Here is a 54,357-nt window from a genome sequence, read left to right as displayed (position 1 = left end):
AGGGGCACATTGCCGGGGCACATTTCGCCGATCTTGAGCGCGACCTCAGCGGCCCAGTGACCAAGGGTGTCACCGGACGCCATCCGCTGCCGGAGCCGGTGGCGCTGATCGAACGCCTGCAAGCGTTCGGCATCAACAATGACAGTGACGTGGTTCTGTATGACGACGGTCCCGGTGCCTATGCGGCACGGGCCTGGTGGTTGCTGGCGTGGCTGGGCAAACGCGACGGCGTGTTCATTCTCGATGGCGGGCTCAAGGCCTGGCATGCGGCTGGGCTGCCGTTGAGTCTCGATCCACCGTCAGCGGCCCGGGGCAACTTCAGCGGCCAGCCGGACATGAGCCTGCTGCTCAGCGCCGAGCAATTGCAACAGCGCCTCGGCCAGCCGGCCCTGACCCTGCTCGATGCCCGAGCGCTGCCGCGTTTCAAGGGCGAAGTGGAGCCGATCGACCCGATCGCCGGGCACATCCCCGGCGCACAATGCGCGGCGTTTACCGACAACCTGGGCAGCGACGGGCGTTTCCTGCCGGCCGATCAGCTCAAGCAGCGTTTCGCCGCGAAACTCGGCGAGCGCTCGCCGGCCGATCTGGTGGCTTACTGCGGCTCCGGGGTGACGGCGTGTCACAACCTGTTTGCCCTGTGTCTGGCGGGTTACCCGTTGGGTTCGCTGTATGCCGGATCGTGGAGCGAGTGGATCAACGATCCTGCGCGCGGTATCGCCACCGGCGAGTAAACGCTCAGCGATCCAGCCGCGCGCTGCGATAGGCTGCGGGGCCTACGCCGTAAACCTGTTTGAACTGCCGGCTCAGATGGCTCTGGTCGGCAAATCCCAGCTGCGTGGCGACTTCCACCGGCAGGCAGCCGCTCTGCAACAAGCCGCGCGCGCAGGCGATTCGCTGCTGCATCAGCCAGCTGTGCGGCGGCATGCCGGTGGCGCGGCGGAACACCCGGGCGAAGTGGAAGGGCGAGAGGTTCACCGCCGCCGCCAGTTCTTCCAGCGAGGGCGGCGCCGCCAGTTGCGCGTGCAGCAACTCCTTGGCCATTGCCACCGCGCGATGCTCCTTGCCGGGCTTGCCGTTGATCTGCACCGCCGCGTGACGCTGCAACAGCAACATCATCATCTCGCGCCACACCGTTTGCTGTTGCAGTGCGGTGGCGGGGCTTTCGAGCAAGCGGTGCAACTGACAGAACCCGTTGACCAGGTCCGGATCGCGATAGAGCGTCGCACCGAAGGCCGGCATCGGTGCGGTCGGCAATTCCAGCTCATTCAAGAGCCCGACGATCTGCCCGGTGTCGGGATAAAACGCCCGGTACAGCCAGCCGTCCTCGGTGCCCTTGTGGCCGTTATGCACTTCGTCCGGATTGATCAGCACCAGCGTGCCGCTGCCCGCCAGGTGTTCGGCGCCGCGATAACGGTAGCGCTGGGCGCCGGCCATGATCATGCCGATCACATAACCGTCGTGGACGTGCGGGGCGAAACGATGCTCGATGTAGCGCGCGGTCAACAGCTCGACCCCGGCCAGGGGCGCGGCTTGCCAGAAGCGGATCGACTCGCCCTGATCGCTCATGACCTCACCCGCGCCCCGCGTCGGCCAGCCACTGCGGAATCCGTCGTTCCAGGTAATAACCCGGCTGACGGAGCGTGCCGTCGACGAAACCTACATGCCCGCCCTTGTTCTGCAATTCGAACTGCGTCGTGGCCGACAATTCACTGGCCGAAGGCAGGCTGTGGGGAAACACGAACGGGTCGTCCGCTGCCTGAATGATCAGGGTCGGTGTGCGGATCTCACCGAGAAAGTAACGGCTGGATGCCCGGCGATAATAATCCTCGGCATCGGCGAACCCGTGCAGCGGCGCGGTCACCCGGCCATCGAAATCCCAGAAGGTACGCATGTTTTCCAGTGAGCCGAGGGCGGCCAGCGCGGCGAGACCGTCCTCGCGTCCGTCGTGCTGGAACTGGCGCTGCTTGTTCTTGATGTAGGCGACCATCTCGCGCATGAAGTGCGCCTGATAGACCTTCGAGAAGCCCTGGCCGATACGGTCGGCACATTGATCGAGGCGAAACGGCACCGACACCGCCACCGCGCCGAGCACGCCGCTGGCACTGCCGGTTTCCCCCAGATGCTTGAGCAGCACATTGCCGCCGAGGGAATAGCCGACCGCATACAGCGGCGCCAATGGCCGCTTGGCTTTCAGATGGCGGATGGTTTCGGCGAGGTCTTCGCTGGCCCCGGAATGGTAGCTGCGGGGCAACAGATTCGGCTCGCCGGAGCAGCCGCGCCAGTTCAGCGCAACACTGGCCCAGCCTTGCGCGGCGAGGGCTGCCTGGATTCCGGCGACGTAAGGCGAATTGGAAGAACCGGTCAGCCCGTGCAGCACCAGCACTAGAGGCGCGTCGGCGCTGTGCGGGCCGTGCCAGTCGAGGTCGAGGAAGTCGCCGTCGTCCAGCCACAGCCGTTCGCGCTGGCGATCAAGGTGCACGGTTTTACGCCATAGCGGCCCCCACAAGGTTTGCAGGTGTGGATTGCCGAGGCCGAAGGCGGGTGTGAAGCGAAATCCGGGTTCTGAAGGAGAAAGAGGTGCGCGCACAGTAAATCTCGACGGTGTCATGCATGAAGTGGTCGCCACACAAAGGGCTGCCACTTCAAGGGAGATCTAACTTGCCACAAAGCCTGCATCAGCGCGACACGAATGCCCGGACGGCTCGACGGTCGGGACAGTGGCCGGTTGCGGCAGCGGCAGTTGGGGTACCGTCGGGCCCACGGTCACTACCCGCCACTGATCGTCAGGCAGATGTTTGTCCACTGCCATTCTGATCTGCTCCAGCGTCAGGCTCTGCACCTGTTGCGCGAAGAAATCCAGGTCGAGCGGCAAGTGATGACGGTTGATCTCGGTCAGGCGCGCGAGAATCTGCTCGTTGCTGGCACTGTCTGTGATGTTGGCGTTGGCCAGTCGGCGTTTGAAGTGATCGAGTTCCTCCTGCGAGGGGCCGTCACGCCGGAAATTGCTGAGCATCGATTTCACCAGTGCCACCGTTTCATTCGCGAATTGGGGGCTGGTCTGCAGAGCGATTGATGTCAGTCCGCCGCCTGCCCAGTCTTTGGTGCGAATGCTGACGCCGTATACCAGGCCTCGTTTGTTGCGCAGTTCTGTCATCAGGCGGGAGTTCGCACCACTGCCGAAAATCAGCGTCCCGGCATACAGCGCAATGAAATCCTCGTGTTGGCGCGACAGGCTGGGTTGCCCAAGCAATACGTGAGTCTGTTCTTGTGTGCGCTCGACATGGTGATGCATTTGAGTGCCGAACGCTTTGGGCGGTTCGACTGCGGGCAGTGCAACGATGGGCGCGGGTAGCGCGTTGGCGATTTGCAGGCTGATGGCCTGTGCCTGTTCGACGGAAAGGTCTCCCACCAACGTAATTTGTGTCTGGCTTGCCGAGTGGGTTTGTCGGTGGAACGTTTGAACGGCCTGACGGGTGATCGAGGTCATGTCGGCATCGGTTCCGTAGATCGAGCGGGCGTAGGGCGTGTCCGGAGCCAGCAGCTCCTGAAGGTGTTGCCTGGCAATGTCAGCAGGTTGTTGCTGTTGTGCCAGCTGCAAGCCACGAAGCTCGCTCTTGACCCTCAGCAGCGCTTCATCGGAAAGGGAGGGCTGCCCCAGCATTTGCGTAAACAGTTGCAGCGCCGGGGCGCTTTTGTCTGGATCGCTGAGGCTGCGCAACGTGAACGTGGCACGCTCCTGATCCAGAACCATACCGACTTTCGCACCCAGCCCGTCAAAGACTTCGGCGATCGCTGCATGGTCATTCTTGCCGCTCACCCCCTCGTTGAACAGGCTGAATGTCAACGCTGCCAGACCGGGGTTGTCGCCATCGTGTGCACTGCCGGCGGCGAAACTGACGTGAACATCGAACATCGGCAACTCCGTCGTACGGATGAATAACGTTTTGATGTCTGTCGTGGTTTTCCAGCCCTTGATGGTCAATGGGCGTGGCGTCTGTCGGGTCGTGTCTGTTTCCGACAGCGATTGCAATCGTGATTTGGGAAAACCGGCTGGCGCAGTATCGGCAGCAACCGGACTGGCAGACAGCCAGAGGATGAATGCAAAACCGGCCATGGCAGACCGAAAGAGGTGCGCAGATTTATCCATGTTTTTTCTCCGCAAGCACGTGGGCTGTGCTGAGGCGTTCGCGGATCAGGTACTTTTCAGCGACCTGGCGGAGGTCCTCGGGGGTCACTTTCTTGAGCTCGGCGATCTCCTGATCGAGCAATTGCCACGACAGGCCAGCGCTCTCGAGGGCGGCCAGATGTATGGCAGTGTTCATGATCGAATCCCGGGCAAAAACTCTCTGGGCGATCAGTTGGGTCCGTGCGCGTTCCAGTTCTTCGGGAGAGGGGGGCGTGGTGCGCAGTTCTTCGAGCAGATCCCAGACGCGTATTTGTGCGGTTTCCGGGCTGGTGGGTTGTGAGCTGTCGAGGCGGGTGCTCAATGTCAGAAGAGTATCGCCGCGACTGTAAAGGTCGTAGCTGGCGCTGACATGGCTGAATACATGTTCCTTGTGTTGCAGGTGTTTTTGCAGGCGAGCGCTCTGGGAGCCTGCCAGCAACATTTCCATCAGGCGCAGCGCATGCGCAGTCCGGTATGTATCTGCCGTAGCCAGGCTGGGAACGTTGAACGCCATGATCAACTGCGAGGCGGGCACCGGTTGGTTGAGGATGAGGCGGCGTTCGCCTGGCTGCGGCAATTCGCGCGGTTTTACGGTTTGGGTGGGGGGGCGACTGGCGAGGCCGCCGAAGTAGCGTTGAGCCAGAGGTTGAACGTAATCGAGGGTGACGTCGCCGACGACAACCAATGTGGCATTGCCAGGGGCATAGCGTGACTCATACCAGTCGCGCAACTGAGCGGTGTTCAAGGTGCGCAGGTCGTTCATCCAGCCGATGACGGGGGTCCGATAGCTGCTGGAGGGATAGGCCAGGCTTTCCAGACGCTCCATTGCAGTGTCCAGGGGACTGTCTTCCACACTCAAGCGGCGCTCTTCTTGAATGACATTTATCTCGGAAGCGAAATCTTCAGGTTTGAGGTGAGCAGTCGACATCAGATCGGCCATCAGTTCGAATGCGACCCCAAGATAAGGCTTGGGCAAAGTCTGGTGGTAGGCAGTGACGTCTTTGCCGGTAAAGGCATTTTCCGATGCCCCCAGGGATTCCAGTATGGCGGATGCCTCGCCCGGACAGGTCTTGCTGCTGCCCTTGTAAAGCATGTGTTCCAGCGCGTGTGACAGTCCGGTCTGGCCCGGTGCTTCGTCAGCCGATCCGACCTTGAACCACAGTTGGGAAGTGACCAGCGGGGCCCGGTGATCCTCGCGGACGATGACCTTCAGGCCGTTGTCCAGCAGAAACTCATGGGTGGTCGGTGGTGGGGCGGCCAGCGCCAACAGCGGGGCCAGGGCCAGGCAAGGCAGCATCCTGCTGCACAAAGTGTCCATAAATGATGGGTCCTCAATGGATTACTGAAATGGCGTAATCCACTGTGGAGATTTTGCGCGGGCGGCGTGCGGTAGTTATCTACCGCGCGCCAGATTCGGCGTTCGCCAGACGATTGTCAGAGAGAGGGCAGGCCCCGTTGCCATAACGCGTAGTACACCCGCCCGGATTTTTGCTCGCGGTGCAGGCGCCAGTTGCCCGGCAGGCCGAGGGTCGATGGCGCGGTTTCGCTTTCAGTGTAGATCCACGAATCGTCGGCCAGCCATTGGCGCTCTTCCAGCAGCGTGCACACGGCGGGCAGCAGGTTCTGATTGAACGGCGGGTCGAGGAACACCAGGTCGAACGCAGTGGCGGTCTGAGTTTCCAGATATCGCAGCGCATCGGCGGTCTGTACGTGACCGTTGGTGCAGCGCAGCGTGCCGAGGTGTTCTTTCAGGCTGGACACCGCGACATGGCTGGCATCCAGCGCCTGACCCAGGGCCGCGCCACGGGACAGCGCTTCCAGAAACAGCGCGCCGCTGCCGGCGAACGGGTCGAGCACCTTGGCCCCGGCAACGTACGGCGCGAGCCAGTTGAACAGGGTTTCGCGCACCCGGTCCGGGGTCGGACGCAGGCCCGGCGCATCAGGAAAGCTCAGCTTTCGGCTGCGCCATTCGCCGCCGATGATGCGCAACTGGTTCACACCGTTGTGCAGTTTTTGTACAGGTTTCTTTGGACTGGCCATTAATGCTCCGGAACCCCGAGCGGCTGCTCGGCAGGTTTATCAGATGGGGCCGGTAACGGCTTTTGCGGCACGGTCGGGCCAGCGCTGACGATGACCAGTTTATCCGTGCTCAAGTGTTTGTTGAGGACGTCGCGAACCTGCTCGACCGTCAGGCTCTGGGACTGACGCATGAAGTCGTCCAGATAACTCAGCGGCAGGTTGTAGAAGCCCATGGCGCCGAGCTGGCCAACGATATCGGCGTTGCTCGCGGTGGACAGCGGGAAGCTGCCGGCCAGTTCGCGCTTGGCGTCGTCGAGTTCTTTCTGGGTCGGGCCGGTCTTGAGGTAGTCGGCGAGCACGTCCTGCACCAGTTTCAGGGTGCCTTCGCTCATCTCCGCGCGGGTCTGCAGGTTGATCATGAACGGACCCCGAGCCTGCATCGGGCTGAAGGCCGAATACACGCCGTAGGTCAGGCCGCGCTTCTCGCGCACTTCGCTCATCAGTCGGGTGCCGAAACCGCCACCGCCGAGGATCTGGTTGCCCATCGACAGCGCGGCGTAGTCCGGGTCATCACGGTCGATGCCCAGTTGCGCAATCATCAGGTTGGTCTGCTTCGACGGAAACTCGATGTGGCCGATGCCGGCTTTCGGCTCGGTCGGTTGCTCGACTTTCCCCAGTGCCGGGCCTTTTGGCAGCGCGGCGGACACCTGATTGGCAATCGCCACGGCTTCGCTACGGGACAGATCGCCCACCAGCGCGATCACCACGTTGCCGGCTGCATAGGCCTTGGCGTGGAACTCACGCAGTTGCGCCAGCGTGATCTTCGGCACGCTTTGCGCATTGCCGTCGCTGGCGTGGGCGTACGGGTGATCGCCGTAGAGGCGCTTCATCAGCTCCAGGCTGGCGAGTTTGCCGGGGTTCTGTTTCTGGTATTCGAAACCGGCGAGCATCTGGTTCTTGATGCGCGCGAAGGAGTCAGCCGGGAAGGTAGGTTTGCCCACTACTTCCGAGAACAGCTTCAGCGCTGGCTCGCGCTTGTCGGCGGCACTCAGACTGCGCAGCGACGCGATGGCCATGTCTTTATAGGCGCCGTTGCCGAAATCCGCGCCCAGGCCTTCAAAGCCCTGAGCGATGGCACCGACATCCTTGCCCGCCACGCCTTCGTTGAGCATGGCGTTGGTCAGCAGGGCCAGGCCCGGCGCGTTGCCGTCCTGGCTGCTGCCGGCGGAAAAGATCAGGCGCATGTCGAACATCGGCAGTTCGCGAGCCTCGACGAACAGCACCTTGGCGCCTTCGGCGGTGTTCCAGGTCTGCACGTCGAGCTTGCGGCTGGCCGGGGCCTTGCCGTCTAGCTCGGCCAGCGATTGCAGTTTCTGGCTGGACTTGGCGTTATCCAGCGCTTCGCTGGCCTTGGTGTTGTCGCTCGGCACCAGATAGAACGCGGCGGAGCCGATGATGGCCACGGCGATCAGGCCGAGCAGCAGGCGTGGGGTTTTGCGCTCACTCATGAGTCGTCTCCAGTGGCAGGACGTGGGCGACGCTGAGACGTTCGCGGGTGAAATACAGCTTGGCGGCGTTCTGGATGTCTTGCGGGGTGACGCTTTCCAGATCGGCCAGTTCGGTGTCCATCAGCTTCCACGACAGACCGACGGTCTCCAGCTGGCCGATGGCGGTGGCCTGGCTGGTGATCGAATCACGCTCGAAAACCAGGCCGGCGATGACCTGCGCGCGTACGCGCTCCAGTTCTTCGGCGGACGGCGCGGTGGTTTTCAGCTGTTCCAGCAGTTTCCACAGACCGGCTTCAGCCTGGGCCATGGTTTTTTTCTTCTGGGTGTTCGGCGTGGCCGACAGGGTGAACAGGCTGTCACCGCGAGTGTAGGCGTCGTAGCTCGACGAACCGCCGGACACCAGCTCTTCACCGCGCTCCAGTTGGGTCGGGATGCGGCCGCTGTAGCCGCCGTCCAGCAACGCCGAGATCAGGCGCAAGGCGTTGACCGAACGTTTGTCTTCGGCGGTGGCGATGCTCGGGACGTTGAAACCGAGCATCAGGCTCGGCAGTTGGGTCTGCACGTGCAGGGTGATCTGGCGTTCACCGGGCTCGGCCAGTTCCAGCGGTTTTTTCGCCGGCGGCACGTCACGCTTCGCGATTGGCCCGAAGTAGCGCTGGGCGAGGGTCTTCACCTCGTCCGGGGTCACGTCGCCGACCACCACCAGCGTGGCGTTGTTCGGCACGTACCAGGACTGATACCAGTGACGCAGCTCTTCGACCTTCATCCGCTCAAGGTCAGCCATCCAGCCGATGGTCGGCGTGTGATAACCGCTGGCCGGGTAGGCCATGGCCTTGTAGCGCTCGAAGGCCTTGGCCATCGGCTTGTCGTCGGTGCGCAGGCGGCGCTCTTCCTTGATGACTTCGATTTCCTTGGCGAACTCGTCGGCCGGCAGGCGCAGGTTGGCCATGCGGTCGGCTTCCAGTTCGAAGGCCACGCCCAGACGGTCGCGGGCCAGCACCTGGTAATAAGCGGTGAAGTCGTCGCTGGTGAAGGCGTTCTCTTCGGCGCCGAGATCGCGCAGGATCAGCGAGGCTTCGCCGGGACCGACTTTCTCGCTGCCCTTGAACATCATGTGCTCGAGGGCGTGGGAGAGACCGGTCTGGCCCGGGGTTTCGTAGCTGGAACCGACCTTGTACCAGACCTGCGACACCACCACTGGCGCGCGATGGTCTTCGCGCACGACGACCTTCAAACCGTTGTCGAGAGTGAATTCATGGGTCGGTTGCGGATCGGCCGCCAGGGCCGAAAGGGGCAGGCAGACTGTGCTGAGCAGCAGGCCTGCGGCGCGGCGGGCTAGAGCATTCATTCGTTTTTAAACCTGTTGGGCTGCCCGCTTGGTCTTAGCGTCGGCGGGCGAGAGGGTGCTAGGATACTGATCCGTTTTACCGGCGACCACGCCTATCCGGTTTTGAAACCTGATCAGGTTGTATGGGTTTGCGGCAGAAGGCTTTGGTTTATCAGCTAAACTTCGCTTTTTCGCCGATTTTGCCGGCCAGTCCTTTATTAAAACGATTCTTTTGAGGTGCCGTTGGTGCCTCGACAAAATGTTGCGCGTGAACAAGCTGGGTGAAACACAGTCTGTTCTGCATCGAATATTTATTTGCCGGGGCGCCCCTGTGGCGCGTCGCTACCGTGAGATAGCCGTCCTCCATGTTTGGTTCCAACGACGACAAGAAGACCCCAGCTGCGGCTGGCGAGAAGAAAAGCCTGTTCGGATGGCTGCGCAAGAAACCGCAGGAACCCGTCGTCGAACAGCCGACTGCCATTCCTGAGCCAGCCCCTGCGCCCGCTCCCGCAATAGAAGAAGCGCCGGCGCCGGTTGTGCTGCCGATCGCCGAGCCGGTGCTGCAACCGGTGGTCGAGGCCGAGCCTGAAGCGCCGGCTGCCGCCGAATTGCCGCTGTCCCCGGCCAGCGAGCCGTGGCTGAGCTTACCGGTGGCGGAAGAGCCGGTGGCGCTGGTTGAAGAGGCTGCGCCGCACGTTACACCGCCGATTCCTGCACCGGTTGCGTTCGCCCCCGAACCTGTTCAGGCGCCGGTGGTGGAAGCTGCTCCGGTCATTCCAGAACCTGTGGTTGCTGCCCCGGTTGCTCCGATTGTTGAAGCGCCCGAGCCTGCACCTGCACCTGCACCGGTCGCCGTAGCGCCAGTCGCTCCTGTGGAAATCCAGGTTGAAACCCCGTTAGAGGCCCCGCGCACCGAAGAAACCAAGGCCGGCTTCTTCGCCCGCCTCAAGCAAGGCCTGTCCAAGACCAGCGCCAGCATCGGCGAGGGCATGGCCAGCCTGTTCCTCGGCAAGAAAGCCATCGATGACGATCTGCTCGACGATCTCGAAACCCGCCTGTTGACAGCCGACGTCGGCGTCGAGGCGACTTCGGTGATCATCCAGCGCCTGACCCAGAAGGTCGCGCGTAAAGAGCTGGCCGATTCCGACGCCCTGTACAAATCCCTGCAGGCCGAGTTGGCCGCAATGCTCAAACCGGTCGAGCAGCCGCTGAAGATCGCTTCCCAGAACAAGCCATTCGTGATTCTGGTGGTTGGCGTCAACGGCGCCGGCAAGACCACCACCATCGGCAAACTGGCGAAGAAACTGCAACTGGAAGGCAAGAAAGTCATGCTCGCTGCCGGTGACACCTTCCGTGCCGCGGCTGTCGAGCAGTTGCAGGTCTGGGGCGAGCGCAACAAGATTCCGGTGATCGCCCAGCACACGGGCGCGGACTCGGCTTCGGTGATCTTTGATGCCGTGCAGGCCGCCAAGGCCCGTGGCATCGACGTGCTGATCGCCGACACCGCCGGTCGTCTGCACACCAAAGATAACCTGATGGAAGAACTGAAAAAGGTTCGCCGGGTGATCGGCAAGCTCGACGCCGACGCGCCGCACGAAGTGCTGCTGGTGCTCGACGCCGGCACCGGCCAGAACGCCATCAACCAGGCCAAGCAGTTCAACCAGACCGTCGAACTGACCGGCCTGGCGCTGACCAAGCTCGACGGCACCGCCAAGGGCGGGGTTATTTTCGCCCTGGCCAAGCAGTTCGGCCTGCCGATCCGCTATATCGGCGTCGGTGAAGGCATCGACGATCTGCGTACCTTTGAAGCCGAACCCTTTGTCCAGGCACTGTTTGCCGAGCGGGAGCGTTCATGATTCGTTTCGAACAGGTCGGTAAGCGCTACCCGAACGGTCACGTCGGCTTGCATGAGCTGAGCTTTCGAGTCCGTCGCGGCGAGTTCCTGTTTGTCACCGGCCACTCCGGTGCCGGTAAATCCACGTTGTTGCGCCTGCTGCTGGCGATGGAACGTCCGACCAGTGGCAAGCTGCTGTTGGCCGGGCAAGACCTGAGCACCATCAGCAATGCACAGATTCCGTTCCTGCGTCGGCAGATCGGCGTGGTGTTCCAGAACCATCAACTGCTGTTCGATCGCACGGTGTTCAACAACGTCGCGCTGCCGTTGCAGATTCTCGGGCTGTCCAAGGTCGAAATCGCCAAACGTGTCGATTCGGCGCTGGAGCGCGTGGCGCTGTCGGACAAGGCCGAGCTGTATCCGGGCGACCTGTCGACCGGTCAGCAACAGCGCGTCGGCATTGCCCGCGCCATCGTTCACCGTCCGGCCCTGCTGCTGGCGGACGAACCGACCGGTAACCTCGACCCGCGTCTGGCGGCCGAGATCATGGGCGTGTTCGAAGACATCAACCGTCTGGGCACCAGCGTGCTGATCGCCAGTCACGACCTGGCGCTGATCGCGCGCATGCGCCATCGCATGCTGACCCTGCAACGCGGCCGATTGATCGGCGACGGGGAGGCCGGCGTATGAGTGCGACACGTAGTCCGAAGGTTTCCGAGCGTGTGGCCCCGAAGGCCGCCGATCCGCAACCGCCAAAGAAGAAAAAGCACGACGATGACGACGGCCCGGACTTCGCCACGCTGTTCCGTGCCTGGATCGAAAGCCATCGCGCCAGCTGGATCGACAGCCTGCGCCGTCTCGGCAAGCAGCCGATCGGCAGCTTCTTCACCTGCATGGTGATGGCGGTTGCGCTGAGTCTGCCGATGGGTCTTTCGCTGTTGCTGAGCAATGTCGAGCGCCTGGGCGGTTCGTGGCAGCGTGCGGCGCAGATTTCGCTGTACCTGGAGCTTGAGGCGAGCCCGGCTCAGGGTGAAGCATTGCGCGACCAGATCAAAGGTATGCCGGGCGTAGCTGATGCTGAATATGTCGGCCGCGACCAGGCGCTGGAAGAGTTCCAGCAGCAGTCGGGACTGGGCGAAGCCCTGCGCGAACTGCCGGAAAACCCGCTGCCGGGTGTGGTGCTGGTGACGCCGAACGAGGTCGACAAGTCGACCCTGGAAGCATTAAGACAAAAACTTTCCGAGCTGCCCAAGGTACAACAGGCGCAACTTGATCTAGTCTGGGTCGAGCGTCTGGCCGCCATCCTCAAGCTCGGCGACCGTTTCGTGTTCGGTCTGACGGTGTTGCTGGTTTCCGCATTACTTTTGGTGATAGGCAATACCATTCGTCTTCATATTGAAAACCGCCGCACCGAGATAGAAGTGATTAAACTCGTCGGCGGCACCGACAGCTATGTGCGTCGTCCCTTCCTTTATATGGGCGCGTTGTATGGCTTCGGTGCGGGGCTGCTGTCCTGGGGTGTATTGGCGTTCGGCCTGAACTGGCTGAACGATGCGGTGGTCGGGCTGGCCGGCTTGTACGGCAGCGATTTCGCACTGGCCGGCGTGCCAGTTGCCGATGGTCTGTCGCTCTTGCTTGGCGCGGTGCTGTTGGGTTATATCGGTGCATGGATTGCAGTCGCACGTCATCTCAGGGAGCTGGCGCCGAAGTAGAATCTTTTTTGCGCGTGATTGACCTTTCAGTGGTTAAGGAAACTTTCATTTGAGTTTCCGGTCAATTTTTCGCAATGCTGAAAAGCATGAGTATGTAAGTCGGAGGTTTTTCCGTATGTCCAATTCTTTGCAACCTGCGTATGCATTGGTTCCAGGCGCAAACCTGGAAGCCTACGTGCACACCGTCAACAGCATTCCATTGCTGACGCCGGAGCAGGAGCGTGAACTGGCCGAGAGTCTCTACTATGAGCAGGATCTGGGGGCGGCTCGGCAGATGGTGCTCGCCCACCTGCGGTTTGTCGTACACATCGCCCGTAGCTATTCCGGCTACGGTCTGGCTCAGGCTGACCTGATCCAGGAAGGTAACGTCGGCCTGATGAAGGCGGTGAAGCGTTTCAACCCGGAAATGGGCGTGCGTCTGGTGTCCTTCGCGGTGCACTGGATCAAGGCCGAGATTCACGAGTTCATCCTGCGCAACTGGCGGATCGTGAAGGTCGCGACCACCAAGGCCCAGCGCAAGCTGTTCTTCAACCTGCGCAGCCAGAAGAAGCGTCTGGCCTGGTTGAACAACGAGGAAGTCCACCGTGTGGCGGAAAGCCTCGGCGTCGAGCCGCGTGAAGTGCGTGAGATGGAAAGTCGCCTGACCGGCCATGACATGGCCTTCGACCCGGCTGCGGAAGCAGACGACGACAGCGCTTTCCAGTCGCCGGCCAATTATCTGGAAGACCACCGGTACGACCCGGCGCGTCAACTGGAAGATGCCGACTGGAGCGACAACTCCAATCACAACCTGCACGAAGCGCTGGAAGTGCTGGACGAACGCAGCCGCGACATCCTCTACCAGCGCTGGCTGGCAGAAGAGAAAGCCACGCTGCACGACCTGGCGCAGAAGTACAACGTGTCGGCCGAGCGGATCCGTCAGCTCGAGAAGAGCGCGATGAACAAGCTCAAGTTGTCGATTGCCGCATAACCGGTAGTCCGGCAATAAAAAAACGCCCCGATCAGTGATGATCGGGGCGTTTTTGTTTGCCTGTCAGAACGTCATTGGGCCCAGGGCGCGCGGCGCGAATCATTCAGTGTCAGCAGGTAGCTGTCGCCACCCAGCTGGCTCATTTGCTGGCGAATCCAGCCGGCCCGGCGCGACACGTAAGCGGTCGGATGACTGGCGCTCCAGATCCGGGGATTCGGCAGCACAGCCGCCAGATAACTCGCCTGCTGCCGGGACAGCGACCTGGCGCCTACGCCAAAGTGATGCCTTGCCGCCGCTTCGGCGCCAAACACGCCGTCATCCCACTCGACGCTGTTCAGGTACACCTCAAGAATCCGCTGCTTGGGCCAGAACACTTCGATCAGCGCGGTGAACCACGCCTCCAGGCCCTTGCGCAGATAGCTGCGGCCGGACCACAAGAACAGGTTCTTCGACACTTGCTGGCTCAAGGTGCTGGCACCACGGATCGAACCGCCGAGTTCGTTGTGGGCCAGTGCTGCCTTGATCGCACTTAGGTCAAAACCCCAATGCTCGGGGAATTTCTGGTCTTCGCCGGCAATCACCGCGACCTTCAGGTCATCGGAGATCTCGTCCCACGGTTTCCAGGTGCGTTGCAGATCGATCGGCTCGCCGTCGACCCAGGACTCTATCTTGCGCTCGACCATCAGCGCCGTGAACGGTGGCGGCACAAAGCGAAACACCAACACCAGCAATACGCTGCCGCCCGCGAACCAGAGCAGGGCCTTCATGAAACGACGGAGAAATAAACGCAGCATAGAGATGGCTTGGCCGAACCGGTTGAGCGGGCCATTATACAGACCCTGCCGATCGAGTCTGACTGGAGTTCTACATGCTGCGTAGCTTTCTGATGCTGGCTGCCTTCTTTGGTTTCACCGGTGTCGGCCTCGGCGCATTCGCCGCCCATGGCTTGAAAAACCGCCTGACACCCGAATACCTGGCGATCTTCCACACGGGCGTTACCTATCAACTGGTGCACGCGCTGGCGCTGTTCGGCGTGGCGCTGCTGGCCACGCAGCTTCAGGGGCGGCTGGTCGCCTGGGCCGGCATCTCGTTCAGCGTCGGCATCCTGCTGTTTTCCGGCAGCCTGTACCTGCTGACCACCCTCGGCATCGGCAAGCTCGGCATCATCACCCCGTTGGGCGGTCTGGCATTCCTGATTGGCTGGCTGTGCCTGGGGCTGGCCGCCTGGCGCCTGTATCCAACCGCTTGACGCTTGGTGCTGACCTTTAGGTCATGATCGGGCTAGAATGCCACCCCCTAAAAAGTGATGGCGGCGTTGCGCATGCGCATTCAGTTGAACGGTGAATCCTTTGAACTGCCCGACGGTGAAACCGTTGCGGCCCTGCTGACCCGTCTGGATCTGACCGGACGCCGCGTCGCGGTCGAACTCAATCTGGATATCGTCCCGCGCAGCCAGCATGCCGACACCACGCTCAACGACGGCGACAACGTCGAAGTGGTGCACGCCATCGGCGGCGGCTGATCGCCAGGCCTGCATCGGCCGAGAATTCTGCAAGACCCTCACCCCAACAGAGGATTCCCCATGAGCATCGTTCGTAGCGACAAGCCTTTCGTTCTGGCCGGTCGTACTTACCAGTCGCGTTTGCTGGTCGGTACCGGCAAGTACCGTGACATGGAAGAAACCCGCCTGGCCATCGAAGCCTCGGGTGCCGAGATCGTCACCTTCGCCGTGCGCCGCACCAATCTGGGCCAGATCGAAGGCGAGCCGAACCTGCTCGAAGTGCTGTCGCCGGATCGCTACACCTTCCTGCCGAACACCGCCGGTTGCTACGACGCAGTCGAAGCCGTGCGCACCTGCCGACTGGCCCGTGAGCTGCTCGATGGCCACAATCTGGTGAAGCTGGAAGTGCTGGCCGACCAGAAAACCCTGTTCCCCAACGTGATCGAAACCCTCAAGGCCGCCGAAGTGCTGGTCAAGGAAGGCTTCGACGTGATGGTTTACACCAGTGATGACCCGATCATCGCCCGGCAACTGGCGGAAATCGGCTGCATCGCGGTCATGCCGCTGGCCGGTCTGATCGGTTCGGGCCTGGGGATCTGCAACCCGTACAACCTGCAGATCATCCTCGAAGAAGCCAAGATCCCGGTGCTGGTGGATGCCGGTGTCGGCACCGCTTCCGACGCCACCATCTCCATGGAACTGGGCTGTGACGCGGTGCTGATGAACTCGGCCATCGCCCACGCCCAGCAGCCGATCATGATGGCTGAAGCCATGAAACACGCGATCGTCGCGGGCCGCCTGGCCTACCTCGCCGGCCGCATGCCGAAAAAACTCTATGCCAGCGCCTCTTCGCCGCTGGATGGTCTGATCAAGTAAGAGCTATTGATGACTGAATCGAACGACACGCCAATCCAGCCGGAAGAAGGCGACGAGCGCCAACACCGCCGCATCAAGAGTTTCGTGATGCGCGCCGGGCGCATGACCGAAGGCCAGCAGCGCGGCCTGGATCAGGGCGCACCGAAGTTCGTCCTGCCGCTGGCCGATGCGCCGGTGGATTACGACCAGGTGTTCGGCCGTTCCGCGCCGCGTTCGCTGGAGATCGGTTTCGGCATGGGCCACTCGCTGCTGGAAATGGCCGCCGCTGCGCCGGAACAGGATTTCATCGGTGTCGAGGTTCACCGTCCGGGTGTCGGCGCGCTGCTCAACGGCGTGCTGACTCAGGGCCTGACCAACCTGCGGGTCTATGATTGCGACGCGATCGAAGTGCTCAACCGCTGCATCGCCGACAACAGCCTCGATCGCCTGATGCTGTTCTTCCCGGATCCGTGGCACAAGAGCCGTCACCACAAGCGCCGCATCGTTCAGGCGTCCTTCGCTGAACTGGTGCGCAGCAAGCTGAAGGTTGGCGGCATTCTGCACATGGCCACCGACTGGGAACCGTACGCCGAATACATGCTGGAAGTGATGAACGTCGCCCCGGGCTATCGCAACCTCGCCGAAGACGGCAAGTGCGTACCGCGCCCGGCCGAACGCCCGATCACCAAGTTCGAACGCCGCGGCGAACGTCTTGGGCATGGTGTGTGGGATCTGAAGTTCGAAAAGCAGTCGTAAGTACTGCGCAGTGATCGTTCCCACGTCGAGGCTTCGAACCGTCTGCGTGGGAATGCCTCGATGGACGCTCCGCGTCCGCTTCAGGGACGCAGAGCGTCCCGGGCTGCATTCCCACGCGGAGCGTGGGAACGAGCACGTTGGAGATCAGCGGCGGTCAGCGACCACGCCAATCAACACCAGCACCACCAACAACACCGGCGCCAGGCTGTAGTTGTTGAACTGGCTCAAGCCCTTCACCACCCAGGGTGTGGCGTAGATCAGCGCCGCGCCGCTGCCGATCATGCACAGCAGGGCCATCAGCGGCACGCGCAGGGCGCCGGCGATGCTGCCCAAGCGTTGTTCGACCCAGCCCTTGAAGTCGGCGCCGAACAGCACCAGCAGACAGCCCACCAGGGCCAGAGCGATTTCCGAGAGGTTGCTGCGGCTCCAGCGGGACACGGTGGCGAGCAGGTCGAGAATCAAATCCATGTTTTTTCCTTAGGGCTGCCGTTGGGCGTTGGGCTCAGCTCAGAAATTTCTGCAGCAAGTCGTTGAGGAACAGTTGTCCGCGCTCGGTGGCCGCCAGACGTGACGGTTCGACCTGCAACAGACCGCTTTGTTCGGCCTCGCGCCGGTGTTCGTCGAGGCTCTCCAGCGGCAGACCGGTGCGCTCCGGGTACAGGCGTGATTCGACGCCGGCGGTCAGGCGCAGGGCGTTCATCAGGAATTCGAACGGCATCTCGTCGTTGGTCAGGGCTTTCTCGCCGGCCTGGAAGCTTTTGGCCGGGTTGAGGTAGTCCTTCGGCAGGCGCGTCTTCCAGGTGCGCACGATGCGCCCGTCCGGATGGCTGAGCTTGCCGTGAGCGCCGGCGCCGATGCCGATGAAGTCGCCGAAGCTCCAGTAATTGAGGTTATGCCGCGCCGGGCGACCGGGTTGCGCGTAGGCCGAAACTTCGTACTGCGCGTAACCGTGCTCGGCCAGCAGCGCCTGCCCGGCCTCTTGAATGTCCCACAGCGTGTCGTCTTCCGGCAGCACCGGCGGCTGGTTCCAGAACACGGTGTTCGGCTCCAGTGTCAGCTGATACCAGGAAATGTGCGTCGGTTTCAGCTCGATCGCCTGGCGCAGATCGCTCAGAGCATCGTCCAGCGACTGGTCCGGCAGGCCGTGCATCAAGTCGAGGTTGAAGTTATCGAACCCGGCCTGGCGCGCCATGCCGGCGGCGCGTACCGCTTCGTCGCCGTTGTGGATACGGCCGAGGGCCTTGAGCTTTTCCTGCTGGAAGCTCTGGATGCCGATCGACAGGCGATTGATCCCCAGTTTGCGGTAGGCGACGAACTTCTCTTGTTCGAAGGTCCCGGGGTTGGCTTCCAGGGTGATTTCGATGTCATCGGCAAACGCAATGCGTTGTTTCACGCCTTCCAGCAAGCGACCAAGGGCTTCGGCACTGAACAGGCTCGGCGTGCCGCCGCCAAAGAAGATCGAACTCAACTCACGGCCGTACACCGCGTGCAGATCCTGGTCGAGGTCGGCCAGCATCGCGTCGACGTACTCCTGCTCCGGCAGCACCGGGCTGGCGGTGTGGGAGTTGAAGTCGCAATACGGACATTTGCGCACACACCAAGGGATGTGGATGTACAGCGCCAGGGGCGGCAGCGTCGGCAACGGCGCCCGAGGCGAGGAGGCGGCGCCGCCGATAATCAGCGACGACGCGGAGGAGCTATCGGTCATTTCAAGCCCAGACGCTGGCGCAGCAGAACCATTGCACGGGCGCGGTGGCTGATCTGGTTCTTGTCGCTCGGGCTCAGCTCGGCGCTGGACACGTTGCGCTCCGGCACCCAGAACAGTGGGTCGTAGCCGAAACCGTGCTCACCGCTGGCGGCGGTCAGAATGCGCCCGTGCCACAGACCTTCACAGAGGATCGGCAGCGGATCATCGGCATGACGCACCAGTGCCAGTACGCAGACGAACTGCGCGCCGCGCTCGGCTTCAGGCACGTCCTTCAAGGCGTCGAGCAGTTTGGCGTTGTTCGCCGCATCGCCCTTGCCGTCGGCGTAGCGCGCCGAGTAGATGCCCGGCGCACCGCCGAGGAAATCCACCGCCAGGCCCGAATCGTCGGCCAGCGCCGGCAGCCCGGAAATGCGCGCAGCATTGCGGGCCTTGAGGATCGCGTTCTCGACGAACGACAGACCGGTTTCTTCCGGCTCCACGCTGCTGAATTCGCCGATCGAGCGCAGTTGCACCGAGTCGCCGAGCATGGCCTGGAGTTCCTTGAGTTTGCCGGCGTTATGGCTGGCCAGTACGAGTTGCGTGAGATTGATCATTGGCCAGGGAAAAGCTCTTGGTTGAAATTGAGGGTGTTGATCTTGTCGCCGGTCTGCACCTTGATTTCAAAGGTGCGGGTTTCCTGCTGCTCCACCGGGTACTGGGCGATGTAGTAGATCGCGCCCTGTTCGGTGATCTGGCGGAAAGTCAGCGGCACGCTCTGGCTGGTCAGGTCCTTGACGGTGCCGGTGACCTGGGCGATCAGCGGCTTGCCGTCCTTGATCACCGAGACATTGATCACACCCTGGTTCTTGCTGCGGATCAGCTCGGCAGCCTTGGCGATGTCCGGCGTCAGGAAGGTCGAGTTGAAGGTGTTGTAATGCACGGTGACATCACCGAACACTTCCTTGCGTTCGCCCTTGATGGCATCGGCGGCCACGGCCGACAGGCTCAGGCAGGCGGCCAATAGCGCGGTAATCAAGCGTCCCATGTTCGTTCTCCTCGCAATGTCGTGGTTCAGACCGCGATTCTGTGATCCGCAAGCCCCGGGCTGCTGACGCGGTAGATACCGATCTCACCTAACAGATTAGGCCATAGCTTACTGGCCCACCCGTGGCGGTGCTGTTGATCCACGGCAAGCCGATCAATGACCTTCGCCTCACGTTCGCGACAAAGTTCTTCAAAGTCTTCGAAGGTGCAGAAGTGGATGTTCGGCGTGTTGTACCAGGTGTACGGCAGGAATTCCGACACCGGCATCCGGCCCTTGCTCGCCAGGTACCAGCGGCAGCGCCAGTGACCGAAGTTGGGGAAGGTGATGATGCACTGGCGACCGACCCGCAGCATTTCGTCGAGGATCTTGTCCGGGTAATGCACGGCTTGCAGGGCCTGGGTCATCACCACGATGTCGAAGCTGTTGCTGGCGAAGTTGCCCAGGCCCTTGTCCAGGTCCTGCTCGATGACGTTGATGCCCTTGGCCACGCACTCGGCGATGTTGTCCGGGTCGTTTTCCAGGCCATAGCCGGTGACCTGCTTGTGGTCGCGCAGCCAGGTCAGCAACTCGCCGTCACCGCAACCGAGGTCGAGCACGCGGCTGCCGGCGGGGATCCATTCCTGGATGATTTCCAGATCAGCTCTCATGGCTTTCTCACAACGTAATGCGGTTCATGTAATTGCCGAACGCCTGCAAATAACGCGGGATCGGAATCAGGAAGGCGTCGTGGCCCTGGGGTGCGTCGATTTCCAGGTAACTGACGTCCTTGCGCGCGGCCATTAGCGCATCCACCAGTTCCCGCGAGCGGGCCGGGGAGAAGCGCCAGTCGGTGGTGAACGACATCACGCAGAACTTGGCTTTTGCACCTTCGAAGGTTTTCGCCAGGTTATCGTTGAAGTTCGCCGCCGGATCGAAGTAGTCCAGCGCCTTGGTCATCAACAGATAGGTGTTGGCATCGAAGCGCCCGGAGAACTCTTCGCCCTGATAGCGCAGGTAGCTTTCGACCTGGAACTCGACGCTGTGGAAGTCGTAGTTGAGCTTTTCGCTCTTCAGGCCACGGCCGAATTTCTCGCCCATGGAGTCGTCGGACAGATACGTGATGTGTCCGACCATCCGCGCCAGCATCAGGCCGCGCTTGGGGATCACGCCGTGTTCCTGGAACGAGCCGCCGTGGAACTCCGGGTCGGTGAGGATCGCCTGGCGCGCCACTTCGTTGAAGGCGATGTTCTGCGCCGACAGCTTGGGGGCCGAGGCGATGGCCAGGCAGTGGCGAACGCGATCCGGATACGTGATGGTCCATTGCAGCGCCTGCATGCCGCCGAGGCTGCCACCGATCACCGCGGCCCATTGGCCGATGCCGAGCAGGTCGGCCAGACGTGCCTGGCTGTGCACCCAGTCTTCCACGGTCAGCACCGGGAAGTCGGCGCCGAACGGCTTGCCGGTTTCCGGGTTGAGGCTGCTCGGGCCGGTGGAACCGTTGCAACCGCCGAGGTTGTTCAGGCTGACCACGAAGAATTTGTTGGTGTCGATCGGTTTGCCGGGGCCGATGCAGCTGTCCCACCAACCGGGCTTGCGGTCGTCGATGCTGTGGTAACCCGCAGCGTGGTGGTGGCCGGACAAGGCGTGGCAGATCAGTACGGCATTGCTCGCTTGCGCGTTCAGCGTGCCGTAGGTTTCGTAGATCAGGTCATAATCGGCCAGCGAACGGCCGCAGGCCAGGGCCAGGGGTTCGCTGAAGTGCGCCGTTTGCGGCGTCACCAGACCAACAGAATCGGGGGGAAAGGCAGCTGGCATCGACCCTGCTCTCGTTGAAATGAGGCGTAAGTCTAAAGACCGGTGGGGTTAGCGGCAAGCAACGATCAGGCCTGATTTGCGCTCGTTCCCACGCTCCGCGTGGGAACGCCTCATTGGACGCTCCGCGTCCGCTTCGGCGGGGGACGCGGAGCGTCCCGGGATGCATTCCCACGCGGACGGTTCGACGCCTCGACGTGGGAACGATCAGCTGACTAGTCCGGGCAGATCCGGCAACTTCTTCGGCGAGCAGATCTTCACCCGCTTCTGCCGGTTCAACTCACCGCTGAGCAAACTGACCTGGCTTTTGGAGACCCCAAAAGCCTTGGCCAGAAATCCCATCAGATAGGCATTGGCCTTGCCCTCGACCGGCGGCGCGGTCAGGCGGATCTTCAGGCGATCGCCGTGCAGCCCGCAGAAGTCATCGCTGCGGGCGGCCGGTTGCAGGTGACACTCCAGAATCAGGTCGTCACCGTCCCAGCGAAACCAGCTCACATCAGCAGGCGCAGGATTTCCGGCATCATCGTCATCGCCGCGAGGTTGTTGATCACCAGCATGTCGATCAGCTTCAGCACGAGGAAGGCGAAGATCGGCGACAGGTCCAGACCGCCGAGGTTCGGCAGGATGCGGCGGAACGGCGCAAGGGCCGGCTCACAGATCTGGTTCACCAGCTCGGCGCCCGGATTGTGGCTGCCCGGTGCGACCCAGGACAGGATGATGCTGATGATCATGGCCCAGAAGAAAATCTTCAGGAACAGCGCAGTCACGCCGATCAGCGACCAGATCAGCAGTTGCAGCGGGTTGCCGGTGGTGCCGTAGGTCAGCAGCAGGGTCAGCGCCATCAGCGCCAGTTGCACGAGAATCGCCAGCACCAGCGACGACATGTCGAGACCGAACAGGCTCGGGATGATCCGGCGCAGTGGCTTGAGCAGCGGCTGGGTGGCCTTGACCACGAACTGGCACAGCGGGTTGTAGAAGTTCGCCCGCACCAGTTGCAGGACGAAGCGCAGCAGCACGATCAGCAGGTACAGGCTGCCGAGGGTTTGCAGCACGTAGACCGCTGCGGTATTCAATCCAATCATGTAAGGCTCCTTATTTGCCCAGTTGTTCGGCCATTTCGGCCGAGCGGTGCGCGGCGGCGCCGAGTGCTTTTTCCACCAGGGCTTCGAAGCCGCCGGCCTGGAACGATTTGATCGCAGCTTCCGTGGTGCCGGCCGGCGAGGTCACGCGGCGGCGCAGTTCGGCAGCGTCGACGTCACTGGACACCGCCATATGCGCGGCGCCCAGAGCGGTCTGCAAGGTCAGTTGCTCGGCGGTTTCCTTCGGCAGGCCGAGTTTGACGCCGGCGGCGGTCATGGCTTCGATCAGCAGGAAGAAGTACGCCGGGCCGGAACCGGAGACGGCGGTGACCGCGTCCAGTTGCTGCTCTTCGTTCAGCCACAGGGCGATGCCCACGGCGGACAGCAGTTCTTCAGCCTGTTGGCGTTGTTCGGTGCTCACTGCGCCGGTGGCGTACAGGCCGCTCACGCCCTGACGCAGCAGTGCCGGGGTGTTCGGCATGCAGCGCACGATCGGCTGCTCACCCAGCCATGCAGTCATGCTGGCGCAGGTGATGCCAGCGGCAATGGAGACCACCAGTTGATTCGGTTTCAGGCTCGGGCGAATCGCTTCGCACACAAGCTTCATGGCTTGTGGCTTGACCGCCAGCACGACAACGTCAGCGCCGTCGATGGCCTGGGCGTTGTCGGCGAAGGTTTCGATGCCGTGTTCGGCGCTGACTTTGGCGCGGGTTTCTTCGCCCGGATCGCTGGCGCGAATCCGTGCAGCTTCCAGACCCTTGGCCCGCAGGCCGCCGATCAGGCTGGCGGCCATGTTGCCGGCACCGATAAAGGCAATACGTGTGTTGCTCATGTCAGGTCCTTATCTGGAAATGCTCAAGATTGGGAATAGTCGCGGGCGCCGAACAGGGCCGTACCGATACGGACCCAGGTCGCGCCCTGGGCAATGGCCGACTCGAGGTCGTGGCTCATGCCCATGGAAAGTGTGTCGAGCGGCAGATCGAGGCTGGCCTGCAATCTCTGAACGGCAGCGAATGCAGCGTCTTGCTCGGCGCGATCTTCGGTCGGCTCGGGAATTGCCATCAACCCGCGCAGCTTCAGGCGCGGCAGGGCGCTGATGGCCTGGGCCAGGGCTGGCAGGTCTTGCGGGGTGCAGCCGGACTTGCTGGCTTCACCGCTGACGTTGACCTGAATGCAGATGTTCAGTGGCGGCAGATCCGCCGGGCGTTGTTCGGACAGGCGTTGGGCGATTTTCAAGCGATCCACGGAGTGCACCCAGGCGAAATGCTCGGCAATCGAGCGGGTCTTGTTCGACTGAATGGGGCCGATGAAGTGCCAGATCAAGGGCAGGTCGGCCAGTTCGAGCTGCTTGCCCAAGGCCTCTTGCAGGTAGTTCTCGCCGAAGTCGCGCAGGCCGGCGGCGTGCGCTTCGCGCAGGGCTTCGGCCGGTTTGGTCTTGCTCACGGCCAGCAGCTGGACGCTGTTTTCATCGCGTCCGGCGGCAGCGGTGGCGGCATGAATACGCGAACTAACCTGGAGAATGTTGTCTGCTATCGTGGACATCAAGAGGCGCCAGCGGTCTGAAGGTTCGCGGCATTCTACTGGAATTGAGGGACGCTATGGATATCACTGAACTGCTGGCCTTCAGCGCCAAACAGGGCGCTTCCGACCTACACCTGTCGGCCGGTCTGCCGCCGATGATCCGCGTGGATGGCGATGTGCGGCGGATCAATCTGCCGGCGCTGGATCACAAGCAAGTGCACGAGCTGATCTACGACATCATGAACGACACCCAGCGGGTGGACTTCGAGAAACATCTGGAAACCGACTTTTCCTTCGAAGTCCCCGGCGTGGCGCGCTTCAGGGTCAATGCCTTCAACCAGAACCGGGGCGTCGGCGCGGTGTTCCGGACCATCCCGTCGAAAGTGCTGAGTATGGAAGACCTCGCCATGGGCGACGTCTTTCGCAAAATCACCGATGCGCCGCGCGGGCTGGTGCTGGTGACCGGGCCGACCGGCTCCGGCAAGTCGACGACCCTGGCGGCGATGATCGATTACCTCAACACCCATCGTCATCACCACATCCTGACCATCGAAGATCCGATCGAATTCGTCCACGAATCGCGCAAATGCCTGATCAATCAGCGCGAAGTCCATCGCGATACCCGCAGTTTCGCCACCGCGTTGCGTTCAGCACTGCGCGAAGACCCGGACGTGATCCTGGTGGGCGAGATGCGTGATCTGGAAACCATCCGCCTGGCGCTTACCGCGGCCGAGACCGGGCACCTGGTGTTCGGTACCTTGCACACCACGTCGGCAGCCAAGACCATCGACCGGGTGGTGGATGTGTTCCCCGGGGACGAAAAATCCATGGTGCGCTCGATGCTGTCGGAGTCGTTGCTGGCGGTAGTCTCGCAGACGCTGATCAAGAAGATCGGCGGCGGTCGGGTGGCGGCGCACGAGATCATGCTGGGCACGTCGGCGATCCGTAACCTGATCCGCGAGGACAAGGTGGCGCAGATGTATTCGGCGATACAGACCGGCGGCTCGCTGGGAATGCAGACACTCGACATGTGCCTGAAAGATCTGGTGACCAAAGGCTTGATCAGCCGCGAACATGCGCGGGAGAAAGCGCGCACGCCAGATAACTTCTAGGCAAAAAAAATCGCAGCCCGTGGGCTGCGATTTTTCGTTCTGATCGTTCCCACGCTCTGCGTGGGAATGCAGCCCGGGACGCTCCGCGTCCCAAAGCGGACGCAGAGCGTGCGGACAAGCTAGCTTCAGCGCTGTACGACGCGCATTTGCCCCTGTTCCTTCGGCAATACGCGTTTGGCCACCACGTAATGCTTTTCCCAGTACGGCTTGTTCAGTGTATCGATGCTCACCGCTTTGCCGCGCCGTGGTGCATGGATGAAACGATCGTTGCCCAGGTAGATGGCAACGTGATTGACCCGACGGCTCTTGATGTTGAAGAAAATCAGGTCGCCCGGCTTCAGGTCCTTGCGTTCGACTTTCTCGCCGTGACCGCTGGCCATGGCGTTCGAGGTGCGTGGCAGGTCGAACGTGGCGTCGTTGAACGCGTATTTCACCAGACCGCTGCAGTCGAAGCCTTTACTCGGGCTGCTGCCGCCCCAACGGTAAGGCGTACCGAGGACGTTTACCGCGCGACTGAGGACATTGCTGCTTTCCTTGGTCGCCATCGGTGGCACCAGCTTGCTGCGGCCGGTGCTGCTCAGCGTGGTGTGTTTGACCTGTTTGCCTTTGTTCGAAGGAGCAGAGGCATGGGATTTAGGGGTGAAACCGTTAACGTTGGGAAGACGTTGCTCACGATTGGTGGCGTGGGCGGCCAGTGGCATTAATAGGCAAATAGTTAGCCATGTCTTGAAAAATGGACGCATTAGGCAGGGCTCTTGATGTGTTAGCGCGCAACTTTATAACAGCTTTTTTGTCACTTCCGAGGCCGTTGGTCGATTCAATCCGATGCCAACGGAACCAAATAAGCGGCAAAAAGACGCAATTGTCGGACAGAAGTCCGGTGCTATAAGGCTTTGACGGGACACACGGTAGCATTTGCCATACGTCGGCTACCTGTAAAAAAGTCACAAAGAATTAAAGAATATTTATCTATCGCGTGTATCGAGGTCTTAATGAACGGCTATCAACTGCCCCGTGTGAAGGAAAAAGACACCCACAGCAAGGTGATCGGTTACCTGTTGTGGATTTTCGGTTTCACAGGCTCCCACCGCTTCTATTACGGCAAGCCGGTGACCGGCACGATCTGGTTTTTCACTTTCGGGTTGCTGGGGATCGGCTGGCTGATCGACGTGTTCCTGATCCCGGCGATGGATCGCGAAGCCGACCTGCGTTTCGCCGCGGGTCCTATCGAGTACAACGTGGCGTGGATTCTGCTGACCTTCCTCGGCGCGCTCGGCGTGCACCGGATGTATCAGGGCAAGTGGATCAGCGGGTTGGTGTATCTGCTGACCGGCGGGTTGTTCTTTCTTGGGGTGCTGTATGACTTCTGGACGCTGAACGATCAGGTGTCGGTGCGTAATGCCGAAGGGCGGGGCGCATTTCAGTAAGTGATGGCGAGGGAGCTGGCTCCCTCGCCATTTTTTTTACGCCTGGTGACTGATCCGGCCATCCACCAAGGTGTAACGCACCACACCCGGCAGGCTATGGCCGAGGAACGGGCAGTTCTCGCCTTTCGACAGCCAGGTTTCGCCGGCAACGGTCGAGGCCTTCGGATCGAACAGCACGATATCCGCCGCACCCCCCACCGCCAGTTTGCCCGCCGGCAGGCGCAGGGCCTCGGCCGGGCCGGCGCTCAGGCGGGCCAGCAGGGTCGGCAGGTCCAGCAGGCCATCCTCGACCAGCGTCATCGCCAGCGGCAGCAGCAGTTCGACGCTGCTGATGCCCGGTTCGGTCGCGCCGAACGGTGCCAGTTTGGCATCGCGCTCATGGGGCTGGTGATGGCTGGAAATCGCCGAAACCACGCCGGACTTCACCGCTTCACGCAGGCCTTCGCGGTCGGCGCGGGTGCGCAGTGGCGGTTGCACGTGATACAGGCTGCTGAAGTCGATCAGCGCTTCGTCCGTCAGGATCAGCTGATACAGGGCGACATCCGCCGTGACTTTCAAGCCACGAGCCTGGGCCTGAGCGATCAAGGCCACGCCGCGAGCACTGGTCAGCTGGCTGAAGTGCGCACGCACGCCGGTTTGCTCGACCAGCAACAGATCACGGGCCAGGGCCACGGTTTCAGCGGTTTCCGGGATGCCTGGCAGGCCGAGGAAGCTGGCGGTGGCACCTTCGTGGGCCAGGCCGCCGTCGGCGAGGTCGTGATCCTGCGAGTTGAAAATCACCGTCAGGTCGAACGTTGCCGCGTAATCCAGCGCCCGGCACAGGGTGCGGGTGTTGCGGAAGCTTTCCAGGCCGTTGCCGAACGCTACGCAACCGGCGTCACGCAGGGCAACCAGTTCTGCGAGCTGTTCGCCATCCAGACCTTTGCTCAGCGCGCCGATCGGGAACACCTTGGTGTTGCCGGCCTCGCGGGCGCGGTCGAGGATCAGTTCGGCCACGGCGGAGGTGTCGAGCACCGGTTTGGTTTTCGGCGGACAGCACAGGCTGGTTACGCCACCGGCCGCCGCAGCGCGGGTTTCGCTGGCGATGGTGCCTTTGCGACTGTAGCCCGGCTCGCGCAGGGCGACGTTCAGGTCGACCAGCCCCGGAGCGGCCACCAGGCCTGTGGCGTCGATGGTTTCGACGGCGGTGAAACCGGCCGGAGCAGCGCCGAGGGCGACGATCTTGCAGGCTTCAACGTGAATATCGGTGATTTGATCCAGGCCGCTGCTTGGATCGATGACGCGGGCGCCGAGAATGCTGAGCTTCACTGGGCGTTCTCCTGCTCGAATTGGCGCTGGGCAGTCTGTCCGCTCATGGCCATGGACAGCACGGCCATACGGATCGCGATGCCGTAGGTGACTTGATTGAGGATCACCGAGTGCGGGCCGTCGGCCACCGCCGACTCGATCTCCACGCCGCGGTTGATCGGCCCCGGGTGCATGACGATGCAATCGGGCTTGGCGCCGGCCAGGCGCGCGGTGGTCAGGCCGAAGAGGCGGTAGAACTCGCCTTCGCTCGGTAGCAGGCCGCCGGTCATGCGCTCACGCTGCAGACGCAGCATGATCACCACGTCGACGTCTTTCAGGCCTTCGGTCATGTCGGTGTAGACCTTCACGCCGTACTGCTCGATGCCGATCGGCAGCAGGGTTTTCGGCGCGATCACGCGGATGTCCCGGCAGCCGAGGGTCTTCAGGGCGAGCATGTTCGAGCGCGCCACCCGCGAGTGCAGGATGTCGCCGACGATGGCTACCGAGAGGTTCTCGAAACCGCCCTTGTGGCGGCGGATGGTCAGCATGTCGAGCATGCCCTGGGTCGGGTGCGCGTGCCGGCCGTCGCCGCCGTTGATGATCGCCACTTGCGGGCAGACATGTTCGGCGATGAAGTGAGCAGCGCCGGAGTCACCGTGGCGCACGACGAACATGTCGGCAGCCATGGCTTCGAGGTTGCGCAGGGTATCGAGCAGGGTTTCGCCCTTGCTGGCCGACGAGGTCGACACGTTCAGGGTGATCACGTCCGCCGACAGGCGCTGGGCCGCGAGTTCGAAGGTGGTGCGGGTGCGGGTCGAGTTTTCGAAGAACACGTTGCACACGGTCTTGCCGCGCAGCAACGGGACCTTCTTCACGGCCCGGGCACCGACTTCGAGGAACGAGTCGGCGGTGTCGAGGATTTCCGTCAGCAACTCGCGGCGCAGGCCGTCGAGCGAGAGGAAGTGGCGCAGCTGGCCCTGATCATTGAGCTGCAGCGGGCGCTTGGTATCTAGAGGCGTCATCGCGAGGGGGACTCTCAATAGGGCGGATTAAAGGGCAAGGTCTTGCAGTTCGAGGGCCAGCTCCGGCCCGGACAGCTTGACCCGCTCGTGGGCGGCCAGCGACAGGGTCGCGCCGACCACGTTGGGGCGGATCGGCAATTCGCCGGCGTCCAGGTCCAGCAGGCAGACCAGCGTCACGCTGGCCGGGCGGCCGTAGTCGAACAGTTCGTTCATGGCGGCGCGGATGGTCCGGCCGCTCATCAGTACGTCGTCGATCAGCACCAGATGCTGGCCTTCGATTTCGAAGGGCAGGGCGGACGGACGCACTTGCGGGTGCAGGCCGTTCTGGCTGAAGTCGTCGCGGTAGAAGGAAACATCCAGCGTGCCCAATGGCGCATCGCTGCCCAGCTCTTTGAGCAGGGCCTGGGCGACCCAGACGCCGCCGGTGCGGATGCCGATGTAACGCGGTTCGCTGATTTCACGCTGGGCAAGGTGCGCCTTGAGGCGGGTCGCCATCTGGCTGATCAGATCGGCGGGATTGGGCAGGCTCATGGTTGCTCCTTCTCGGGGTCGAGCCGGTTCTCGCGAACCGGGGCTCGGGTTGTAACCAAAAGAAAAGCGCCGTAGCGCTTGTCAGGATTCAAATAGTGCGGTGTTTTCGTCGAGCCAGCCTTGCAGCAGCAGGGCGGCGGCGATGGCGTCCACCGGGTTGTCGCGGTAGCTGCCTTTCTGTCCGCCGCGCACCAGTCGCTCGCCCTTGGCTTCGAAGGTGGTCAGACGTTCATCGTGGGTATAGAAAGGCAGGTTGAAGCGGCCATTGAGGCGGCGGGCGAATTTCTCGGCGCGGGCGCACATTTCGCTGGGCGTGCCGTCCATGTTCAGCGGCAGGCCGACCACCACGGCGTCGGGTTTCCATTCCTTTATCAGGGCTTCGACCTGATTCCAGTCCGGCACACCGTTTTGCGCCTTCAAGGTGCACAGTTCGCGGGCCTGGCCGGTAATCACCTGGCCGACCGCCACGCCGATCTGTTTGGTGCCGTAGTCGAAGCCGAGGATCAGGCGCAGGGCCATCAGGCGTGTCCTGCCTGGCTGGTCAACAGGCTGAGGTTGATCCCCAAGTGCTTTGCCGCTGCTTCCAGGCGCAGTTCACTGCTGGTGTTGAACAGGATGTCGGCGTCGTACGGGCAGGTCAGCCAGGCATTGTCGGCCAACTCGGCCTCCAGCTGCCCGGCTTCCCAACCGGCATAACCGAGGGTGATGACGCTTTTGGCCGGACCCACGCCGTCGGCGATGGCGAACAGCACGTCCTGCGAGGTCGACAGGGCCAGATCACCCTCCAGCTCGACGGTCGCCTGGAACGTCTTGCCCGCCGGGTGCAGGACAAAACCGCGATCGGTCTGCACCGGGCCGCCGATGAAGATCGGCACGTGCTGGCACAGCGCTGGCGGATCGATGTCCGGGCGCAGTTGTTCGAGGATGTCGGCCAGATTCAGCTCTTGCGGTCGGTTGACCACCAGTCCCATGGCGCCATTGGCCGTGTGCTCGACGATGTAGGTCAAGGTGTGGGCAAAGTTCGGGTCGGCCATGTGTGGCATGGCGATCAGGAAGTGATGCTTGAGGTAGCTGGGGCTGACGTTTTTCATGTGCGCTAGTGTGGCGTTCGGGGGGCGAACTGACAAGCTGGAGCGGGCAAAAGATCGACTCAGTTACTGGACAGCCGGTCACCCCGGGCGAATTTCCAGGTGCGGATGATTTCCAGCCGGTCGATGTCCGACAGGTCCCCGGTAAACGGTGCAAACGGTGCCGCCAGGCGCACGATGCGCTGTGCTGCCTGATCCAGCAGCGGCTGGCCGGAAGACTCCAGCACCAGCACTTCGTACAGCGAGCCATCGCGGTTGATCGACACCATCAGGCGCAGATTGCCGTAGATCTGCTTGCGCCGGGCTTCGTCGGGGTAATTGAGGTTGCCGATGCGCTCGACCTTCTTGCGCCATTCGTCCTTGTACCAGGCGCCCTTGTCGCGCATGGTCGACGCGGCGCTCAGGCGGTGGATACGCGGACGCTTGGCGTACAGCTGTTGTTCGTTGGCCAGTTCGGCTTCAAGGCTGGCGATGTCGCTGGAGAGCTGCGAGCTGTCGAAGGTCGGGGCGTCGACCGTCGGTTTAGTCTCGGTCTTGGCTTCTTCTTTCTTGGTCGGCGCCTTTTTCGGTTTCGGCGCGACGGTGGTCACGGCCGCCTTGGGCGCGGCTTCCTGCACTTCCGGCTTGGCGGCCGGCGGCGGGGTGACTTTCTTGACCTGATTGTCCTGGAATGGCGCGACCTCGGTGGTCTTGGGGATCGCCTTCTTGTCGAGGGTGCCGCTGCCTTCCTGGTTTTCCTGGGCGAGGAAATCGGCCTTCGCCGGCTTCTTTTCGCTCTTGAAGGTGGCGAGGGTGATTTCCAGGGTTTTGCTGATCTGCTTGGGCTCGACCATGGTGAAACCCACGCCGAGCAACAGCGCCAGATGGATCAGCGCCGCGAGAAACAGGGTAAATCCGAGGCGATCGACCGGGCGCACGCCTTTATGGGCGAGTTCAGCGGGCAGATCGGACGGAAGTGTCATTCGAGAAAAACCAACATCGCGTTTTTACGGGCTCGGCATGATAACGCAATGTTGGTTTTTAGCTGCAAGCTTGAAGTCTCAAGCGACAAGCTGCAGAGGAGCAGCTACAAGTTTCGAGCTGCAAGCGGCAAGTTAAAAGCTTGTGGCTTGTGGCTTGTGGCTTGTGGCTTGTGGCTTGCAGCTGGCCGTCAGGCTTGCAGCTTGCCTTCGATCGCATCCATCAGCATCCCGCCGATGTCGGTGCCGAAGGCATTGTCTATTTCGCGGATGCAGGTCGGGCTGGTGACGTTGATTTCGGTCAGGTGCTCGCCGATCACGTCCAGGCCGACGAACAGCAAACCCTTCTCGCGCAAGGTCGGGCCGACCTGGGCCGCGATCCAGCGATCCTTGTCGGTCAGCGGACGGGCTTCGCCACGACCGCCGGCCGCGAGGTTGCCACGGGTTTCGCCCTGGGCCGGAATCCGCGCCAGGCAGTAATCCACCGGCTCGCCGTCGATCATCAGGATGCGCTTGTCGCCGTCCTTGATCGCCGGCAGGTAGGCCTGGCCCATGATCTGCTGGGCGCCGAGGGCGGTCAGGGTTTCCAGGATCACCGACAGGTTCGGGTCGCCGGCACGGTGACGGAAAATCGAGGTGCCGCCCATGCCGTCCAGCGGCTTGAGGATCACGTCGCCGTGTTTGGCGGCGAATTCACGCAGCACGTCGGCGCGACGGCTGACCACGGTCGGCGGCGTGCACTGCGGGAACAGCGTGGCGAACAGTTTTTCATTGCAGTCGCGCAGGCTCTGCGGCTTGTTGACCACCAGCACCCCGGCAGACTCGGCCTGTTCGAGCAGGTAGGTGGAGTAGACGAACTCCATGTCGAACGGCGGATCCTTGCGCATCAGGATCACGTTCAGGTCGCTGAGCAGCGAATCCTGTTCGGCGCCCAGTTCGAACCATTTTTCCGGGTTGGCGAAGACTTTCAGCGGCTTCATCCGCGCCCGTGCCTGGCCTTCACCCTGATAAAGGTCTTTCTGTTCCATATAGAACAGTTCCCAGCCGCGCTTCTGCGCCGCCAGCAGCATGGCCAGCGAGCTATCCTTCTTATAGGAAATGCTGGCGATAGGGTCCATGACAATCCCGACGCGAACGCTCATTGGGTTTTCCTCGAAAATTGGCTACCGGATCGGTATGAAAAAAGTGCCGCCAGAGTGGCGCCGGGCGGGTTTTCGGTCAAGGAAAAACCCGTCGATAGATTGCGTCTGGAGACTGTGCTAAAAAGGCTCCCAGCCGCGCTGGCCCTTGAACATCAAGGGTTTCCAGCCATTACGCATCGCAAAACGGACAAATTGATTCGCAAAGGCGACGGTAGAGCCCCCTTATGGAACAGCAGTCCAGCGCCTTGAAGGTCATGGTGATCGACGACTCGAAAACGATTCGTCGCACCGCCGAGACCCTGTTGAAAAATGCAGGGTGCGAAGTCATCACCGCGATCGACGGTTTTGACGCCCTGGCGAAGATCGCCGACCACCATCCCGGGATCATCTTCGTCGACATCATGATGCCGCGTCTGGATGGTTATCAGACCTGCGCTTTAATCAAGAACAACAACGCGTTCAAGGGCACGCCGGTGATCATGCTGTCGTCCCGGGACGGGCTGTTCGACAAGGCCAAGGGGCGGATTGTCGGTTCCGATCAATTTTTGACCAAGCCTTTCAGCAAGGAAGAACTGCTCGACGCGATTTCGGCCCATGTTCCGGGCTTCGCTGCCGCTTTGCCGCAGTAAGACAAGCACAGAGACGCTCGGCCAGCGGGCCCGGTGTCGACAAGAAAAATGGGGAAGACCATGGCACGTATCCTGATCGTCGATGACTCGCCGACCGAAATGTACAAACTCACCGGCATGCTGGAAAAGCACGGGCACGAAGTGCTGAAAGCCGAAAACGGCGCCGACGGCGTGGCCCTGGCTCGTCAGGAAAAACCCGACGCGGTGCTGATGGACATCGTCATGCCCGGCCTCAACGGCTTTCAGGCTACCCGCCAGTTGACCAAGGATGCGGAAACCAGCCACATCCCGGTGATCATCATCACCACCAAGGATCAGGAGACCGACAAGGTCTGGGGCACCCGCCAGGGCGCCAGGGACTACCTGACCAAACCGGTCGACGAAGACACGCTGATCAAGACCCTGAACAACGTGCTGGCCGGTTGATCGCGCCGTCATGAGCGAATCGCTGACCGCGTTCGAACTGTTGTGGCAGATCGACCAGTGCTGTCGCCTGCTGGCGGCGGACCTGCCGTCGCAACCGGCGCGCCAGGATCGCTGGAGCGGCATCGGCTTTCGTCTGGGCGAGCACTGGTACGTCACGCCGATGGGCGAAGTCAGCGAAGTGCTGCCCGAACTGCGTGTCACGCAGTTGCCGGGCGTCAAAACGTGGGTCAAGGGCGTGGCCAACCTGCGCGGACGGCTGCTGCCGGTCATGGACCTGTGCGGCTTTTTCGGCCATGAACTGTCACCGATGCGCAAGCAGCGGCGGGTATTGGTGGTAGAGCATCAGGACGTGTTTGCCGGGTTGCTGGTCGATGAAGTCTTCGGCCTGCAGCACTTCGAGCAGGACAGTTTCGAATCCGTCTCGATCAGTAAGCGGCAAGGCTCCAAGGGCGAGTTCATCAAGGGTTATTTCCGGCGCGAGCAGAACTGGCGGGTGTTCAGCCTGTTTGCGCTGGCGCAGTCACCGAGTTTCATGCACGTCGCGGTTTAACAGGCGAGGACCGATGATCAAAGCAAAAACAGGCAAGCCCGCAGAAGGCTCGCGCAGCCGCTCGCAGATCATCGTGCTGTTTATCGCACTGATCGTGTTCATCATGCTGCTGTTCGCCAACTTCGCTTACCTCAACACCCAGGCCAACTACGACAAGCAGTACATCGGCCACGCCGGCGAGCTGCGGGTGCTGTCGCAGCGGATCGCCAAGAACGCCACCGAAGCCGCCGCGGGCAAGGCCGCCGCGTTCAAGCTGCTCAGCGATGCGCGCAACGATTTTGCCCAACGCTGGGGTTACCTCAAGAAGGGCGACCCGAGCACCGGCCTGCCGCCGGCGCCATCCGTCGTGCGCCCGGAAATGCGCGCCGTGCAGCTGGACTGGGAACGCCTGCTGAAAAACACCGACGCGATTCTCTCCAGCGAGCAGACCGTGCTGTCCCTGCATCAAGTGGCCGCGACCCTGGCCGAAACCGTGCCGCAGTTGCAGATCGAATACGAAAAGGTCGTGGAAATCCTCCTGCAACGGGGTGCGCCGGCGGCGCAGGTGGCGATGGCCCAGCGTCAGTCGCTGCTGGCCGAACGGATTCTCGGCGCGGTGAACACCGTGCTGTCGGGCGATGAAAACTCCCAGCAGGCTGCCGACGCCTTCGGTCGCGATGCCGCGCGCTTCGGCCAGGTGCTCAACGGCATGTTGCAGGGCAACCCGGCGCTGAAAGTCAGCCAGGTCGAAGACCGCGATGCCCGCGCTCGCTTGAGCGAGATTTCCGAGCTGTTCCAGTTCGTCTCGGGTTCGGTGGATGAAATCCTCGAAACCTCGCCGGAGCTGTTCAAGGTCCGTGAATCGGCCACCAATATTTTCAGCCTGTCGCAGACCCTGCTCGACGAAGCCTCGCACCTGGCCAGCCGTTTCGAAAACCTGGCAGGCGGGCGCAGCACCGACACCATCGGCGGTTATGTGCTGGGCCTGCTGGCGCTGGCCTCGATCATTCTGATCGGCCTGGTCATGGTCCGGGAAACCAACCGTCAGTTGCGCGAGACCGCCGAGAAAAACGAACGCAACCAGAACGCAATCATGCGCCTGCTCGACGAGATCGAAGACCTCGCTGACGGCGACCTGACCGTGACCGCCTCGGTGACCGAAGACTTCACCGGGACCATCGCCGATTCGATCAACTATTCCGTCGACCAACTGCGCGATCTGGTCGCCACCATCAACCTCACCGCCGGCCAGGTCGCCGCTGCAGTGCAGGAAACCCAGGCCACCGCCATGCACCTGGCCCAAGCCTCGGAGCATCAGGCCCAGCAGATTTCCGAAGCCTCGACCGCGATCAGCGACATGGCCCAATCCATCGATCAGGTGTCGGCCAACGCCGCCGAATCCTCGGCAGTGGCCGAGCGTTCGGTGGAGATCGCCAACAAGGGCAACGAGGTGGTGCACAACACCATCCACGGCATGGACAACATCCGCGAACAGATCCAGGACACCGCCAAGCGCATAAAGCGCCTGGGCGAGTCGTCCCAGGAAATCGGCGACATCGTCAGCCTGATCGATGACATTGCTGACCAGACCAACATCCTCGCCCTCAACGCGGCGATTCAGGCGTCGATGGCCGGTGATGCCGGGCGCGGTTTTGCCGTGGTGGCCGACGAAGTGCAGCGGCTGGCCGAGCGCTCGTCCGCTGCGACCCGGCAGATCGAGACGCTGGTGCGGGCGATCCAGACCGACACCAACGAAGCCGTGATTTCCATGGAGCAGACCACCACCGAAGTGGTGCGCGGCGCGCGGCTGGCGCAGGATGCCGGGGTGGCCCTGGAAGAAATCGAAGGCGTGTCCAAGACCCTCGCGGCGCTGATCCAGAGCATTTCCAACGCGGCGCAGCAGCAAACGTCTTCGGCCGGGCAGATTTCCCTGACGATGAACGTGATCCAGCAGATCACCTCGCAGACCTCGTCCGGTTCCACGGCCACCGCCGAGAGCATCGGCAACCTGGCGAAAATGGCCAGCCAGTTGCGCCGCTCGGTGTCCGGGTTCACCTTGCCGGCGGCGCCAGCGCCCGTCTCGGACAAGGCGTGAGGCCTGCGGGCGAGGCAATGTCGAGCGGAGTGGTTATGGGTGACCGGCACGATTACGTGGCCCTCGAATGGGTCAAGGGTGAAATCGCCGAGACGCTGAGGCAGGCGCATCAGGCCATCGAAGCCGTGCTCGACGATCCGCAGTCCGTGCCCGGGCTGGACGAATGCCTGGCCTGCATCCATCAGGTACACGGCAGCCTGCAGATGGTCGAGTTCTACGGTGCGGCGCTGCTGGCCGAAGAGATGGAACATCTGGTCGAATCATTGCAGAACGACCGCGTCAGCCACCGCGACGAAGCGCTGCACTTGCTGTTGCAGGCGCTGGGTCAATTGCCGACCTACCTCGACCGCGTGCAGGGCGCCCGCCGTGACCTGCCGCTGGTGGTGCTGCCGCTGATTAACGACTTGCGCAGCGCCCGGGGCGAAAGCCTGCTGTCGGAAACCAGCCTCTTCAGCCCGCAGTTGCCCGAGCTGTCACCCCTGAGTCCGCAAGCGCTGGCCCTGCTTGAACCGGCAGAGCTGCCGAATGTGTTGCGCAAATTGCGTCAGATGCTGCAAATGGCGCTGGTCGGATTGCTCCGCGAACAGGATGACCAGACGCACCTCGGTTATCTGGCCAAGGTCTTCACCCGCCTCGAAGCGTTGAGCGGTAACTCGCCGCTGAGCCCGTTGTGGCAGGTCGCGTCGGCGCTGGTCGAGGGCATGCGTGAGGGGCGGATCGCCAACAGTCCGGCCCTGCGCAGCCTGTTCAAGGACGCCGACAAGGAACTCAAGCGCCTGCTCGAACAGGGCATGCCCGGCCTCAACCAGCCGCCACCGCCTGAACTGCTGAAAAGCCTGCTGTTTTATATCGCCAAAGCCGAACATCCCACCGGGCAGATGCTGACCATGAAAGATCGCTACTCCCTGGACGACGCGCTGCCCGACAGCGCGATGGTCGACGAAGAACGCGCGCGTCTGGCCGGCCCCGACCGCGATGCCATGCGCTCGGTGCTCGCGGCGCTGTGCGAAGAGCTGGTGCGGGTCAAGGAACGCCTCGACCTGTTCGTGCGCAGCGACCGCCAGCACGCCTCGGACCTGGACAGCCTGCTGGCGCCGCTGCGGCAGATCGCCGACACCCTGGCGGTGCTCGGTTTCGGCCAGCCGCGCAAGGTGATCATCGATCAACTGGCGGTGGTGCTCAGTCTCGCCCAGGGTCAGCGCGAACCGAACGACGCCACGCTGATGGACGTCGCCGGCGCCTTGCTCTACGTCGAGGCGACGCTGGCCGGGATGGTCGGTACGGTGGAGCCGGAGAGCCCGGATGACTCGCGGCTGCCGACCACCGACCTGACGCAGATTCATCAGATCGTGATCAAGGAAGCGCGCATCTGTCTGCAACAGGCCAAGGACATGATCGTCGACTACATCGACGCCGACTGGGACCGCCAGCAACTGCAAAGCCTGCCGGCGCTGCTGACCCAGGTGCGCGGCGCGCTGGCGATGATTCCGCTGGCGCGGGCGGCCAGCCTGCTCGAAGCCTGCAACGGATTTATCCGCGAGCACCTGTTGCTCGACCCGCACGAGCCGGGGTGGCAGCAACTCGACAGCCTCGCCGACGCCATCACCAGCCTCGAGTATTACCTCGAGCGCCTGACCGACGACCCGCAGGCACCGAGCGAACACTTGCTGGATATCGCGCAGAAAAGCCTCGCCAGTCTCGGCTTCTTTCCTGACGAACAGCCCGGCGAGCCGCATGTGCCGGTGCTCGATGATGTGCTCAGCCCCAGCGAAGCGCTGGTGATGCAGGATTTGCAGGAGCTGGACGACCCGCAGATCGTGCAGTCGTTGGCGGAAGTGCTGGCCAGCCCGGTGTCGGCGGTCAACCCGCCGGCGCTGACCACGCCGGGCAGCCTGCTGCCGCCACCGGCCGATGAAGAACCGGTGGACGACGAGCTGCGCGAAGTGTTCCTCGAAGAGACCGGGGAAGTGCTCGAGGTGCTGAGCGAATACCTGCCGCGCTGGTCTGCCGCGCCCGATGACCGCGCCGCCCTGAGTGAACTGCGCCGCGCCTTCCACACCCTCAAGGGCAGCGGCCGGATGGTGCGCGCGCTGGTCCTCGGCGAGCTGGCCTGGGCAGTGGAAAACCTGCTCAACCGCGTGCTGGAACACAGCGTCGAAACCGGCCCGGCGGTGCGCCAGTTGCTGGCCGACACGCTGCTGCTGTTGCCGGACCTGATCGGCGAATTCGCCACCAACGGCCAGCGCCAGCGCCACGATGTCGATCAACTGGCGGCCCGCGCCCATGCGCTGGCCAAGGGCGACACGCCGCTGCCCGCCGAAGATGTGGAAGATGTCACGGCCCTCGATCCGCTGTTGCTGGAGATCTTCCGCAACGAAGCCGAGACTCACCTCGCCAGCCTCAATCGCTTCCTCGATCAGGCTGCCGAGCATGTGCCGTTGCAGGCCAACGACGAGTTGCAACGAGCCCTGCACACCCTCAAGGGCAGCGCCTCGATGGCGGGGGTGTCACCGATTGCCGAACTGGCGGCGCCGCTGGATAAACTGGCCCGGGAATTCAAGGCCCATCAACTGGCGCTAGACCTCGACGAAGTGGAACTGCTGCTCGAAGCCGAGGGCCTGTTTCGCGTCGGTCTGCGTCAGCTCAAACACGATCCGCTGGCGCCGATTGTCGGCGCGCAGTCGCTGATCAAACGCACCGAAACCCTGCTCGGCGAGCGTCTGGAATCGATCCTCAATGCCCCGAGCAGTGCGGTGCGGGTCAAGCGCGATCCGCAACTGATCAACAACTTTCTGGCCCAGGGCATGGACATCCTGCTCGACGCCGAAAGCCTCTTGCAGCGCTGGCAGCAGCACCCCGGCGAACGTCAGGAACTCAGCGCGCTGCTGGATGAGCTGACCACCCTGGGCGAGGGCGCGCATCTGGCGGATCTGCTGCCGGTGGATGTGCTGTGTGAAGCCTTGCTCGATCTTTACGGTGCGGTCGAAGAAAGCAGCCTGGCGGTCAGCGAGCGGTTTTTCCATGAGGCGCAGCAGGCTCATGAAGCGCTGATCAACATGCTCGACGAACTGGCCGCCGGCCAGGAAATCACCCCGCAACCGCAACGCATCCGCGCCTTGCACGAGTTGCTCGACGAGAGCCTCGATCCGTCGTCCATGGGTCTGATCCGCAGCGACGGCAGCCGCACCCTGAGCATCCGTGAACTGGGCAGCGCCACCGCCGAACTGCAACAACACAGCGTCGACAGCGGGCCGGACGACGAGATTGTCGAGATCTTCCTCGAAGAAGCGGTGGACATTCTCGACAGCGCCGGCCAAGCCTTGCAGCGCTGGCTGAAGGATCCGGAAAACGGCGCACCGCTGTCGTCGCTGCAACGGGATTTGCACACGCTCAAGGGCGGCGCGCGGATGGCCGAGGTGGCGGCCGTCGGTGATCTGGCCCATGAACTGGAAGGCCTTTACCAAGGGCTGGTGGATCGTCGGTACAGCCACAGCGAAGCTCTGGATCGATTGCTGCGCCAGAGCCACGAGCGCCTGGCGCTGTTCCTCGAACAGTTGCACCGGCACCAGCCGCTGGATCCGGCGCAGGACCTGATCGAGGCGATCCGCCGCTTTCGCCAGGGCCCGAGCGCCAGTCCCGAAACACCGACAGCTTCCGTCACGCAGGACGGCCAGGGGCACGATCCGGAGCTGCTGGAGATCTTCCTCGAGGAAGGTTTCGACATCATCGAAAACTCCGGCGCCGCGTTGCTGCGCTGGCAGGCCGAACCCGGCAATCGCCAGGAAGTGGAAACCCTGCTGCGCGATCTGCACACCCTCAAGGGCGGCGCGCGGATGGTGGAAATCGGCCCGATCGGCGACCTCGCTCATGAGCTGGAAAACCTCTACGAAAGCCTGTCTGCCGGCACCCTGCAGGGCAGCGCCGAACTGTTCGCGCTGTTGCAGCGCGGCCATGACCGCTTGGCGCAGATGCTCGACGCGGTGCGCGCCGGCCAGCCGTGCCCACCGGCAGACCGGCTGATCAGCGCGATCCAGAATTTCAGCCATCCCGTGTTGGTGCAAACCCCGGCGCCCGTGCCGCCGGTTGCGGTCAAGGCCGAGCCTGCGGCCCCGGCGCCCGAGACCGGTGCGGACATGGTCAAGGTCTCCGCCGAACTGCTCGACGAGCTGGTCAACCTCGCTGGCGAAACCTCGATTTTCCGTGGGCGCATCGAGCAGCAAGTCAACGATGCGCAGACCGCCCTGCACGAGATGGAAACCACCATCGAGCGTATGCGCGACCAGTTGCGCCGGCTCGACACCGAAACCCAGGGGCGGATCCTCAGTCGTCAGCAAGTGGATGCCGAACGCCTCGGCTACGAAGATTTCGACCCGCTGGAAATGGACCGCCATTCGCAGTTGCAGCAGCTGTCTCGGGCGCTGTTCGAATCCGCTTCCGACTTGCTGGATTTGAAGGAAACCCTCGACCGGCGCACCCACGACGCCGAGAACCTGTTGCAGCAGCAGGGCCGGATCAACACCGAGTTGCAGGAAGGCCTGATGCGCACGCGCATGGTGCCGTTCGAGCGCATGTTGCCGCGTCTGAAACGCATCGTCCGACAGGTCGCCGAAGAGTTGGGCAAGGACGTGGCGTTCAGCGTCGGCAACGCCGAAGGCGAGATGGACCGCAATGTCCTCGAACGCATGGCGGCGCCGCTGGAACACATGCTGCGCAATGCCGTCGACCATGGTCTGGAGTCCGCCGAAGTACGGCTGGCGGCGGGCAAACCGGCGCAGGGGCAGATCAGCCTCGACCTGTCCCGCGAGGGCGGCGACATCGTGTTCGACATCCGCGACGATGGCGCCGGCGTGCCGCTGGACGCCGTGCGGCGCAAGGCGATCAAGCGCGGTCTGCTGGCGCCGGACGCCGAGATCAGCGACCGCGAAGTGTTGCAGTTCATCCTCCAGCCAGGCTTTTCCACGGCCGAGAAAATCACCCAGATTTCCGGGCGCGGCGTGGGCATGGACGTGGTGCACGAAGAAGTCCGGCAACTTGGCGGCACCATGAGCATCGATTCGGTGCCGGGGCAGGGCGTGCATTTTCGCATTCGCCTGCCGTTCACCGTATCGGTCAACCGTGCGCTGATGGTGCAGTGTGGCGAGGATCAATACGCGATTCCGCTGAACACCATCGACGGCATCGTCCGCGTGCTGCCGAATGAACTGGACGGGCATTTCCGCCTCGATCCGCCGACTTATCAGTACGGCGGCCAGCGTTATGAGTTGTGCTACCTGGGCGAGCTACTGAAAACCGCGCCACGGCCGAAGCTGTCCGGCCAGAGCCTGCCGGTGCCGGTGTTGCTGGTACAGTGCGGCGACCGGCACATCGCCGTGCAGGTCGACACGATGGCCGGCACCCGCGAGATCGTGGTCAAGAGCCTCGGCCCGCAGTTCGCATCGGTGCAGAGCGTGTCCGGGGCGACGATTCTCGGCGATGGTCGGGTGGTGCTGATTCTCGACCTGCTGGCGCCGATCCGCGCGATGCAGGCGCGGTTGCCGCAGCGTCCGGCCGGCCATGAAATCGAGAGCGAACCGCACAAGCCGTTGCTGGTGATGGTGGTCGACGACTCGGTGACGGTGCGCAAGGTTACCAGCCGTCTGCTCGAACGCCACGGCATGAACGTGCTGACCGCCAAGGACGGGGTCGATGCGATGTTGCTGCTGGAAGAACACATGCCGGACCTGATGCTGCTCGACATCGAAATGCCGCGCATGGATGGCTTCGAAGTGGCGACCCAGGTGCGCCAGGACGAGCGCCTGCAACATCTGCCGATCATCATGATCACCTCGCGCACCGGGCAGAAACACCGCGACCGCGCGATGGCCATCGGCGTCAACGACTACCTCGGCAAGCCGTACCAGGAATCGGTGCTGCTCGAAAGCATCGCCCTGTGGAGCAAAAAACATGCATGAACGCCAGCACAATCAACGCGCCAGCCAGCTCACCGGGCTGCTGCTGCCGCTGGCGGATCGCAACCTGATCCTGCCCAACGTCGCCGTCGCCGAGCTGATCGACTACCAGTCCAGCGCCTTCGATCTCGACACACCGCCGTGGTATCTCGGTCGGGTGACCTGGCGTGAGCGGCAGGTTCCGCTGCTGAGTTTCGAGTCGGCGTGCGGCAACAAGATCGTCATCGGCGAACGGGCACGGATCGTCATCCTCAATGCCCTCGGCGGGCGGCCGGAGTTGAAGTTCATCGCGCTGCTGGTGCAGGGGATTCCGCGCTCGTACAAGCTCGACAGCCAGTTGAGTTATGTCGACGTGCCGCTGTGTGCGCTGGAGCAGGCGGCGGTGCAGGTCGGGGAGCAGGTGGCGAAGGTGCCGGATTTGTTGGCATTGGAGAAATTGTTGGTGGATGCGGGGCTCGTTCACTGATCATTACGCTCACCGTAACGGTTCGCCGCCGCGCTTGATTGATGCCCCTCGATCACACTCCTAAGGTAGCTCCACGACAGCGAACCCCGTGGAGTGAGCATGACAACAACCAATTCCCCCGACTCGCGCTGGACGCGGCGGCGTGACGAGAAGCAGCGGCGCCTCGACAAGGTGCGCGGGCTGGCCGACGGTGCGGTGTTGCCCACCGACAGAATCGTCGCGGCGCTTGAGGCGCTGATCCTGCCCGGCGACCGTGTGGTGCTGGAGGGCAACAACCAGAAGCAGGCGGATTTCCTCTCGCGCTCTCTGGCCAAGGCCGATCCTGAAAAGCTCCACGACCTGCACATGATCATGCCCAGCGTCGGCCGTTCCGAGCATCTGGACCTGTTCGAACGCGGCATCGCCCGCAAGCTCGATTTCTCCTTCGCCGGCACCCAGAGCCTGCGCATCAGCCAGTTGCTCGAAGACGGTCTGCTGGAAGTCGGCGCGATCCACACCTACATCGAACTCTACGCCCGACTGGTGGTGGACCTGATTCCCAACGTCGTGCTCTCGGCCGGGTTCATGGCTGACCGGGCCGGCAACATCTACACCGGCCCGAGCACCGAAGACACCCCGGCGCTGATCGAACCGGCAGCCTTCAGCGACGGCATCGTCATCGTCCAGGTCAATCAACTGGTGGACGATGTCAGCGAACTGCCGCGCGTGGACATTCCGGCGTCGTGGGTCGATTTCGTGGTGGTGGCGGACAAGCCGTTCTACATCGAGCCGCTGTTCACCCGCGACCCTCGGCACATCAAGCCTGTGCACGTGCTGATGGCGATGATGGCGATCCGCGGGATCTACGAAAAACACAACGTGCAGTCGCTGAACCACGGCATCGGTTTCAACACCGCGGCCATTGAACTGATCCTGCCGACCTACGGCGAATCCCTCGGCCTCAAGGGCAAGATCTGCCGCAACTGGACCCTCAACCCGCACCCAACCCTGATCCCGGCCATCGAAAGCGGTTGGGTCGAAAGCGTGCATTGCTTCGGCACCGAACTGGGCATGGAAAACTACATCGCCGCCCGGCCTGATGTGTTCTTCACCGGCCGTGACGGCTCGCTGCGTTCCAACCGGATGTTCTGCCAACTGGCCGGGCAATACGCGGTGGACCTGTTCATCGGCGCGACCCTGCAAGTCGATGGCGACGGCCATTCCTCCACCGTGACCCGTGGTCGTCTCGCCGGGTTCGGCGGCGCGCCGAACATGGGCCACGATCCGCGCGGCCGTCGTCACGGCACTCCGGCCTGGCTCGACATGCGTCATGACGATTCGCAGCAACCGATGCTCGAACGCGGCAAGAAACTCGTGGTGCAGATGGTCGAGACCTTCCAGGAGGGCGGCAAACCGACCTTCGTCGAAACCCTCGACGCGGTGGAGGTCGCGAAAAAAAGCGGCATGCCGCTGGCGCCGATCATGATCTACGGCGACGACGTCACCCACCTGCTGACCGAAGAGGGCATCGCCTACCTGTACAAGGCGCGCTCGCTGGAAGAGCGTCAGGCGATGATCGCTGCGGTCGCCGGCGTCACCGCCATCGGCCTGCGGCACAACCCGAAAGACACCGAACGCATGCGCCGCGAAGGCCTGATTGCCTTGCCCGAAGACCTCGGCATCCGTCGCATCGACGCCACCCGCGAATTGCTGGCGGCGAAAAGCGTGGCCGATCTGGTCGAGTGGTCCGGCGGCCTCTACAACCCGCCCGCCAAGTTCAGGAGTTGGTAATGCACGCACTCAACCTGCAACCCAAAACCATCACCCTCGCGGAACGGCTGGCGGACCTGGCCGTGGACGCGCTGATCGACGAAGCCGACCTGTCGCCGAAACCGGCGCTGGTCGACCGTCGCGGCAACGGCGCGCATACCGACCTGCACCTGGGATTGATGCACGCCTCGGCGCTGGCATTGTGGCCGGCGTTCAAGGAAATGGCCGAGGCCGCGCTTGAATTCGGCGAGATCGGCTTACCGCTGCGCGAAGCCATCGGCCGCATCGGACGGGAAGGCGAACAAGCGATGCTCGCCACCACCCACGGCGTGAACACCCATCGCGGGGCGATCTGGGCGCTGGGCCTGCTGGTCACGGCTGCTGCGCTGGACACGAAATCCACCAGCGCCAGCGCCGTGACTCTGCGCGCTGCGCGTCTGGCATTGCTCGATGACCGTTATGCGCCGCGTCCGCTGAGTCATGGCGCGCAAGTCGCCCAGCGCTACGGCGCTCGCGGTGCCCGGGAAGAAGCGCAACTCGGCTTCCCGTCCGTAGTGCAGCGTGGCCTGCCGCAGCTCAAACGCAGCCGCGCCGCCGGCCATGGCGAACAGAACGCCCGGCTCGACGCCTTGCTCGCAATCATGACCGACCTCGTCGACACCTGCGTCCTCTATCGCGCTGGCGAACCGGGCCTGCACGCCATGCAACACGGCGCCCAGACAGTGCTCGACGCCGGTGGCAGCGCCAGCCTCACCGGTCGCCGCCGCCTGCACGAACTGGATCAACAACTCATCGCATTGAATGCCTCGCCCGGTGGCGCCGCCGACTTGCTCGCCGCCAGCCTGCTGCTCGATCGAATCGAGCGCGACGGCATCCTTCAGGGAGCGTTTTGATGGAAACCTTATCCTTTGAATTCCCCGCTGGGCAGCCGCCACGCGGTCGGGCGCTGGTCGGTTGTGTCGGTTCGGGCGATCTGGAAGTGCTGATCGAACCGGGCCTGGCCGGCAAGCTGACGATCAACGTGCAGACTTCGGTCAACGGTGCCGAGCAGCGCTGGCAGCATCTGTTCGCACGGATGTTCGACGGCACCACACCACCGGCGATGGCCATTGATATCCACGACTTCGGTGCGACCCCGGGCGTGGTGCGCCTGCGGCTGGAACAAGGCTTCGAGGAGATCGGCCATGACTGACACCTCAGCGCTTCTACACAAACATTCGTTCGTCGAACTCGGCGCACGGCAGCGGGCAAACGCCTTGCTCGACGCCGGCACTTTCCGCGAACTGCTCGACCCGTTTCAGCGCGTCATGTCGCCATGGCTGGAACGCCAGGGCGTGGTGCCGCAGGCCGATGACGGCGTGGTGATCGCCAAGGGCAGCCTCGACGGTTTGCCGGTGGTGATCGCGGCGATTGAAGGCGCGTTTCAGGGCGGCAGCCTCGGTGAAGTCGGCGGCGCGAAAATCGCCGGCGCGCTGGAACTGGCCGCCGAGGACAACCGCAAAGGCATTCCGACCCGCGCCATCCTGCTGCTGGAAACCGGCGGCGTGCGCTTGCAGGAAGCCAACCTCGGGCTGGCGGCGATTGCCGACATCCACGCGGCGATTGTCGATCTGCAGCAATACCAACCGGTGGTTGGCGTGGTGGCCGGCAGCGTCGGTTGCTTTGGCGGGATGTCGATTGCCGCTGCGCTGTGCAGCTATTTGCTGGTGACCCAGGAAGCACGCCTAGGCCTGAACGGCCCGCAGGTGATCGAGCAGGAAGCCGGAATCGAGGAATACGACTCCCGCGACCGGCCCTTCATCTGGAGCCTGACCGGTGGCGAGCAACGTTTCGCCAGTGGTCTGGTGGACCGCTATGTCGCCGATGACGTGGCGCAGATTCGCGGGCAGGTCGGCGAGTTGCTGCAACAGGGCCTGCCAGCGCAACCGCGCAGTCAACGGGCCGAGTGGTTCCTGCAACGCCTGACGAGCCTGGACACTTACAAGCAAATCGAGCCTTCGGTGGTTCGCGATCTGTATCAAGGAGAGCGCTCATGAGTGGTTATTCCGTGCGCGGTTTGAACTGGTTCAACGCCTTGAGCGCTGGCGCGAATGCCGTTGAAGGTTTGCCGCCCTCGCTGAAGGTCGCTGACGGACCACTCGGGCGCTTTATCGCGGTGGTCGCCGATCCGCAAAACCGTTTCCCTCGCGCCCGCAACGGCGAAGTCGGATTGCTCGAAGGCTGGGGCCTGGCCAAGGCGGTGGATGACGCGATCACCGCCGACCAGGACAAATCGCAAAAACGGCCCTTGATCGCCATCGTCGATGTGCCGAGCCAGGCCTACGGTCGCCGCGAAGAAGCCCTCGGCATTCATCAGGCTTTGGCCGGTGCGGCAGACGCTTATGCCCGCGCGCGGCTGGTCGGGCATCCGGTGATTGCGCTGCTGGTGGGCAAGGCCATGTCCGGGGCGTTTCTCGCTCACGGATATCAGGCCAATCGCTTGATCGCCCTGCGTGATCCGGGGGTGATGGTGCATGCGATGGGCAAGGCTTCGGCGGCGCGGGTGACGTTGCGCAGCGTTGAAGAACTGGAAGCTCTGGCGTCCAGCGTGCCGCCGATGGCCTATGACATCGACAGCTATGCCAGCCTCGGATTGCTTTGGGAAACCTTGTCGGTGCAGCAGATCGAACAGCCGACGGCGGAGGATCTGGCGCGGGTCGGCGAATGCCTGAAGCAAGCCATCGAAGATATTGGCGCGACTGATTTGAGCAATCGTCTCGGCGCGAAAAACCGCGAAGCCTCCAGCCGCGTACGTGAACTGCTGAGGGCGCAGTGGTGAACAGCGTTCTCGCCCACGACTTGCTGTGGGGCATGACGCCGGCGCAGTTGCCGGCGGATGCGCCGCAGTGGGCGATTGATTCGCTGGCTGGCGGGCAACCGGTGGTGGTGCGGCGGGCGTTGAGTGAGGAAGGACTTGTGGCAGTGGGCGTGCGCGGTCGGTTGCGCGAGCAGCGATTGGCGACGTTCATGGCGATCGATTCGATTGCCTGTCGGGTCAGCCCGGAAGCGCTTTGTCATGTAGAGAGCGCGCGTGATCTGCCGGTCATGCAGGCGCTGCGGCAACTGCGGCCGATGCTTGATGATTGCGGTTGGATCTGGGGTGTCAGTGGCAGTGTCGGGTTTGAGCTGGCCAGTGGATTTACGGCAATGCACGAGCGCAGCGATCTCGACTTGATTCTGCGTACACCGCAACTCATCACCCGTAACCAGGCGCGCAAACTGGTGGCGCATCTCGATCAGGCGATCTGCCGGGTCGACCTGCAATTGCAGACGCCGTTCGGTGCCGTCGCCCTGCGTGAATGGGCCGGGAATGCTTCGCGGGTGCTGTTGAAAAACGCCCATGAAGCCTGTCTGGTGTCTGATCCGTGGAACCCGCAGGAGCAGGCAGCGTGAGCAGCCTGCTGGTGTTTCCCGGCCAGGGCGCGCAGCAGCCCGGCATGCTCCAGCGTTTGCCTCGGGAAACGCTGATCGAGGCCAGCGATAGCCTCGGTGAAGATGTCTTGCGGCTGGATTCCAGCGAAGCGCTGCGCAGCACCCGGGCGGTGCAGCTCTGCTTGCTGATCGCCGGCGTTGCAGCCTCGCGGCAGTTGTTGCAGGACGGACTCACCACAGATTACGTCGCCGGCCTGTCCATCGGTGCCTACCCGGCAGCGGTGGTCGCCGGGGCGTTGAGTTTCCGCGATGCGCTGCATCTGGTCAGCCTGCGCGGCGAGTTGATGCAGCAGGCTTATCCACAGGGCTTCGGCATGACCGCGATCATCGGCCTGCAATTATCCACAGTCGAAATGCTGCTGGCGCAGGTGCACGGCGCAGAAACACCGGTGTACCTGGCCAACATCAATGCCGATAACCAGGTGGTGATTGCCGGCAGCGACAAGGCGATGCAAGCGGTCGCCGAGCTGGCACGCAGTCGTGGCGCCGGGCTGGCAAAACGGCTGGCGGTCAGCGTGCCGTCGCACTGCCCGTTGCTGGATGAGCCTGCGCAAACCCTCGCCGAGGCGTTCAAAAAGGTTGAACTGAAAACACCGAAAATCGCTTACCTGAGCGGCAGTCGCGCAAGGCCTGTGACCCAGGTAGAAGCGCTGCGCGACGACCTCGCCTTCAACATGTGCCGCGTAGTGGACTGGCGCGGCACCGTGCAAAGCGCCTACGAGCGCGGCGTACGTCTACAGATCGAACTGCCGCCTGGAGCGGTGCTGACCGGGCTGGCGCGCCGGGTGTTCGAACAGGGGACTGTCGCTGCCTTCGACAGTGCCCGGCTCGACACCTTGCAGGCGCTGTTGCGTGAGGAGGGTAGCCGCCGACTCTAGACCGCCGCGACTCAGGCTTCGAACAACAAAAACAATTCGACGATGCACTTTGAGGACTACAACAATGATTATTTACGGTGTGGCGCTGCTGGCGATCTGTACGCTGGCAGGGGTGATCATGGGTGACATGCTCGGTGTTCTTCTGGGCGTCAAATCCAACGTCGGCGGGGTCGGCATCGCCATGATCCTGTTGATCTGCGCGCGGTTGTGGATGCAGAAACGCGGCGGCATGACCAAGGATTGCGAGATGGGCGTTGGCTTCTGGGGCGCCATGTACATTCCGGTGGTGGTGGCGATGGCCGCGCAACAGAACGTCGTCACCGCCCTGCACGGCGGCCCGGTGGCGGTGCTGGCGGCGATTGGCTCGGTGGTGGTCTGTGGCTGCACCATTGCTTTGATCAGCCGCACCCATAAAGGCGAGCCTTTGCCCGACGAGCCGGCGGAAATCTCCCCGGTCGGCACACCGGTAGGAGGTCGCTGACATGTGGGATCTCATTGAAAAGGGTCTGGAACACAACGGTCTGATCACCGCGTTCGCCTTCGTCGGCGTGATCATGTGGGTCTCGGTGATCCTCTCCAAACGCCTGACGTTCGGACGGATTCACGGCTCGGCGATTGCCATCGTCATCGGCCTGGTGCTGGCCTGGGTCGGCGGCACCATGACCGGCGGGCAGAAGGGCCTGGCGGACCTGACGCTGTTCTCCGGCATCGGCCTGATGGGCGGCGCGATGCTGCGGGATTTCGCCATCGTTGCCACGGCGTTTGAAGTGCAGGCGACCGAAGCGAAGAAGGCCGGGATGATCGGGGTGATTGCGCTGCTGCTGGGCACGATCCTGCCGTTCATTGTCGGCGCGTGCATGGCTTACGCGTTCGGTTATCGCGATGCGGTGAGCATGACCACCATCGGCGCGGGTGCGGTGACTTACATTGTTGGCCCGGTGACCGGTGCGGCGATTGGCGCGACTTCGGATGTGATGGCGCTGTCGATTGCCACCGGGTTGATCAAGGCGATTCTGGTGATGGTCGGCACGCCCGTGGCGGCGCGCTGGATGGGCCTGGATAACCCGCGCTCGGCGATGGTGTTCGGCGGGCTGGCCGGGACGGTGAGTGGCGTGACGGCGGGGCTGGCGGCGACGGATCGGCGGTTGGTGCCTTATGGGGCGTTGACGGCTACGTTTCACACCGGACTTGGGTGTTTGCTTGGGCCTTCGCTGCTGTTCTTCATTGTTCGCGGGATTGTTGGCTGAACGTCAAAAGCGCCCTCATGATCGTTCCCACGCGGAGCGTGGGAACGATCATCAGCCGCGATCATTGGGTAGTCTGGCGATTCGCATACATCCGGCACTCCGCCAACAACGCCAGCAGATTCGGATCCCGCTCTTTAGCCTTCAAAAACACCACCCCAATGTGCTGCTGCAACCGGTACTTCTCCTGCAGCGGAATCAGCTTCACCCGGTTCTCGTACACCGCCGCAATCCTCCCCGGCAGCAACGCATAACCGACCCCGGAGCTGACCATGCTCAGCAGGGTGAAGATGTCGTTGACCTGCATCGCTACCTTTGGCTCGAACCCCGCCTGCCGAAACACTCGGATGCCGTCCTGGTGGGTGGCGAAGCCTTGGGTGAGGGTGATGAAGGTTTCGTCGCGCACCTCCGCCAGATCCACTTCGCTGCGTTGGGCGAAGCGCGAATCGGCCGGAGTGGCGAGGAAAATGTCGTCGGAAAACAGTGGAATCTGCTCGCAGTCCGGGTCGTTGACGGTGTCGTCCAGCGACACCAGGATCGCGTCGACTTCCATGTTTTTCAGCTTGTAGAGCAGGTCGATGTTCGAGCCGAGAATCAGGTCGATGTTGAGTTCGCTGCGGCGGATCTTCAAACCCATGATCAGCTGCGGCACGGTTTTCACCGTCAGCGAATACAGCGAACCGAGCTTGAAGCGCTCGGCCGAGAACCCGGCGGCTTCGCGGGTCAGGCGCACGCTTTCGACCACGTCCTGAATCAGCTTCTGCGCCCGCTCCTCGAGCACGTAGGCGCTTTCCAGTGGCGTCAGGTTGCGCCCTTCGTGCTTGAACAGCGGACAGCGCAGGGCGCTTTCCAGCGAATGGATCGCGCGGTGCACGCTGACGTTGCTGGTCTGCAACTCGGCGGCGGCGCGGGCGAGGTTGCCGGTGCGCATGAAGGCGAGGAACACCTCGAGTTTCTTCAGGGTAAATTCTTCGTCGATCAGCATGGCGCGGACTCTTCTTGGTATCGCTCGATTGTGCCCAAATATCAGGACAGGTGCCTGCCTGCGTTGAACGGAAACATTGCGCTTTTACGCTCAAGGCCCGAGCCTTGCGCGTTGCGGTAACGAAATCGAGGTGTGCGACACATGTATCACGGAGAAAAACTGAACGCCTGGACGCATCTGGTCGGTGCGGTAGCGGCGTTTGTCGGGGGTGTCTGGATGCTGGTGATTGCCAGCCTCGACGGCAGCCCTTGGAAGATCGTCAGCGTGGCGATTTATGCCTTTACGTTGCTGGTGCTTTACAGCGCGTCCACCGTGTACCACAGCGTGCGCGGGCGCAAGAAAGCGATCATGAAGAAGGTCGATCACTTTTCGATCTACCTGCTGATCGCCGGCAGTTACACGCCTTTCTGCCTGGTGACCCTGCGCGGGCCGTGGGGCTGGACGCTGTTCGGGATTGTCTGGGGGCTGGCGCTGATCGGCATCCTGCAGGAGATCAAGCCACGCTCGGAGGCGCGGATCCTGTCGATCGTGATCTACGCGGTGATGGGCTGGATCGTGCTGGTGGCGGTCAAGCCGCTGATCGCCGCGCTCGGGACGGCGGGGTTTGCCTGGCTGGCGTCGGGTGGCGTGCTGTACACCGTGGGGATCATCTTCTTTGCCCTCGACCATCGGTTGCGGCATGCCCACGGGATCTGGCATCTGTTCGTGATCGCCGGGAGTTTGCTGCACTTTGTGGCGATTCTGTTTTACGTCCTTTAAGCGCCTATCAGTCGGCCGAGTTGTTCGCTGGCGCGCTGACTGAAGATCTGCAGCAAATCATTCAGCGTATGTGGCGGTGGTTCGGTGGCGCGAGTCACCGCGTACAGCGTGATCGGCAGCGGCGGGGCGAGAGGGCGGATAGTGGTGGTGGCCGATGAGGCACCCAGCGCGGTGAACGGATCGATCACCGTGACACCAGCGCCAGACTCCACCATCGCTCGGGCCAGCGAATACGTCTGCACGGCGATCCGCACACGCGGCGGCGGTTCGACCGCTTCGAGATAACTATCGAGGCGGGCGGCCAATGGATCGGCGCTGGACAGGCCGATCAGCGGCGCTCCCGCCAACGCCATCAGCGGCAACGGCTGACCAGCGTCTTCTTCCGGCCAGTAACCTTTCGGCGCCAGCGCCACCAGAACCCCCGAGGCCAAAGCCTGGGCCTTCAGCCCCGGATGATCCGGCAACTGCAACGTCAGGGCCACGTCCACTTCGCGCATCAAAAGGTTTTGCATCAGCTCGCGACTGTGGGCGCTCGACAGTTCGCAGGCGATGTCCGGGAATTGCGCGGTCCACTGCTGGATCGCCGGCGGCAGCAACGACAGCGCCAGCGCCGGGGTCGCGCCGATCCGCAGGCTGTGACCGGGTGCTCGGCGCAGGCTCTGGGCCAGACGCCGTACGCCTTGCAGGCTTTCGGTGACCTTGTCGACTTCGCGTTCCAGTTCCAGCGCTTCAGGGGTCGCCTGCAACTTGCCGCGCACCCGCAGAAACAACGGAAAGCCCAATTGCTGCTCGGCGTGCTGCAGCACCTTGGTCACCGCCGGTTGCGAGACGTGCAGTAACTGCGCAGCAGCGCTGACCGAGCCGGTCTGGCGAATGGCCTGGAAAATCTCGATATGACGAAGGCGCATGACGATCCCATAACCTTTTTTTATAGGTTTGGCATCTTTATTCATTGTTCGGCGCCTGTCACCTCACCCTAACCTCGGCCTCGTCTTCAAGAACGATTAAGGACGGACATGGCTCAGCGTGTGTGCATCATCGGCGGCGGCGTGATCGGGCTGGCAACGGCCTGGGCGCTGGTGCGCGACGGTTTCGAAGTGACAGTGGTCGAGGCGCGGCAGTCGCTGGGCAGTGAAACCAGTTTCGCCAACGGCGGCCAGTTGTCCTACCGCTACGTCGCGCCACTGGCCGATGCCGGCGTGCCGTTGCAGGCAATCGGCTGGATGCTGCGTGGCGACTCACCGCTGAAACTTCGCCCGCGCCTGGACCCGGCGCAGTGGCGCTGGATGGCCTCGTTTCTCGCCGCGTGCCGCACCTCGGTCAACCGCGAAAACGCCGCGCATCTGTTGCGTCTGGCGCTGTTCAGCCAGAGCACGCTGAAACGCTGGCGTGAGGACGACGGACTCGTCGGCTTCAACTGGCGACGCAACGGCAAACTGGTGACTTTCCGCAACGCCGCCAGCTTCGACCATGCACGCAAGGGCCTGGCCGATCCGCAACAACAGCAGGTGTTGTCCGCCGCCGAATGTGCGCGGCTGGAGCCGGCACTGACCGATGCGCCGTTTGTGGGCGCGATCTACACGCCGGATGAAGAAGTAGGCGACTGTCACGGCTTCTGCCAACAGCTGGCGGCGCGATTGAAGGCGTCGGGCCGTTGCGAATTTCGTCTCGGTCAGGCAGTCACCGGCATTCGCCATAGTCACGGCGCCGTCACGGCCATTGAACTTGGCGAAGAGACTTTGCCGGTCGAACAACTGGTGATCGCCGCCGGCCATCGCAGCCCGTTGCTCGCGCTGCCCGGCCTGCGCCTGCCGCTGTATCCGCTGAAGGGCTACAGCCTGACCGTGCCGATTGGCAACGAGCACCGGGCGCCGGACGTGAGCATCACCGACTACGACCGCAAGATCGTCTACGCGCGTATCGGCGAACAACTGCGCGTAGCGGCAATGGTCGACATCGTCGGTTTCGACCCGGCGTTGGACCCCGAGCGGCTGGCGCTGATCAAGCGCCAGGCCCGCGACACCTTTCCCGACGCCGGCAACTACGATGCGGCCGTCGAATGGGCTGGCATGCGCCCGGCCACGCCCACCGGCGTTCCGCTGTTGGGCGCCACGGCCTATCGCAATCTGTGGCTCAACCTCGGCCACGGTGCGCTGGGTTTCACCCTGGCCTGCGGCAGCGGGCAGTTGCTCAGCGAACTGATTGGCGAGCAGCGCACATCCATTGACCTACACGGGTTCAATCCCCGTGCGGCGTGACGGTTTCTGCTAAAACACCCCACCCACAACGGAGAATAACAATGCAAAAAATCACGTTGCTCGGCTGCACACTGGCGCTGGTTTTCGGCGCTCAGGCGCAGGCCAATGAAGTGCCGCTGACCGGTACGCTTGGCAAGATTGCCAGCGCCAACAGCATTACCCTGGGGTATCGCGATGCGTCGGTGCCGTTTTCGTATGTGGGCGATCACACCGGGCAGCCTATGGGGTATTCGGTGGAGCTCGCGGGCAAGATCGTCGAGCGCATCCAGCAGCAACTGGCGTTGCCGGAGCTGAAGGTGAAGTACAACCTGGTGACGTCGCAGACGCGGATTCCGCTGGTTCAGAACGGCACGGTCGACCTTGAATGCGGCTCCACCGGAGTGACCGCCGAACGGCAGAAGCAGGTCGCGTTCTCCTACGGTTTTATCTACGTCAAAGGTCAGCTCCTGACTGCCAGGGACAGCGGCATCAAAAGCTTCGATGACCTGCGCGGCAAGAACGTGGTGACCACCGCCGGCACCACCAACGAGCGCTATCTGAAGAGCTACAACCTCGACCACAGACTGAACATGTTCGTGATCA

General features: G+C 62.8%; 58 protein-coding genes (2 of these 58 only partly in view). 29 read left to right on the top strand and 29 right to left on the bottom strand.

All coding sequences use genetic code 11. The features are described 5' to 3' along the window. Positions 1 to 731 carry the 3' portion of a sulfurtransferase gene (locus ACEN93_RS15085; RefSeq protein WP_163976725.1) on the top strand. The gene continues 124 nt to the left of window position 1, outside the view, so only the last 731 of its 855 coding nucleotides appear in the window; the start codon falls outside the window, past its left edge; the stop codon is at positions 729 to 731. Positions 732 to 735: 4 nt separating this feature from the next. Here the strand turns inward: ACEN93_RS15085 and ACEN93_RS15080 are convergent, their stop codons facing one another. The 8 genes from ACEN93_RS15080 to ACEN93_RS15045 all read right to left on the bottom strand — a co-directional run bounded on the left by ACEN93_RS15080 (position 736) and on the right by ACEN93_RS15045 (position 9,386). Continuing rightward, complete coding sequence (locus ACEN93_RS15080) at positions 736 to 1,566, bottom strand: AraC family transcriptional regulator (RefSeq protein WP_039767916.1); 831 nt, start codon at positions 1,564 to 1,566, stop codon at positions 736 to 738. A gap of 4 nt (positions 1,567 to 1,570) precedes the next feature. Continuing rightward, positions 1,571 to 2,608: a hydrolase gene (locus ACEN93_RS15075; RefSeq protein ID WP_163976723.1), complete on the bottom strand. Its 1,038-nt coding sequence runs from the start codon at positions 2,606 to 2,608 to the stop codon at positions 1,571 to 1,573. A gap of 45 nt (positions 2,609 to 2,653) precedes the next feature. Beyond that, a complete protein-coding gene (locus ACEN93_RS15070) occupies positions 2,654 to 4,147 on the bottom strand; it encodes a M16 family metallopeptidase (protein WP_495610219.1) in 1,494 nt (497 codons plus the stop codon). Continuing rightward, entirely contained in the window at positions 4,140 to 5,483 is a 1,344-nt protein-coding gene (locus ACEN93_RS15065) for a M16 family metallopeptidase (protein ID WP_039767918.1), read from the bottom strand. The genes ACEN93_RS15070 and ACEN93_RS15065 overlap by 8 nt, the downstream gene beginning before the upstream one ends. A 116-nt stretch (positions 5,484 to 5,599) precedes the next feature. Beyond that, positions 5,600 to 6,205 carry a 16S rRNA (guanine(966)-N(2))-methyltransferase RsmD gene (rsmD, locus tag ACEN93_RS15060; RefSeq protein ID WP_085611985.1) on the bottom strand — a complete coding sequence of 202 codons (606 nt, stop codon included), beginning with the start codon at positions 6,203 to 6,205 and terminating at the stop codon, positions 5,600 to 5,602. After that, entirely contained in the window at positions 6,205 to 7,692 is a 1,488-nt protein-coding gene (locus ACEN93_RS15055) for a M16 family metallopeptidase (protein ID WP_495610218.1), read from the bottom strand. Before ACEN93_RS15055 ends, rsmD begins: the two co-directional genes overlap by 1 nt. Further along, on the bottom strand, positions 7,685 to 9,040 hold the full coding sequence (locus ACEN93_RS15050) for a M16 family metallopeptidase (protein ID WP_085605895.1): 1,356 nt from the start codon (positions 9,038 to 9,040) through the stop codon (positions 7,685 to 7,687). The genes ACEN93_RS15055 and ACEN93_RS15050 overlap by 8 nt, the downstream gene beginning before the upstream one ends. 151 nt (positions 9,041 to 9,191) lie before the next feature. Continuing rightward, positions 9,192 to 9,386, bottom strand: a complete 195-nt coding sequence (locus tag ACEN93_RS15045; RefSeq protein ID WP_039767922.1) for a hypothetical protein — start codon at positions 9,384 to 9,386, stop codon at positions 9,192 to 9,194. On the opposite strand from ACEN93_RS15045, the gene ftsY reads away from it, so the two are divergent. The 4 genes from ftsY to rpoH all read left to right on the top strand — a co-directional run bounded on the left by ftsY (position 9,385) and on the right by rpoH (position 13,535). Further along, the gene (gene ftsY, locus ACEN93_RS15040) at positions 9,385 to 10,875 is read left to right on the top strand and encodes a signal recognition particle-docking protein FtsY (protein WP_495610217.1); all 1,491 of its coding nucleotides are present in this window, start codon (positions 9,385 to 9,387) and stop codon (positions 10,873 to 10,875) included. The genes ACEN93_RS15045 and ftsY overlap by 2 nt on opposite strands. Further along, positions 10,872 to 11,543 carry a cell division ATP-binding protein FtsE gene (gene ftsE / locus ACEN93_RS15035; protein ID WP_007953396.1) on the top strand — a complete coding sequence of 224 codons (672 nt, stop codon included), beginning with the start codon at positions 10,872 to 10,874 and terminating at the stop codon, positions 11,541 to 11,543. The genes ftsY and ftsE overlap by 4 nt, the downstream gene beginning before the upstream one ends. Further along, positions 11,540 to 12,565 carry a permease-like cell division protein FtsX gene (gene ftsX, locus ACEN93_RS15030; RefSeq protein ID WP_007953395.1) on the top strand — a complete coding sequence of 342 codons (1,026 nt, stop codon included), beginning with the start codon at positions 11,540 to 11,542 and terminating at the stop codon, positions 12,563 to 12,565. The genes ftsE and ftsX overlap by 4 nt, the downstream gene beginning before the upstream one ends. Before the next feature lie 115 nt (positions 12,566 to 12,680). Then, positions 12,681 to 13,535, top strand: coding sequence for an RNA polymerase sigma factor RpoH (gene rpoH / locus ACEN93_RS15025; RefSeq protein ID WP_007953393.1), 855 nt, complete (start codon positions 12,681 to 12,683; stop codon positions 13,533 to 13,535). A 71-nt stretch (positions 13,536 to 13,606) separates the two neighbouring features. Here the strand turns inward: rpoH and mtgA are convergent, their stop codons facing one another. Next, positions 13,607 to 14,329, bottom strand: coding sequence for a monofunctional biosynthetic peptidoglycan transglycosylase (gene mtgA, locus ACEN93_RS15020; RefSeq protein ID WP_495610216.1), 723 nt, complete (start codon positions 14,327 to 14,329; stop codon positions 13,607 to 13,609). A 74-nt stretch (positions 14,330 to 14,403) separates the two neighbouring features. On the opposite strand from mtgA, the gene ACEN93_RS15015 reads away from it, so the two are divergent. The 4 genes from ACEN93_RS15015 (at position 14,404) to trmB (ending at position 16,647) form a co-directional block, all read left to right on the top strand. Further along, positions 14,404 to 14,784 carry a DUF423 domain-containing protein gene (locus ACEN93_RS15015; RefSeq protein ID WP_163976719.1) on the top strand — a complete coding sequence of 127 codons (381 nt, stop codon included), beginning with the start codon at positions 14,404 to 14,406 and terminating at the stop codon, positions 14,782 to 14,784. Between the two features lie 72 nt (positions 14,785 to 14,856). After that, complete coding sequence (gene thiS, locus ACEN93_RS15010) at positions 14,857 to 15,057, top strand: sulfur carrier protein ThiS (protein ID WP_007953386.1); 201 nt, start codon at positions 14,857 to 14,859, stop codon at positions 15,055 to 15,057. Between the two features lie 60 nt (positions 15,058 to 15,117). Continuing rightward, on the top strand, positions 15,118 to 15,912 hold the full coding sequence (locus tag ACEN93_RS15005; RefSeq protein WP_007953385.1) for a thiazole synthase: 795 nt from the start codon (positions 15,118 to 15,120) through the stop codon (positions 15,910 to 15,912). Positions 15,913 to 15,921: 9 nt separating this feature from the next. After that, a complete protein-coding gene (gene trmB, locus ACEN93_RS15000; RefSeq protein ID WP_495610215.1) occupies positions 15,922 to 16,647 on the top strand; it encodes a tRNA (guanosine(46)-N7)-methyltransferase TrmB in 726 nt (241 codons plus the stop codon). Between the two features lie 144 nt (positions 16,648 to 16,791). On the opposite strand, the gene ACEN93_RS14995 is transcribed toward trmB, so the two are convergent. From ACEN93_RS14995 to ACEN93_RS14950, 10 genes are all read right to left on the bottom strand, one after another. Then, positions 16,792 to 17,115 carry a DUF3392 domain-containing protein gene (locus ACEN93_RS14995; RefSeq protein ID WP_011336381.1) on the bottom strand — a complete coding sequence of 108 codons (324 nt, stop codon included), beginning with the start codon at positions 17,113 to 17,115 and terminating at the stop codon, positions 16,792 to 16,794. A 34-nt stretch (positions 17,116 to 17,149) separates the two neighbouring features. Beyond that, a complete protein-coding gene (hemW, locus tag ACEN93_RS14990) occupies positions 17,150 to 18,355 on the bottom strand; it encodes a radical SAM family heme chaperone HemW (protein WP_495610214.1) in 1,206 nt (401 codons plus the stop codon). Further along, positions 18,352 to 18,948, bottom strand: coding sequence for an RdgB/HAM1 family non-canonical purine NTP pyrophosphatase (gene rdgB / locus ACEN93_RS14985; RefSeq protein ID WP_490840595.1), 597 nt, complete (start codon positions 18,946 to 18,948; stop codon positions 18,352 to 18,354). The genes hemW and rdgB overlap by 4 nt, the downstream gene beginning before the upstream one ends. After that, positions 18,945 to 19,379: a DUF4426 domain-containing protein gene (locus tag ACEN93_RS14980; RefSeq protein WP_011336378.1), complete on the bottom strand. Its 435-nt coding sequence runs from the start codon at positions 19,377 to 19,379 to the stop codon at positions 18,945 to 18,947. The genes rdgB and ACEN93_RS14980 overlap by 4 nt, the downstream gene beginning before the upstream one ends. Positions 19,380 to 19,405: 26 nt before the next feature. Then, entirely contained in the window at positions 19,406 to 20,026 is a 621-nt protein-coding gene (gene metW, locus ACEN93_RS14975) for a methionine biosynthesis protein MetW (RefSeq protein ID WP_011336377.1), read from the bottom strand. 7 nt (positions 20,027 to 20,033) lie between these two features. Beyond that, on the bottom strand, positions 20,034 to 21,173 hold the full coding sequence (gene metX / locus ACEN93_RS14970; protein ID WP_103385346.1) for a homoserine O-succinyltransferase MetX: 1,140 nt from the start codon (positions 21,171 to 21,173) through the stop codon (positions 20,034 to 20,036). 204 nt (positions 21,174 to 21,377) lie between these two features. Continuing rightward, positions 21,378 to 21,665 carry a DUF167 domain-containing protein gene (locus tag ACEN93_RS14965; protein ID WP_039767931.1) on the bottom strand — a complete coding sequence of 96 codons (288 nt, stop codon included), beginning with the start codon at positions 21,663 to 21,665 and terminating at the stop codon, positions 21,378 to 21,380. After that, positions 21,662 to 22,252 carry a YggT family protein gene (locus tag ACEN93_RS14960; protein ID WP_011336374.1) on the bottom strand — a complete coding sequence of 197 codons (591 nt, stop codon included), beginning with the start codon at positions 22,250 to 22,252 and terminating at the stop codon, positions 21,662 to 21,664. Before ACEN93_RS14960 ends, ACEN93_RS14965 begins: the two co-directional genes overlap by 4 nt. Positions 22,253 to 22,262: 10 nt before the next feature. After that, positions 22,263 to 23,081 (bottom strand): pyrroline-5-carboxylate reductase, encoded by an 819-nt coding sequence (gene proC / locus ACEN93_RS14955; protein ID WP_074690160.1) that lies wholly within the window; start codon positions 23,079 to 23,081, stop codon positions 22,263 to 22,265. A 23-nt stretch (positions 23,082 to 23,104) separates the two neighbouring features. Then, positions 23,105 to 23,791, bottom strand: coding sequence for a YggS family pyridoxal phosphate-dependent enzyme (locus ACEN93_RS14950; protein WP_103385348.1), 687 nt, complete (start codon positions 23,789 to 23,791; stop codon positions 23,105 to 23,107). A 56-nt stretch (positions 23,792 to 23,847) separates the two neighbouring features. Between ACEN93_RS14950 and ACEN93_RS14945 the strand changes: the two genes are divergently transcribed. Continuing rightward, a complete protein-coding gene (locus ACEN93_RS14945) occupies positions 23,848 to 24,882 on the top strand; it encodes a type IV pilus twitching motility protein PilT (RefSeq protein ID WP_414882376.1) in 1,035 nt (344 codons plus the stop codon). Between the two features lie 125 nt (positions 24,883 to 25,007). Here ACEN93_RS14945 and ACEN93_RS14940 read toward each other — a convergent pair whose 3' ends face one another. Then, positions 25,008 to 25,625: a C40 family peptidase gene (locus ACEN93_RS14940; protein WP_039767935.1), complete on the bottom strand. Its 618-nt coding sequence runs from the start codon at positions 25,623 to 25,625 to the stop codon at positions 25,008 to 25,010. Positions 25,626 to 25,874: 249 nt separating this feature from the next. Between ACEN93_RS14940 and ACEN93_RS14935 the strand changes: the two genes are divergently transcribed. Further along, entirely contained in the window at positions 25,875 to 26,309 is a 435-nt protein-coding gene (locus tag ACEN93_RS14935) for an NINE protein (RefSeq protein WP_064600078.1), read from the top strand. Between the two features lie 36 nt (positions 26,310 to 26,345). Here the strand turns inward: ACEN93_RS14935 and ACEN93_RS14930 are convergent, their stop codons facing one another. From ACEN93_RS14930 to gshB, 7 genes are all read right to left on the bottom strand, one after another. Further along, a complete protein-coding gene (locus ACEN93_RS14930) occupies positions 26,346 to 27,617 on the bottom strand; it encodes a dihydroorotase (RefSeq protein ID WP_210710214.1) in 1,272 nt (423 codons plus the stop codon). Continuing rightward, positions 27,614 to 28,618 (bottom strand): aspartate carbamoyltransferase catalytic subunit, encoded by a 1,005-nt coding sequence (locus ACEN93_RS14925; protein WP_064600074.1) that lies wholly within the window; start codon positions 28,616 to 28,618, stop codon positions 27,614 to 27,616. Before ACEN93_RS14925 ends, ACEN93_RS14930 begins: the two co-directional genes overlap by 4 nt. Before the next feature lie 27 nt (positions 28,619 to 28,645). Next, positions 28,646 to 29,149 carry a bifunctional pyr operon transcriptional regulator/uracil phosphoribosyltransferase PyrR gene (gene pyrR / locus ACEN93_RS14920; protein WP_495610213.1) on the bottom strand — a complete coding sequence of 168 codons (504 nt, stop codon included), beginning with the start codon at positions 29,147 to 29,149 and terminating at the stop codon, positions 28,646 to 28,648. A gap of 81 nt (positions 29,150 to 29,230) precedes the next feature. Next, complete coding sequence (gene ruvX / locus ACEN93_RS14915) at positions 29,231 to 29,668, bottom strand: Holliday junction resolvase RuvX (RefSeq protein WP_007953334.1); 438 nt, start codon at positions 29,666 to 29,668, stop codon at positions 29,231 to 29,233. Beyond that, the gene (locus ACEN93_RS14910; RefSeq protein ID WP_039767938.1) at positions 29,668 to 30,240 is read right to left on the bottom strand and encodes a YqgE/AlgH family protein; all 573 of its coding nucleotides are present in this window, start codon (positions 30,238 to 30,240) and stop codon (positions 29,668 to 29,670) included. Before ACEN93_RS14910 ends, ruvX begins: the two co-directional genes overlap by 1 nt. A gap of 59 nt (positions 30,241 to 30,299) precedes the next feature. Beyond that, positions 30,300 to 31,199, bottom strand: a complete 900-nt coding sequence (locus ACEN93_RS14905; protein WP_007953332.1) for an energy transducer TonB — start codon at positions 31,197 to 31,199, stop codon at positions 30,300 to 30,302. Positions 31,200 to 31,387: 188 nt separating this feature from the next. Next, on the bottom strand, positions 31,388 to 32,338 hold the full coding sequence (gshB, locus tag ACEN93_RS14900) for a glutathione synthase (RefSeq protein ID WP_490840600.1): 951 nt from the start codon (positions 32,336 to 32,338) through the stop codon (positions 31,388 to 31,390). A gap of 224 nt (positions 32,339 to 32,562) precedes the next feature. Between gshB and pilG the strand changes: the two genes are divergently transcribed. The 15 genes from pilG to madM all read left to right on the top strand — a co-directional run bounded on the left by pilG (position 32,563) and on the right by madM (position 49,776). Then, on the top strand, positions 32,563 to 32,967 hold the full coding sequence (gene pilG / locus ACEN93_RS14895) for a twitching motility response regulator PilG (protein ID WP_007953330.1): 405 nt from the start codon (positions 32,563 to 32,565) through the stop codon (positions 32,965 to 32,967). 60 nt (positions 32,968 to 33,027) lie between these two features. Then, positions 33,028 to 33,393, top strand: a complete 366-nt coding sequence (gene pilH / locus ACEN93_RS14890; RefSeq protein ID WP_011336365.1) for a twitching motility response regulator PilH — start codon at positions 33,028 to 33,030, stop codon at positions 33,391 to 33,393. 10 nt (positions 33,394 to 33,403) lie between these two features. Next, positions 33,404 to 33,943: a chemotaxis protein CheW gene (locus ACEN93_RS14885; RefSeq protein WP_490842959.1), complete on the top strand. Its 540-nt coding sequence runs from the start codon at positions 33,404 to 33,406 to the stop codon at positions 33,941 to 33,943. 13 nt (positions 33,944 to 33,956) lie between these two features. Further along, positions 33,957 to 36,017, top strand: a complete 2,061-nt coding sequence (locus ACEN93_RS14880) for a methyl-accepting chemotaxis protein (protein WP_103385350.1) — start codon at positions 33,957 to 33,959, stop codon at positions 36,015 to 36,017. 35 nt (positions 36,018 to 36,052) lie between these two features. Then, positions 36,053 to 41,968, top strand: coding sequence for an Hpt domain-containing protein (locus ACEN93_RS14875; RefSeq protein WP_495610212.1), 5,916 nt, complete (start codon positions 36,053 to 36,055; stop codon positions 41,966 to 41,968). Further along, positions 41,961 to 42,431, top strand: a complete 471-nt coding sequence (locus tag ACEN93_RS14870) for a chemotaxis protein CheW (RefSeq protein WP_490842961.1) — start codon at positions 41,961 to 41,963, stop codon at positions 42,429 to 42,431. Before ACEN93_RS14875 ends, ACEN93_RS14870 begins: the two co-directional genes overlap by 8 nt. A gap of 99 nt (positions 42,432 to 42,530) precedes the next feature. Next, positions 42,531 to 44,201: a malonate decarboxylase subunit alpha gene (gene mdcA / locus ACEN93_RS14865; protein ID WP_490842962.1), complete on the top strand. Its 1,671-nt coding sequence runs from the start codon at positions 42,531 to 42,533 to the stop codon at positions 44,199 to 44,201. Next, entirely contained in the window at positions 44,201 to 45,073 is an 873-nt protein-coding gene (locus tag ACEN93_RS14860) for a triphosphoribosyl-dephospho-CoA synthase (RefSeq protein ID WP_490842963.1), read from the top strand. The genes mdcA and ACEN93_RS14860 overlap by 1 nt, the downstream gene beginning before the upstream one ends. Then, entirely contained in the window at positions 45,073 to 45,372 is a 300-nt protein-coding gene (locus ACEN93_RS14855; RefSeq protein ID WP_039767948.1) for a malonate decarboxylase subunit delta, read from the top strand. The genes ACEN93_RS14860 and ACEN93_RS14855 overlap by 1 nt, the downstream gene beginning before the upstream one ends. After that, positions 45,365 to 46,216: a biotin-independent malonate decarboxylase subunit beta gene (locus ACEN93_RS14850; protein ID WP_495610211.1), complete on the top strand. Its 852-nt coding sequence runs from the start codon at positions 45,365 to 45,367 to the stop codon at positions 46,214 to 46,216. Before ACEN93_RS14855 ends, ACEN93_RS14850 begins: the two co-directional genes overlap by 8 nt. Next, a complete protein-coding gene (mdcE, locus tag ACEN93_RS14845; protein ID WP_085667388.1) occupies positions 46,213 to 46,998 on the top strand; it encodes a biotin-independent malonate decarboxylase subunit gamma in 786 nt (261 codons plus the stop codon). The genes ACEN93_RS14850 and mdcE overlap by 4 nt, the downstream gene beginning before the upstream one ends. Next, on the top strand, positions 46,992 to 47,612 hold the full coding sequence (locus ACEN93_RS14840) for a malonate decarboxylase holo-ACP synthase (protein WP_134334147.1): 621 nt from the start codon (positions 46,992 to 46,994) through the stop codon (positions 47,610 to 47,612). Before mdcE ends, ACEN93_RS14840 begins: the two co-directional genes overlap by 7 nt. Next, positions 47,609 to 48,529, top strand: coding sequence for a malonate decarboxylase subunit epsilon (mdcH, locus tag ACEN93_RS14835; RefSeq protein WP_495610210.1), 921 nt, complete (start codon positions 47,609 to 47,611; stop codon positions 48,527 to 48,529). Before ACEN93_RS14840 ends, mdcH begins: the two co-directional genes overlap by 4 nt. 64 nt (positions 48,530 to 48,593) lie before the next feature. Next, positions 48,594 to 49,010: a malonate transporter subunit MadL gene (gene madL / locus ACEN93_RS14830; protein WP_008063455.1), complete on the top strand. Its 417-nt coding sequence runs from the start codon at positions 48,594 to 48,596 to the stop codon at positions 49,008 to 49,010. Position 49,011: 1 nt separating this feature from the next. Beyond that, a complete protein-coding gene (gene madM / locus ACEN93_RS14825) occupies positions 49,012 to 49,776 on the top strand; it encodes a malonate transporter subunit MadM (RefSeq protein ID WP_007953314.1) in 765 nt (254 codons plus the stop codon). Positions 49,777 to 49,837: 61 nt separating this feature from the next. Here the strand turns inward: madM and ACEN93_RS14820 are convergent, their stop codons facing one another. Then, on the bottom strand, positions 49,838 to 50,758 hold the full coding sequence (locus tag ACEN93_RS14820) for a LysR family transcriptional regulator (protein WP_495610209.1): 921 nt from the start codon (positions 50,756 to 50,758) through the stop codon (positions 49,838 to 49,840). A 141-nt stretch (positions 50,759 to 50,899) separates the two neighbouring features. Here ACEN93_RS14820 and trhA point away from each other — a divergent pair, with 141 nt between their 5' ends. Next, positions 50,900 to 51,517 carry a PAQR family membrane homeostasis protein TrhA gene (trhA, locus tag ACEN93_RS14815; protein ID WP_011336351.1) on the top strand — a complete coding sequence of 206 codons (618 nt, stop codon included), beginning with the start codon at positions 50,900 to 50,902 and terminating at the stop codon, positions 51,515 to 51,517. Here the strand turns inward: trhA and ACEN93_RS14810 are convergent. Further along, complete coding sequence (locus ACEN93_RS14810) at positions 51,514 to 52,425, bottom strand: LysR family transcriptional regulator (RefSeq protein WP_074690222.1); 912 nt, start codon at positions 52,423 to 52,425, stop codon at positions 51,514 to 51,516. The genes trhA and ACEN93_RS14810 overlap by 4 nt on opposite strands. Positions 52,426 to 52,533: 108 nt before the next feature. On the opposite strand from ACEN93_RS14810, the gene ACEN93_RS14805 reads away from it, so the two are divergent. After that, complete coding sequence (locus tag ACEN93_RS14805; protein ID WP_085667391.1) at positions 52,534 to 53,775, top strand: D-amino acid dehydrogenase; 1,242 nt, start codon at positions 52,534 to 52,536, stop codon at positions 53,773 to 53,775. Positions 53,776 to 53,816: 41 nt separating this feature from the next. Continuing rightward, positions 53,817 to 54,357, top strand: partial view of a transporter substrate-binding domain-containing protein gene (locus ACEN93_RS14800; RefSeq protein WP_495610208.1) — the 5' portion only. 362 nt of this gene lie beyond the right edge of the window; 541 of the gene's 903 nt are visible here — the first part of the coding sequence; its start codon is at positions 53,817 to 53,819; the stop codon falls past the right edge of the window.

The sequence above is a fragment of the Pseudomonas sp. Pseusp21 genome (assembly GCF_059492145.1).
Note: the sequence above shows the minus strand (reverse complement) of the source record. Positions and strands in the feature narration are given on the sequence as shown.

Excerpts from the sequence above, each read along its gene's own strand:
- ACEN93_RS15080 (WP_039767916.1), bottom strand. The coding sequence starts at position 1,566 with ATGAGCGATCAGGGCGAGTCGATCCGCTTCTGGCAAGCCGCGCCCCTG.
- ACEN93_RS15075 (WP_163976723.1), bottom strand. The coding sequence starts at position 2,608 with ATGACACCGTCGAGATTTACTGTGCGCGCACCTCTTTCTCCTTCAGAA.
- ACEN93_RS15070 (WP_495610219.1), bottom strand. The coding sequence starts at position 4,147 with ATGGATAAATCTGCGCACCTCTTTCGGTCTGCCATGGCCGGTTTTGCA.
- ACEN93_RS15065 (WP_039767918.1), bottom strand. The coding sequence starts at position 5,483 with ATGGACACTTTGTGCAGCAGGATGCTGCCTTGCCTGGCCCTGGCCCCG.
- rsmD (WP_085611985.1), bottom strand. The coding sequence starts at position 6,205 with ATGGCCAGTCCAAAGAAACCTGTACAAAAACTGCACAACGGTGTGAAC.
- ACEN93_RS15055 (WP_495610218.1), bottom strand. The coding sequence starts at position 7,692 with ATGAGTGAGCGCAAAACCCCACGCCTGCTGCTCGGCCTGATCGCCGTG.
- ACEN93_RS15050 (WP_085605895.1), bottom strand. The coding sequence starts at position 9,040 with ATGAATGCTCTAGCCCGCCGCGCCGCAGGCCTGCTGCTCAGCACAGTC.
- ftsY (WP_495610217.1), top strand. The coding sequence starts at position 9,385 with ATGTTTGGTTCCAACGACGACAAGAAGACCCCAGCTGCGGCTGGCGAG.
- ACEN93_RS15045 (WP_039767922.1), bottom strand. The coding sequence starts at position 9,386 with ATGGAGGACGGCTATCTCACGGTAGCGACGCGCCACAGGGGCGCCCCG.
- ftsE (WP_007953396.1), top strand. The coding sequence starts at position 10,872 with ATGATTCGTTTCGAACAGGTCGGTAAGCGCTACCCGAACGGTCACGTC.
- ftsX (WP_007953395.1), top strand. The coding sequence starts at position 11,540 with ATGAGTGCGACACGTAGTCCGAAGGTTTCCGAGCGTGTGGCCCCGAAG.
- rpoH (WP_007953393.1), top strand. The coding sequence starts at position 12,681 with ATGTCCAATTCTTTGCAACCTGCGTATGCATTGGTTCCAGGCGCAAAC.
- mtgA (WP_495610216.1), bottom strand. The coding sequence starts at position 14,329 with ATGCTGCGTTTATTTCTCCGTCGTTTCATGAAGGCCCTGCTCTGGTTC.
- ACEN93_RS15015 (WP_163976719.1), top strand. The coding sequence starts at position 14,404 with ATGCTGCGTAGCTTTCTGATGCTGGCTGCCTTCTTTGGTTTCACCGGT.
- thiS (WP_007953386.1), top strand. The coding sequence starts at position 14,857 with ATGCGCATTCAGTTGAACGGTGAATCCTTTGAACTGCCCGACGGTGAA.
- ACEN93_RS15005 (WP_007953385.1), top strand. The coding sequence starts at position 15,118 with ATGAGCATCGTTCGTAGCGACAAGCCTTTCGTTCTGGCCGGTCGTACT.
- trmB (WP_495610215.1), top strand. The coding sequence starts at position 15,922 with ATGACTGAATCGAACGACACGCCAATCCAGCCGGAAGAAGGCGACGAG.
- ACEN93_RS14995 (WP_011336381.1), bottom strand. The coding sequence starts at position 17,115 with ATGGATTTGATTCTCGACCTGCTCGCCACCGTGTCCCGCTGGAGCCGC.
- hemW (WP_495610214.1), bottom strand. The coding sequence starts at position 18,355 with ATGACCGATAGCTCCTCCGCGTCGTCGCTGATTATCGGCGGCGCCGCC.
- rdgB (WP_490840595.1), bottom strand. The coding sequence starts at position 18,948 with ATGATCAATCTCACGCAACTCGTACTGGCCAGCCATAACGCCGGCAAA.
- ACEN93_RS14980 (WP_011336378.1), bottom strand. The coding sequence starts at position 19,379 with ATGGGACGCTTGATTACCGCGCTATTGGCCGCCTGCCTGAGCCTGTCG.
- metW (WP_011336377.1), bottom strand. The coding sequence starts at position 20,026 with ATGAGAGCTGATCTGGAAATCATCCAGGAATGGATCCCCGCCGGCAGC.
- metX (WP_103385346.1), bottom strand. The coding sequence starts at position 21,173 with ATGCCAGCTGCCTTTCCCCCCGATTCTGTTGGTCTGGTGACGCCGCAA.
- ACEN93_RS14960 (WP_011336374.1), bottom strand. The coding sequence starts at position 22,252 with ATGATTGGATTGAATACCGCAGCGGTCTACGTGCTGCAAACCCTCGGC.
- proC (WP_074690160.1), bottom strand. The coding sequence starts at position 23,081 with ATGAGCAACACACGTATTGCCTTTATCGGTGCCGGCAACATGGCCGCC.
- ACEN93_RS14950 (WP_103385348.1), bottom strand. The coding sequence starts at position 23,791 with ATGTCCACGATAGCAGACAACATTCTCCAGGTTAGTTCGCGTATTCAT.
- ACEN93_RS14945 (WP_414882376.1), top strand. The coding sequence starts at position 23,848 with ATGGATATCACTGAACTGCTGGCCTTCAGCGCCAAACAGGGCGCTTCC.
- ACEN93_RS14940 (WP_039767935.1), bottom strand. The coding sequence starts at position 25,625 with ATGCGTCCATTTTTCAAGACATGGCTAACTATTTGCCTATTAATGCCA.
- ACEN93_RS14935 (WP_064600078.1), top strand. The coding sequence starts at position 25,875 with ATGAACGGCTATCAACTGCCCCGTGTGAAGGAAAAAGACACCCACAGC.
- ACEN93_RS14925 (WP_064600074.1), bottom strand. The coding sequence starts at position 28,618 with ATGACGCCTCTAGATACCAAGCGCCCGCTGCAGCTCAATGATCAGGGC.
- pyrR (WP_495610213.1), bottom strand. The coding sequence starts at position 29,149 with ATGAGCCTGCCCAATCCCGCCGATCTGATCAGCCAGATGGCGACCCGC.
- ruvX (WP_007953334.1), bottom strand. The coding sequence starts at position 29,668 with ATGGCCCTGCGCCTGATCCTCGGCTTCGACTACGGCACCAAACAGATC.
- ACEN93_RS14910 (WP_039767938.1), bottom strand. The coding sequence starts at position 30,240 with ATGAAAAACGTCAGCCCCAGCTACCTCAAGCATCACTTCCTGATCGCC.
- ACEN93_RS14905 (WP_007953332.1), bottom strand. The coding sequence starts at position 31,199 with ATGACACTTCCGTCCGATCTGCCCGCTGAACTCGCCCATAAAGGCGTG.
- gshB (WP_490840600.1), bottom strand. The coding sequence starts at position 32,338 with ATGAGCGTTCGCGTCGGGATTGTCATGGACCCTATCGCCAGCATTTCC.
- pilG (WP_007953330.1), top strand. The coding sequence starts at position 32,563 with ATGGAACAGCAGTCCAGCGCCTTGAAGGTCATGGTGATCGACGACTCG.
- pilH (WP_011336365.1), top strand. The coding sequence starts at position 33,028 with ATGGCACGTATCCTGATCGTCGATGACTCGCCGACCGAAATGTACAAA.
- ACEN93_RS14885 (WP_490842959.1), top strand. The coding sequence starts at position 33,404 with ATGAGCGAATCGCTGACCGCGTTCGAACTGTTGTGGCAGATCGACCAG.
- ACEN93_RS14880 (WP_103385350.1), top strand. The coding sequence starts at position 33,957 with ATGATCAAAGCAAAAACAGGCAAGCCCGCAGAAGGCTCGCGCAGCCGC.
- ACEN93_RS14875 (WP_495610212.1), top strand. The coding sequence starts at position 36,053 with ATGGGTGACCGGCACGATTACGTGGCCCTCGAATGGGTCAAGGGTGAA.
- ACEN93_RS14870 (WP_490842961.1), top strand. The coding sequence starts at position 41,961 with ATGCATGAACGCCAGCACAATCAACGCGCCAGCCAGCTCACCGGGCTG.
- mdcA (WP_490842962.1), top strand. The coding sequence starts at position 42,531 with ATGACAACAACCAATTCCCCCGACTCGCGCTGGACGCGGCGGCGTGAC.
- ACEN93_RS14860 (WP_490842963.1), top strand. The coding sequence starts at position 44,201 with ATGCACGCACTCAACCTGCAACCCAAAACCATCACCCTCGCGGAACGG.
- ACEN93_RS14855 (WP_039767948.1), top strand. The coding sequence starts at position 45,073 with ATGGAAACCTTATCCTTTGAATTCCCCGCTGGGCAGCCGCCACGCGGT.
- ACEN93_RS14850 (WP_495610211.1), top strand. The coding sequence starts at position 45,365 with ATGACTGACACCTCAGCGCTTCTACACAAACATTCGTTCGTCGAACTC.
- mdcE (WP_085667388.1), top strand. The coding sequence starts at position 46,213 with ATGAGTGGTTATTCCGTGCGCGGTTTGAACTGGTTCAACGCCTTGAGC.
- madL (WP_008063455.1), top strand. The coding sequence starts at position 48,594 with ATGATTATTTACGGTGTGGCGCTGCTGGCGATCTGTACGCTGGCAGGG.
- madM (WP_007953314.1), top strand. The coding sequence starts at position 49,012 with ATGTGGGATCTCATTGAAAAGGGTCTGGAACACAACGGTCTGATCACC.
- ACEN93_RS14820 (WP_495610209.1), bottom strand. The coding sequence starts at position 50,758 with ATGCTGATCGACGAAGAATTTACCCTGAAGAAACTCGAGGTGTTCCTC.
- trhA (WP_011336351.1), top strand. The coding sequence starts at position 50,900 with ATGTATCACGGAGAAAAACTGAACGCCTGGACGCATCTGGTCGGTGCG.
- ACEN93_RS14810 (WP_074690222.1), bottom strand. The coding sequence starts at position 52,425 with ATGCGCCTTCGTCATATCGAGATTTTCCAGGCCATTCGCCAGACCGGC.
- ACEN93_RS14805 (WP_085667391.1), top strand. The coding sequence starts at position 52,534 with ATGGCTCAGCGTGTGTGCATCATCGGCGGCGGCGTGATCGGGCTGGCA.